Source organism: Streptomyces sp. NPDC051921 (assembly GCF_040680975.1).
Classification (GTDB): Bacteria; Actinomycetota; Actinomycetes; order Streptomycetales; family Streptomycetaceae; genus Streptomyces.
The window spans coordinates 342,925-387,531 of sequence record NZ_JBFAXU010000002.1 but is presented as its reverse complement, the minus strand read 5'-3'; the positions used below and the strand labels follow the sequence as shown (position 1 = coordinate 387,531).

Here is a 44,607-nt window from a genome sequence, read left to right as displayed (position 1 = left end):
CGGCGCCTCGGCCGCGACGGCCTTCTTGGCGACCCGCTTGCGCGGGGTCTTCGGCGCGGCCTCGACCACCTCGGCGACGGCCTCGGTGACGACCTCGGCGACCTTCTTGGCGACCCGCTTGCGCGGCGCGGCCTTCTTCGGCGCCTCCGCGGTCTCCGTACCGTCGACCGGCGCCTCGGCCGCGACGGCCTTCTTGGCGACCCGCTTGCGCGGGGTCTTCGGCGCGGCCTCGACCACCTCGGCGACGGCCTCGGTGACGACCTCGACGGCCTTCTTGGCGACCCGCTTGCGCGGGGCCGCCTTCTTCGGCGCCTCGACCGGCGCCTCGACGGGCTTCGCGGCCGGCGCCTCGACCGGTGCCTGGACCTGCGCGGCGGCCGGGGCCGCCTCGACGATCACCACGGCCTCGGCGGCCGGGGTCGACGTCACCGGGCTCGACACGCGACGGGTCGCGCGGCGGCGGGCCGGCTTCGGCTCCTCGACCGGGGCCGCCGGAGCCTCCGGCTCCTTCGGCGCCTCGACCGTCACCAGCGTGCTCGTCACCGGACGGGTGGCACGACGGCGCGCGCGCGGCGCGGACACCACCGGCTCGGCGGCCTGCGCCGGAACGACGGCGGTCGCGACCGGGGCGGCCTTCGGCTGCGCGGCGGGTGCCGGGGTCGGCTCGGCCGTGGCCTGCGCCGGCACCGTGGCGGCGAGCGCGGCGGCGGCCGTCTCGACCGTCTGGAAGGTCACCGTGTCCTCGACCGGACGCGGCCTCACCCGACGCCGACGCGGGGCCGGCGCCTCGACGGGGGCGGCGGCGCGGCCGGCCGGAGCGGCGGCACGAGCGGCCGGAGCGGCCGCCGTCTCACCGGTCTCGGGGCGCGCGCCACCACGGGCACGACGACGACGGGGCTTGGCCTCGGTCGAGGTGGCCTCGGCCTCGGCGACGGGCGCCGGAACCTCGGCGACGGGCTTCGCGGCCGGCGCCTCGGCGGCCGGAGCCTCCGCGACGGCGGTCTCGGCCGAGCGGCCGTTGCCCGACCGGCCACGGGTGCGGCGCGGACGGGTCTCGGCGGCCGGAACCTCCGGGGCCTGGGCCTCGGCGACGTCAGCCTGGGCAGCCGGGGCCTCGGCCACGACGGTCTCGGCAATCGGGGCCTCGGCGACGACGGCCTCGGCGACGACGGTCTCCGTGCCGGCGGTCTCGGCCGTGCGGCTGCCGGAGCGGCTCCGCGTGCGGCGGGTGCGCGGCTCGGCGGCGGGCGTCTCCGTGGCGGGGGCCTCGGCAGCCGGGGCCTCGGCCGGGGCCGCCTCCGCGACGCCCGTGGACGCGCCGGCGACCGGGATGCCGGCCGACGGGCCGCTGCCGCGGGTGCGGCGGCGGCGCGGGCGGCGCGGGGTCGCCGGGGCCTCGGCGGTGTCCGCGTCGGCCGCGGTCGGGGCCTCGGCCGCGGCGGGCTGCGCCTCGGGGGCGTCCGCGAGGGTCGAGCCACCGCGGGTGCGGCGACGCTGGCGCGGGGTCCGGGTGCGGGCCGGGGGCTCCTCGGTCTTCTCCTGGCGCCCGCCACGGGCACGGCGGCCGCCCGGCTCGCCCAGGTCCTCCAGCTCCTCCGCGTCGAGGCCGGCGCGGGTGCGCTCGGCCCGCGGCAGGATGCCCTTGGTGCCCTCGGGGATGTCGAGCTGGGTGAACAGGTGCGGCGAGCTGGAGTACGTCTCGACCGGGTCGTTGAAGTCCAGCTCGAGCGCCTTGTTGATCAGCTGCCAGCGCGGGATGTCGTCCCAGTCGACCAGCGTGATCGCCGTACCGCTCGCCCCCGCGCGGCCGGTGCGGCCGATGCGGTGCAGGTAGGTCTTCTCGTCCTCGGGGGACTGGTAGTTGATGACGTGCGTGACGCCCTCGACGTCGATGCCGCGCGCGGCCACGTCGGTGCAGACGAGCACGTCGACCTTGCCGTTGCGGAAGGCGCGCAGCGCCTGCTCGCGGGCGCCCTGGCCGAGGTCGCCGTGGACCGCGCCGGAGGCGAAGCCGCGGCGCTCCAGCTGCTCGGCGATGTCGGCGGCGGTGCGCTTCGTACGGCAGAAGATCATCGCGAGGCCGCGGCCACGGGCCTGCAGGATGCGGGCGACCATCTCCGGCTTGTCCATCGAGTGGGCGCGGAAGACGTGCTGCGCGATGTTCGCGTGGGTCGCGCCCTCGTCGTCGGGCGAGGTGGCGCGGATGTGCGTGGGCCTCGACATGTAGCGGCGGGCCAGGCCGATGACGGCGCCCGGCATGGTCGCCGAGAACAGCATGGTCTGGCGCTTCGCCGGAAGCATGTTGATGATCTTCTCGACGTCGGGCAGGAAGCCCAGGTCGAGCATCTCGTCCGCCTCGTCCAGGACCAGTGCCTTGACGTGGGAGAGGTCGAGCTTGCGCTGGCCGGCCAGGTCGAGCAGACGGCCCGGGGTGCCGACGATCACGTCGACGCCCTTCTTGAGGGCCTCGACCTGCGGCTCGTACGCGCGGCCGCCGTAGATGGCGAGGACGCGCACGTTGCGCACCTTGCCGGCGGTCAGCAGGTCGTTGGTGACCTGCTGGCACAGCTCGCGGGTGGGGACGACGACGAGCGCCTGGGGGGCGTCGGTCAGCTGCTCGGGCTCCGCCCGGCCGGCCTCGACGTCCGCGGGGACGGTGACGCGCTCCAGGATGGGGAGGCCGAAGCCGAGGGTCTTGCCCGTACCGGTCTTGGCCTGGCCGATGACGTCGGTGCCGGAAAGGGCGACCGGCAGGGTCATCTCCTGGATGGGGAAGGGGGAAACGATGCCGACGGCTTCCAGGGCCTCGGCCGTCTCGGGAAGAATCCCGAGGTCTCGGAACGTAGTCAGGGTGCTGCCTCTTCTGTGAGACGCGGCGCGAGGCGAACGAAGGGGGTCTCACCGTGCCGGGAACTTCCGGGGGGATCGGGAAGATCACCGCCGGGTGGCGCGGGACCACTGCCGTCGCTCGAGCGTCGTGCCGCTGAGGGACCCCTCGGCGGGCCGCCGGAAGGGCTGTCGGGCCGGAGCCGATCGGGCCACCGACCGGGCATCCTCATTCATGAGTCGGCCCACCGGGTACGTCCGAACGTGCGAAAGCGTGTCCGCATACTCAGCAGGCGCATTACCACTGTACCCCGGAATCGCGCATGTGTGTCGGGAGAATTCCCGACGAGGCCACGGTCACAGTCACTGACCAGGGCCTTGGCCCACCGGCCGAGCGGGCTATTGTGCGCTTCATGGAGACGCCTGACAACGCCACACCCACCGGTATCGCCGCCCAGGACTGGGCGACGGCCTCCGCCGTGCCGCAGTACCGCGCCGCCGTGATCGACCTGCTCGGCGCGCTCGCGTACGGCGAGCTCGCGGCCTTCGAGCGGCTCGCCGAGGACGCCAAGCTGGCGCCGAGCCTCGCGGACAAGGCGGAGCTGGCGAAGATGGCCTCCGCCGAGTTCCACCACTTCGAGCGGCTGCGCGACCGGCTCGCCACCGTCGAGGCCGAGCCGACCGCCGCCATGGAGCCGTTCGCCAGGGCGCTGGACGACTTCCACCGCCAGACCGCCCCGTCGGACTGGCTGGAGGGCCTGGTCAAGGCGTACGTCGGCGACTCGATCGCGAGCGACTTCTACCGTGAGGTCGCCACCCGCCTCGACTCCGACACCCGCGCGCTCGTGCTCTCCGTGCTCGACGACACGGGCCACGGCAACTTCGCCGTCGAGAAGGTCCGCGCCGCGATCGACGCCGACCCCCGTGTCGGCGGCCGCCTCGCCCTGTGGGCGCGCCGGCTGATGGGCGAGGCCCTGTCGCAGGCGCAGCGCGTGGTCGCCGAGCGCGACGCGCTGTCGACGATGCTGGTCGGCGGCGTGGACGGGATGGCCGCGGGCTTCGACCTCGCCGAGGTCGGCCGGATGTTCTCCCGGATCACCGAGGCGCACACCAAGCGCATGGCGGCACTCGGTCTCGCGGCCTGACGGACCGGCACCACCCGGTTATACCGCGGCTGATCGACGCAGCCGTCGCGAGGCCGGCCGCAGCAGCAGCGAGAGCAGCACGGCCGCGACCGCGACGGCGCCGATCAGGGTGGCCAGGAAGTGCCCCGGGCCGAGGGCCCCGTGGGTCACCAGGGCACCGAAGGCCCCGCCGAGAGCTCCCGTGACGAGGACGACGCCCCGTCCGGGGAGGCGGTCGGTGAGACGGTGCACGGCGGCCCAGGCCAGGGCGAAGCCGAGCAGAGCGGAACCGAGGGCTTCCAGGAACACGGCGAATCACCTCGCGTCGGTGCGGGGCGGGCAGGTCGGTCACACCCGTCCTACCCGGTCACTCGTGATGACAATCCTCCCCGTACGCCCTGACGTGCGCAGACGGCGGCCGGAGCGGACCCGCGGCCGCACATGCGAAAGGCCCGGTGGACTTCCGTCCACCGGGCCTCGCTCGTTCCGTCCGCCGATCAGAGCGCGCCGAAGCCCACCCGACGCACGGCCGGCTCACCGAGCTCGACGTACGCGATCTTGTCGGCCGGCACCAGGACCTTGCGGCCCTTCTCGTCCGTCAGGCTGAGCAGCTGCGCCTTGCCGGCCAGCGCGTCGGCCACCGCGCGCTCGACCTCCTCGGCGGACTGTCCGCTCTCCAGCACGATCTCCCGGGGTGCGTGCTGCACGCCGATCTTGACCTCCACGGCTATGTCCCTCCGAACGGTCAGCCTTGCGCGTGGGTCCCACGCCCTACCTGGCACACATTAGCCCGGTAAGGGGACGGACACGGCGCGGGCGCGGAACGCCAAGAGCGAACAACATCACCGCGCCGCGGTGTCGCTCAGTGCCCCTCGGCGCTCAGCTGCCCGTCCGCGCCGTGCAGCGGGAAGCCGGCGATGCCGCGCCACGCCAGCGAGGTCAGCAGGGTGACCGCCTTGTCGCGGGGGACCGGGGACTCGCTGGAGAGCCAGTAGCGGGCGACGACCTGCGACACTCCGCCGAGGCCCACGGCGAGGAGCATCGATTCGTCCTTGGCGAGCCCGGTGTCCTCGGCGATGACGTCGGAGATGGCCTCCGCGCACTGCAGGGAGACCCGGTCGACGCGCTCGCGCACGGCCGGCTCGTTGGTGAGGTCGGACTCGAAGACCAGCCGGAAGGCACCGCCCTCGTCCTCCACGTACGCGAAGTAGGCGTCCATGGTCGCCGCGACCCGGAGCTTGTTGTCCGTGGTGGAGGCGAGTGCCGTGCGCACCGACTGGAGCAGCGCCTCGCAGTGCTGGTCGAGCAGGGCGAGGTAGAGCTCGAGCTTGCCCGGGAAGTGCTGGTAGAGCACCGGCTTGCTGACCCCGGCCCGCTCGGCGATGTCGTCCATCGCGGCCGAGTGGTACCCCTGGGCGACGAACACCTCCTGGGCCGCGCCGAGCAGCTGGTTGCGTCGGGCACGGCGCGGCAGCCGCGTGCCCCGCGGGCGTGCTGCCTCTGTCTGCTCGATGGCGCTCACGCCGCCTCCCAAAAATCGATCCTTGCGCGCATATGCGTCGCGCCGCCATCGTACTTTTGGGTAACCCGGCTGTGCGCGGTGCGAACGCAGAATTTCACGGACCGGACGCCCGGGGCGAGAGGTGCCGGGCAAGAAGATGGTCATGCAATCGAACAGAACAGCAGGGGGCGACGGGGCTACTCGGCGGTAGCCGAGGCCGTGGCGCAAGCGGCGACCGAGACGGTGGCACGCGACCCGAGAGGGCATGAGCCGGCCGGGCGACACCGCTGTAGGACGGGGGTCAGCGGTAGTCGTCCTCGTCGACGGCGACCACGCGCGCCTGCTCGACGGCGTCCGCGTCGTTCGCCGACTCGTGCGTGATCTGACTGAGCGGCTCGTCCTCGCGCTGCTGCAGCTCGGTGTGCTGCTCGGCGGCGTCGGCCTCCGGGATCTCCTCGTCGAGCACGACGTCCTCTTTCTCGGCGAATGTGTCCGGCTCGGTCGGGTCAGCAGTCATGCGGTTCCTTCCGGTCGCGATGACTCTCACCTCCGAGCCTAGGAGCTCCGTCGGCGCGGCGCACCCGATCCTGTGACGCCACACACACGCGCCCGAGCGTGATCGTCTCGTAATATCGCTGCCATGTCCTCGACCGAGCTGCCGGAAACCCGGACCGCCGCACCGCCCGCGACCCGGTCGCGCACCGTCCGGGTCGCCGACGGCGAGGAGCTGCGCTCCGTCGCGCTGCCCGGGCTCACGCTCACCGTGCGCGCCCGGCCCGGCGAGCGGCCCGGACTCCCGCCCGCGCTGTACGTGCACGGGCTCGGCGGCTCCTCGCAGAACTGGTCGGCCATGATGCCGATGCTGGCCGACCTCGTCGACGGCGAGGCGGTCGACCTGCCCGGCTTCGGGGACTCGCCGCCGCCGGACGACGGCAACTACTCGGTCACGGGACACGCCCGGGCGGTCATCCGGCTGCTCGACGCGGCCGACCGCGGCCCCGTGCACCTGTTCGGCAACTCGATGGGCGGCGCCGTCGCCACCCGGGTCGCCGCCGTGCGCCCGGACCTGGTCCGCACCCTCACCCTGATCTCGCCGGCCCTGCCCGAGCTGCGCGCCCAGCGCTCCGCCTGGCCGACCGCGCTGCTCGCGCTGCCCGGAGTCGCGCCGCTGTTCGCCCGGCTCAGCAGGGACTGGACGGCCGAGCAGCGGGTGCGCGGAGTCCTCTCCCTCTGTTACGGGGACCCCGGCCGCGTCACGGACGAAGGCTTCCGGCACGCCGTCGAGGAGATGGAGCGGCGTCTGGAGCTCCCCTACTTCTGGGACGCGATGGCCCGCTCCTCGCGCGGCATCGTCGACGCGTACACGCTGGGCGGCCAGCACGGGCTGTGGCGCCAGGCCGAGCGGGTGCTCGCCCCGACGCTCCTCGTCTACGGTGGCCGGGACCAGCTGGTCGGCTACCGTATGGCGCGCAGGGCGGCTGCCACGTTCCGCGGCTCGCGCCTCCTGACGCTCCCGGAGGCGGGGCACGTCGCGATGATGGAGTACCCGGAGACCGTCGCCGCGGCGGTACGCGAGCTGATCACCGATGCCGCGCAGGCGGCGGCCGAGGGCGGGAGCTGAGCCGGACCGTGGGACGACATAGTCGCAAGGGCCCCGCGGCCCCGGTGGCCGACACCGGGCAACGCGAGGCCACGAGGCCGGCCCCGGGCACGGGGCGACGCAGGCGCGACCAGGGCCAACAACAGCCCCCGACGCCCCCGCAGCCGCCGGGACCCCACGACACGCAGGGCTACGGCACAGCGACACACGGCATCCCGGGCCACGGCCCGCAGGGCCAGGCCGCGCCGATGTACGAGACTCCCGCGCACGGCGTCCCCGGGTACGGCCCGCGGGGCCAGGCCGCGCCGGGGCAGGGCCCGCAGGGCCGGACCGCCCCGATGTACGACACGCCGGCGCACGGCGCCCCGGGCCACGGCCCGCGAGGGCAGGCCGCGCCGATGTACGAGACTCCCGCGCACGGCGTCCCCGGGTACGGCCCGCGGGGCCAGGCCGCGCCGGGCCAGGGCCCTCAGGGCCGGCCCGCCCCGATGTACGACACGCCGGCGCACGGCGCCCCGGGCTACGGCCCGCGGGGCCAGGCCGCGCCGATGTACGACACTCCCGCGCACGGCGTCCCGGGTCACCGGACCCCCGCGCACGGCGTCCCGGTCGCGGGCGCGCCCGTTCACGACACGCCGATGCACGGCACGCCCCGCTACCAGGGGCCGTACGACACCGCCGCCCGTGGCGGGCATCCGGTGCACGACGAGGGCGCGCCGGCCGCGCCCTTCATCCCCGGGCCGCGCCGCGCGGCCCGGCCCGTACCGGCGCCGGCCGAGCCCGTCGAGCCGGTCGAGGAGCCGACGCGGGAGGACGCCGAGGGCGCTCCGGCGTCCCCGGAGCGGCGGCCCGCCCGGATCGGGCGCACCCTCACCGGGATCGCGGCCGCGGCGATCACCACCGTGCTCGCCATCGTCGTCGCCGGTCAGGTCGCCGAGCGCGAGAGGGACGGCGGGCACAGCACCAGCGCGGCGGACGAGTCCGCGGACCGGGTCGACGCACCGAGCCCGGCCTCCCGGTCGGACGACCGGCCGGTCCCGGCGAACCAGGCGCCGGCCGCGCCGCCGACGTACGAGCAGCTGATGGCCCGCCAGTTCCCCATCGACCCCAAGCTGAAGGGCTCGGGGGAGTTCCAGGCCGTGCCGGGGTTCGACAAGGCGCCGGGGAAGGGCCGCAAGGTCCGCTACCGGGTCGACGTGGAGAAGGGGCTCGGGCTCGACGGCGTGCTGTTCGCCCAGGCGGTGCAGAAGACGCTCAACGACCCGCGCAGCTGGGCCGGGCGCGGCGAGATGACCTTCGAGCGGATCTCCAGCGGCGAGCCGGAGTTCGTGGTCACCCTGGCCAGCCCGGGGACCACCGGCGACTGGTGCAGGAAGTCCGGCCTGGACACGACGGTCGACAACGTGTCCTGCGACTCCGCCTCCACCGAGCGCGTGATGATCAACGCCTTCCGCTGGGCGCAGGGCTCGGTGACCTTCGGCCCGAAGGCGATGCACGCCTATCGGCAGATGCTCATCAACCACGAGGTCGGACACCGGCTCGGGCATGGCCACGTGAGCTGCCGTACCCCCGGCGCGCTCGCGCCGGTGATGCAGCAGCAGACGAAGTCCCTGGACATCGACGGCATTCGCTGTCGCCCCAATCCCTGGGTGCATCCGGGGAGTTGATGTCCCGTCGCATTCCGGGGCGTCCGCATGGCGGGAAGGGTGTCTCGGAATGGCGCCAAGGCGACCGCTTCCGCCCGCCCGGACGGGATCGTGGACTGTCGTGGGCACCCGTCGTCGGCGAGTCCGGCAGCGGCAAGGCGACCCTCGGCCGGATGCTCGTCCGGCTCCTCGACCCCGCCGGCGGCCGACTGCGCTACCGGGGGACGGGCGTCGGCCGGCTCACGGAGCGGGGGCTCCGCCCGCACCGGCGCGAGCTGCCGGCTCCTCGCGGCTGTCCCGTCGCTGGACCCCGTACTCGCCGCCGAGCGCCGCGCGCGGCGGCGGAGCCAGGGCCGGGAGGACGGCCGCTGCCTGACCGAGAGTGACGTGACCACCTCGTAGCGCGACGGAACGCGACCGCGGTGGGAAAGTTACGTGCATTCACCCCTTCCGGTGGTGCGACGGACAACCGTCCGTCGCACCACCGGCATATCCGCTTACGTTCTTCCCGCTGCGGGTCACCGGACCGAAACGGTGACCCCCGTGACCGGAGAACGGGGGTGTGCTCATGCGGATCGGACTGCTCACCGAGGGCGGCTATCCCTTCGCGGCCGGCGAGTCCGGGCTCTGGTGCGACCGGCTCGTCCGCGGGCTCGCCCCGCACGAGTTCGACCTGTACGCGCTCAGCCGCGACGCCCGCCAGGAGGCCGGCGGGCGGATGCCCCTCCCGCCCAACGTGCGCGGGGTCCGCACCGCGCCGCTCTGGACCGTCGAGGACGAAGGGCGCGGCTACGGGCGACGCGAACGGCGCCGCTTCGAGGCCGCGTTCAAGGACCTGGCCGACGGCCTGTGCGCCGCGCCGGACCCCACGGGCGACCCGGTCGGCCGGGCCGCGGGCCCTGGCGACGCGGCGGCCGCCGAGAAGTTCGCCGCCGGGCTCTACGAGCTCGCCGAACTCGCCCGCGCGTGCGGCGGACCCAGCGGCGCGCTCCGCTCCGAGAGCGCCGTCCGCATCCTGGAGTCCGCCTGCCGCGCGCCCGGCGCGCGCCGGAGCGTGGCCGCCGCCACCGTCCCCGACCAACTCGCCTTCACCGACCTGCTGGAGCGCGCCCTGCGCCCGCTCTCGCTCGGCTGGTACGACGAGGAGGAAAGGGCCGACGGAGCCGGTGGCCTCGGCCTCGTCGACCTCTGCCACGCCGCCTCCGCCGGTGCCGCGGCGCTCCCGGGCCTGCTGGCCAAACGCTTCTTCGGCACCCCGCTGCTCGTCACCGAGTACGGCGTCCAGCTCCGCGCCCACTACCTCGCGGCCACCGGCGCCGCGCTCGCGACACCCGTACGCGCCCTGCTCGCCGCCTTCCACGGCCGGCTCGCCGGCGAGGTCTACCGGCAGGCCGCGCTCCTCACCCCGGGCAACGCCCACGCCCGGCGCTGGCAGGAGAGGTGCGGCGCCGACCGGGCCCGGCTGCGCACGGTGTATCCCGGCATGGACGCCGAGCGGTTCGGCGAGGTCGGCGAGGACGAGGAGAGCGGCGACCCGACGACCCTCGCCTGGATCGGCCGGGTCGAACCCGCCAAGGACCTCGTCGCCCTGCTCCACGCCTTCGCCGAAGTGCGGCGCCGGCAGCCCGACGCGCGGCTGCGGATCATCGCCGCGCCCGTGCGCGAGCCCGGCGCGGCCGCCTACCTGGCGCACTGCCGCGGCCTCGCCGAGCAGCTCTTCCCCGACGAGGCGGTCGGCGCCCACGCGGTGGGCGAGAACCCCGTCTCCTTCGAGGAGCTGGGCGATCCCGAGGCCCCCACCCTGGAGGACGCCTACGCCGCCAGCGCCGTCGTCGTCCTCTCCAGCGTCGTCGAGGGATTCCCCGTCAGCCTCGTCGAAGCCATGTTCTGCGCCCGGGCCACCGTCTCCACGGACGTCGGCGCCGTCGTCGAGGTCATCGGCGGCACCGGACTCGTCGTGCCCCCGCGCAATCCGAAGGCGCTCGCCGACGCCTGCCTCTCGCTCCTGCGCGACCCCGAGCGGCGGTACCGCCTCGGCGCCGCCGCCCGCGCCCGCGCCCTGGAGCTGTTCACCGTGGAACAGAACCTCGCGGCGTTCCGCGGCATCTACCTCGAACTTCTCTCCCACTCGCCGGTCCGCCGGCGCACCACCAGCGGCGTGCCCTTCGCGCACCCGGCAGAGGCCCATGTGCCGGGCAGCTGGGCGGACCAGCCGGTCACCGCCGCGGCCGGAACGGGAGACCCCGATGACTGAAGGAGGCACAGCCATGCGCGGTCCCGCCGCCCCCACCAGCCCCGGCCCCTGGGACTCCCGCTCCGAAGCCCTGCTCAGGGCCCCGGCCCTCACGACCGAAGCGGCCGAGGCCGCGCTGCCCGGCACGGCCGACGACTCCGCCGCCCCGGACGCTCCGACCGTCCCGGACTCCCCGGCGGGCCTGACGACCGGCTCCGGCTTACCGGCGGGCCTGGACCTCACCGCCGGCCCCGCGGTCCTGCCCCCCGCGGCCTCCGCCCCCGACGCCTCTGACGAAGCGATTCAGCAGACCGTCGCCGCGCCCACGCCCACGCCCGGCGCGCGGGCGCGGCGAGGGCCCGCCGATCCCGTCAAGGCGCTGATGCACCGGCACCGCGAGCTGTGCGAACGGGCCGTGGATCCCCTGGAGATCGCCGCCGGCCTGGAAGCGCACGGCGTGACCGACCGGACGGCCGCGCGGTTCCGGCACCGGGACGTGTTCTCGCTCGCCGAGGAGCTGTACGCGCGCGTACCGCGCGGCGAGGGCGCGGAGGAACGGGTCGCGCCCGAGCGGGCCGGGGACACGGGAGTCCGTGGCTGGGCCCTCACGGTCTGCGCGCCCGGCGCCGTCGCCGCGTTCGGCACCGCCGGGCTCGCGCTCAGCACCGGGCTGCCGCACCTCGTCGTCGGCGTGGCCGCGGCGCTCGGACTCGCCGGCGCGCTGTACGCCGCCGTGCGGCACGGACCGCTGCGGGCCGCCGGTCGTACCGTGCCCGCCGCCCTGTGCACCCTGTGGCTCCTCGCCTACGCGGCGGGCGGCGACGGCCTGCTGGAGCAGCTGCTCACCGGTGGGCCCGACGACGGACCCACCGTCGTCACCGTGCTCGGCGGGCCGGTCGACCACGGCTGGGGACTCGACACCGGGCCCCTGCTCGCCCTCGCCCTCTCCGTCGTCCCCGCCGCCTGGTGCGCCCACCTCTTCGCCGTCCGCGCCCGTCGGCGGCTCGCCGCCAGCCGCGGTCTGGACGACTTCGCGGCCGGCGCCCGTCCGCTGCTCCTCGGCGGCCTCACGCTCCACCTCGCCGCCCTCGCCGGGCTGCTCGTCCTCACCGGCTTCCACCCCGGCGCGCTCGCCCTCGGCACGCTGCTCCTGCTCGCCCGGCTGCTCGCCGTGCACGGCTACGCCGAGGACGCGGCCCGCGTCCTCGGCGCCGCCTGCGCCGGCGAGGCCCTCGCCCTGGCGAGCGTCCTCGCCGCCCGGCTCCCGGGCTGCGACGTCCTCGGCGCGCCGGTCCGCGCGGTCGTCGACCCCTGGGGCCCCGCGGCCGTCCCCGCCCTCGTCTGCGGCGGCGCGGCCCTCGCCCTGCTCGTCCACGCCACCTCGGCGCTCTCCCGGGCCTCGGCCCACGTCTGACCCCGGCGCACCCGCGGAGCCGACGCCGCGGGCGTACCCCTCCCACGTAAACCCTCCCAAGGAGACGAAAGAGACATGACCCCCGAACCCCACGCCACGGCCGGTCGGCACGAAGGGGCCGCACGATGAGGGTGCTGCTGCTCGGAGCCAACGGATTCATCGGCCGGTTCGTCGCCGACCGCCTGCTCGCCGACCCGGCGGTGCACCTCACCGCCCTCGGCCGCGGCGACGACGCCGACGTACGGTTCGACCTCGCGAGCGGCAGCCCCGGTGCGCTCACGCGGTTCCTCGACGCCGTCCACCCCGGAGTCGTCGTCAACTGCGCCGGCGCCACCCGGGGCGGCGCCCGCGAACTGACCCGGCACAACACCGTCGCCGTCGCCACCGTCTGCGAGGCGCTGCGACGCAGCGGCTGCGGCGCCCGACTGGTCCAGGTCGGCTGCGCCTCGGAGTACGGGCCGAGCCAGCCCGGCTCGTCCACCGCCGAGGACGCCGTGCCCCGGCCCGGCGGCCCGTACGGCGTGTCCAAACTCGCCGCGACCGAGCTCGTCCTCGGCTCCGGCCTGGACGCGGTCGTGCTGCGGGTCTTCTCGCCGGTCGGCCCCGGCACCCCGGCCGGCTCCCCGCTCGGCCGGCTCGCCGAGGCGATGCGCCGCGCCATGCAGGCCGGCGACGGCGAGCTCAAGCTCAGCGGACTGGGCGTGCAGCGGGACTTCGTGGACGTCCGGGACGTGGCGCGGGCCGTGCACGCCGCCTCGCTCTCCGCCGCCCAGGGCGTGGTCAACATCGGCACCGGCCGGGCCGTGAGGCTCCGCGACGCCGCGGCCGTCCTCGCCAGGGTCGCCGGATACGCGGGCCAGCTGCACGAACTCGACGGACCGCCGCCCCGCCCGGTGATCGGCGCCCCGCGCACCGAGGCCACCATCGCCGAGCAGCTTGCCGCCGCCCCCTTCCCGTACCCCGACGGCTGCGGCCCCTGGCAGCAGGCCGACGTGCGCACCGCGCGCGACCGGCTCGGCTGGCGGCCCCGGATCAACCTGGAGGAGTCCCTCGCGGACATCTGGATGGAGGCGGCATGCCGCATCTGACCGCCACCGGGACGGTCACCGAGATGGGGATGGGCGTCCCCGGCTACGCCCACCCCCTGCTCGCGCCCGTCGAATGGGCCGAACTCACCCGCCCCGGCACCCCTCTGCACTGGGCCGTGCTCAACGTCGCCGAGGGACCGGGCGACCGGCCGGACCCGCACTGCCTGGCGGCGGCGGGCAAACTGCGCAACGCGGGCGTGAAGGTGCTGGGCCACCTCGACCTGCGGCACGGCTCGCGCCCCTTCGGCGAGCTCGTCTCCGACGCCCAGCGCTTCCTCGACTGGTACCGGACCGACGGCTTCTACCTGGACCGCGCCCCCGTCGACCGGGCCGATCTGCCGGGGGTCCGGCGGATCGCCGCGACCCTGGAGGCGCTCCGCGAGGACGAGGTCACGCTCGTCCTGGGCCACGGCGCCCACCCGTACCCGGGCTACGCGGAGGTCGCCGACCAGCTGGTCACCTTCTCCGGGGCGTGGGCGGACTACCGATGGTCGCAGGTGGCGGAGTGGACGGCCGACCACCCGGCGGGGAAGTTCGTGCACCTGGTCCACGGGGTGCCCCGGACACACCTGGACGAAGCCCTGCGGATCGCCCGCTGGCAGGGCGCCGGCACGGTCTTCATGACCGACCGCAGGGGCCGCCCCGGACAAAGCGACCAATTCCACACGCTGCCCGGCTACTGGGACGAAATTGTCTCGCGTATCGGACGGGGTGTCTCGGAATGAGAAGGGCCGTGGCAGTGTTGTGCGGAGAACAACCGCACTGACATACCGACCATCGGAGACTCCGTGTCGCTGCCACCCCTGGTCGAGCCGGCTTCCGAGCTCACCGTAGACGAGGTCCGCAGGTACTCCCGCCACCTGATCATCCCGGACGTCGGGATGGACGGACAGAAGCGGCTCAAGAACGCCAAGGTGCTCTGTGTGGGCGCCGGCGGTCTCGGCTCGCCGGCCCTCATGTACCTGGCCGCGGCCGGCGTCGGCACGCTCGGCATCGTGGAGTTCGACGAGGTCGACGAGTCGAACCTGCAGCGTCAGATCATCCACAGCCAGTCCGACATCGGCCGCTCCAAGGCCGCGTCGGCGCGCGACAGCGTGCTGGGCATCAACCCGTACGTGAACGTGATCCTTCACGAAGAGCGGCTCGAGGCCGAGAACGTGATGGACATCTTCAGCCAGTACGACCTGATCGTCGACGGCACGGACAACTTCGCGACCCGCTACCTGGTCAACGACGCCTGCGTGCTGCTCAACAAGCCGTACGTGTGGGGCTCGATCTACCGCTTCGACGGCCAGGCTTCGGTCTTCTGGTCCGAGTACGGCCCCTGCTACCGCTGCCTCTACCCGGAGCCCCCGCCGCCGGGCATGGTCCCGTCCTGCGCCGAGGGCGGCGTCCTGGGCGTGCTGTGCGCGTCCATCGGCTCCATCCAGGTCACCGAGGCGATCAAGGTCCTGGCCGGCGTGGGCGACCCGCTGGTCGGCCGCCTGATGATCTACGACGCCCTGGAGATGCAGTACCGCCAGGTCAAGGTCCGCAAGGACCCCAACTGCGCGGTCTGCGGCGAGAACCCGACCGTCACCGAGCTCATCGACTACGAGGCCTTCTGCGGCGTCGTGTCCGAGGAGGCCCAGGAGGCGGCGCTCGGCTCCACGATCACTCCGAAGCAGCTCAAGGAGTGGATCGACGACGGCGAGAGCATCGACATCATCGACGTCCGCGAGCCGAACGAGTACGAGATCGTCTCGATCCCCGGTGCCCGTCTGATCCCGAAGAACGAGTTCCTGATGGGCAACGCCCTCCAGGACCTCCCGCAGGACAAGCGCATCGTCCTGCACTGCAAGACGGGTGTCCGCAGTGCGGAAGTCCTCGCCGTCCTCAAGTCCGCGGGCTTCGCCGACGCGGTCCACGTCGGCGGCGGCGTGATCGGCTGGGTCCACCAGATCGAGCCCGAGAAGCCGGTCTACTGATCGCCCGCGCCGTCCCCGGCGCACCAGGGGCCCGCGTCCATCCGTCCGACGGAGGGACCCGGGCCCCTTTTTCCGTCACTGGCAGACGGTCCCCGAAGCCGGCACCTTGCCCTCCAGGAGATAGGCGTCGGTCGCCGTCTTCACGCACCGGTTGCCGCTGCTGTACGAGCCGTGGCCCTGGCCCTGGTACGTGAGTTCCACGCCGACGCCCGGGCCGAGGGCCTCGACCATCGACCGGGCACCCTCGTACGGGGTGGCAGGGTCGCCGGTGTTGCCGATCACCAGGATCGGGGCGGATCCGGGGGCCGAGACGTCCGGGTGGTCCCAGGTGCCCGGGACGGGCCACGGTGCGCAGCTCGCGAGGGCCCAGCCCATGAAGTCGCCGAAGACGGGAGAGGTCGCGCGGAACTCGGGCAGCCGTTCCTTGGCCTGGCCGAGGGTGAAGCGCTCCTTGAAGTCCACGCAGTTGATGGCCGCGTTGGCGGCCTGGATGTTGCTGTAACTGCCGTTCTGGCTGCGCCCGTTCATGGAGTCCGACAAGGCGAGCAGCAGGGCCCCGTTGCCGCCGTCGGCCTCGTCGAGGCCCTGCTCCAGATACGGCCAGAACTCCTTCGAGTACAGGGCCTGCGCGATGCCGTTCGTGGCCTGGGTCTGCGTCAGCATGCGGTCGCCGATGCCGGGGATGGGCTTCTTGTCGAGCTCCGCGAGCAGGCCGGTGATGAATGCCTCGATCTCGGCGACCGACGAGCCCGGCAGCGCGCACTGGTCGCCGCGGGCCACGCAGTCCTTCGCGAAGTTGTCCAGCGCCAGTTGGAACCCCCTCGCCTGGCCGAGGGCGCCGGCCTCCACGCCCGCCGTGGGGTCGACGACCGCGTCGAAGACCGCGCGGCCGACGTTCTTCGGGAAGAGGTGCGCGTAGACGCCGCCGAGTTCGGTGCCGTACGAGATGCCGAAGTAGTGGAGCTTGTCGTCGCCGAGGACCCGGCGCATCAGGTCCATGTCGCGGGCCGCGTTCTCCGTCCCGACGTACGGGAGCCGGGGCCCCGCGTTCTTGTCGCACCCCGCCGTGTACGTCCGCTGGGCGTCGGAGAGCGTCCGCTCCTCGGCGGCGTCGTCGGGCGTGAAGTCCAGGGCGTAGTAGGCGTCGAGCTCCTTGTCGGTGGCGCACTCGACGGGCTCGCTGCGGCCGACTCCGCGCGGGTCGAAGGAGACCAGGTCGTAGCGGGAGCGCAGGTCCTCGAAGTCGTTCGCGAAGCTGGGCAGACCGGTGATGCCGGACCCGCCGGGGCCGCCGAAGTTGAAGAACAGCGAACCGATCCGCCGGCCCGTGTCGCGGGCCTTGGCGCGGATGAGGGCCAGTTCGACGGTCGCGCCGTCAGGCTTGGTGTAGTCGAGCGGCGCCTTCATGAAACTGCACTCCCAGGGCGCCCCGCCGGGCAGCGGCGACGGCGCGGGCCCGCCGCCCTCCGCCGGGGACGGCGGCAGGCACGGGGACCATTCGAGCTTCTGCGCCGCGAGCGCGTCGAGCCCGCCGGGTCCGCTCGGCTCGGCGGCCGTCCCCTCGCCCCCGTCGTCGGAGCACCCCGCGGTGAGGAGCAGGGCGGTCGCGGTGAGCAGTGCGGCACGCTGAGCGGCGGAGATCGGCATGCTCCCATCGTCTGCCGCCCTCATGCCCCCCGCGCGGGCGGAGGGCCATGCGGGTGGCGTACGGGGCGCGAGACCTGCCGGTCGCCGAGGGCCCCGACGCGAGGCACCCGGACCCGCCCACGCCCTGGTGGGCGGCCCCGCACCGCGCGACGACGACCCGCGAACGGGGGGTCGGCGGCGCACCGGAGCGGCTCGGTGGTCCGCCACGCGCTCGCGCCGGTGGCGGCGACGCTCCTGAACGCTCCTGAACCCCTGGCTCTGCGTCCCCTTCGCGGTCCACCCCGTACGCGCGGCCGTCCTGCCCGGCCCGCGGGCCGAGCATCCCGGTCGTGGGTGGCCGGCGGTCGCTCGCTCGGCCCCGCCGCCGGTCCTCCCCGTGGTGGCCCAGGAGCCTAGAGGGCCTCGCGCTTCGTCAGCCAGTTGAAGCAGATCCAGCCCGGCAGGACCGGCAGCCACAGCGTCAGGAGCCGGTAGAGCAGCACGGCCGGGGTGGCGACCTCGATCGGGAGGCCCACGGCCACCAGACCGAAGGTGAGCGCGGTCTCCACCGCGCCGACACCGCCCGGGGTCGGCGCCGCCGAGCCCAGCGCGTTGCCCGCGAGGAAGACGACGGCCACGCTCGCGTAGCTGAGCGTGGTGGAGCCGGTCCCGAAGGCCCGGATCGAGGCGTCCAGGCAGAGCACGAACGCGCCGGTGAGCAGCAGCATGCCGCCGATGCCGGTCACCAGCTTCATGGGCCGCTGGAGCACGTCCAGCATGCGGGGCACCACGCCCGCGAAGAGCGAACGCAGCCGGGTCGACACGAACTTCCGCATGAACGGGATCGCCGTCACGACGAGCACGAGCACCGCGACCGTCAGCAGGCCGGCGATCACGGTCCTCGACGGGGTGAAGGACTGCGACTTCTCCGTACCGGTCAGATAGCCGAAGGCCAGCAGGAGCAGGATGTGCGCCCCGAGCCCGAAGAGCTGGGAGGCGCCGACGCTCGCGACGGCGAGGCCCGGGCGCACGCCCGCCCGCTGCAGGAAGCGCGTGTTCAGGGCGACTCCGCCGACCGCGGCCGGGGCGACGATCTTCACGAACGAGCCGGCCACCTGGGCCACCACCGTCCGCCAGAAGCCGACCCGCTCCGGCACGAAGCCGAGCAGGCTCATCGCCGCCGCCACATAGCTGAGCGCCGAGAAGACCACGGCCGCCGCCACCCAGCGCCAGTCGGCCTCGCTGATCGTCGACAGCGGGGTGCGGGAGATCTGCGAGAGCAGGAAGTACGCGGCGACGGCACCCGCGATGAGGCTGACGAGCGTCCGCGGCTTGATCCGCTCCAGACGGACCGGCTCCACCGGCGCCTGCGGCCGGATCAGCAGTACCTGCTGGCGGATCTGTGCCAGCAGGTCCTCCTCGCGGGCCTCGTCCAGGGCCTCGTCGAGCGCCCGCTTCTCGGCCTTCTTGTCGGCCTTGCGGTCGGCCTGTTTCTCCGCCCGCGCGGCCTTGCGGTCGGCCGTGAGGTTGCTCTGCGCCCGCGCCTCCGCCCTGGCCTGCCTGGCCGCCTCGGAGGCCGCGAGGACCGCTTCGCGCTCCCGCTTCGAGCGCTCGCGGGCGAGCCGGCGCAGCTCGGCGCGGGTGGACCGGCTCAGCGCGATCGGCTGGAGCAGCGGCAGACAGGCGGCGATCGCGTCCGGGCCGAGCACCTCCACGGCCGCCGCCACCGCCCGCTCGGCACCGACCCGCAGACCGAGCGTCGTGAGGAGCTGGGCGATGTCCATCCGCAGGATCAGGTCACCGGCGGCGATCTCGCCGCCGCGCAGATCGGTGAGGATCACCTTGCCGGAACGATCCACCAGAATCGCGTCCCCCGCGAGCCTCCGGTGCGCGATCCGGCGCGACTGCAGCGCCTTCACCTGACGCCAGGCGCTGCGCACCAGATCGTCGGTGATCTCCGCGTCGTCCAGCGAGTCCAGTGTCCGGCCGCCCAGGTGCTCGTAGACGAGCATCACCGCGTCCGGGCCCAGCTCGGAGGTGGCGATCAGCTTGGGCGCGTTGGCGCCCGCCGCGATCGCCGCGTACGCGAGCAGCGCCTCCTGCTCCAGGGCCTGGCGCAGCGAGACGATCGAGCGGCGGGTGGTGATGGCGCGCAGGGTGATGCGCCGCCACACCCGGTAGAAGAAGCCGTGCGCCTGCTGCTCGCGGTCGACCACCGTCACGTCGAGCGGCGGCCCGTCCTCCAGGGTCACGATGTAGCGCCGTCCCCGGTCCCCGCTGTCCGCCGAGTCCGGTACGCCTTCGGCGCGCAGCGCCGTCACCGGCCGGAAGCCGACCCGGCGCAGGCCCGCCAGCAGGGTCTGCCCGGTGGGCCGGACGTTGGGCGAGCCCACCGCGTACAGCGTGCCGTACGCCACGGTCCAGCCGATCAGTACGGTGAGGATGATCGAGAAGGCGGTGGTGTACCCGGCGACCAGCATCGTGAACGCGTCCAGCAGCAGCACCACCCAGAGCACCACGCGCCAGCGCGGTCTCCGGGCCATGCCGACGGCTGTCATGTACGCGATCACAGGCGCCAGGTAGTTGTGCACAGGGTCGGTGAGTCCGCCGCCGGACTGCGGCTGGGTCAGCGCGTCCTGGATGGTGCCGGGCGCCGCCTTCGCCACCCACAGGTCCGTGGCGAGGGTCACGCCGTGCGCCAGGACGGCCGCGAGCACGCCGTCGGCGATCCGCAGCCCGTCACGCTTGACCAGCCGCTCGATGGCGAACGCCACCGGGACCAGCAGGACCGCGATGGACGACACCAGACCGGCGATCTTGACGAAGACGTCCGGGGCGCCGCCGGCGCCCTTGTTGATGTCCTGCTCGAGACCGGAGGTCGTGCCGTGGGCGAAGGCGGCGATGGCGAGGACCAGGGCGATCGCGAGGACGCCGATGAGCAGCCGCATCAGGTCGGACGGCCGGTGCACGCGGGCAGCGAGCAGCGGCTCGTCGCCGGATACGCGCTCGGGCGCGCGCTCGGGCGGGCTGTCCTGCGCCATCACCATGTCCGTCTCTGCGTGCCGTTCCGTCGTCGTCGCCGGCGCTGCCGTCGTGGCCGCCGTTGCCGTCGTTGCCGTCGTCGTCTCGTGTTCTTGATCTCGTATCACCAGTCACCGCCCGCACGATGGTGGCACGAGAAGGGGCCGTACGGAGGCATCAGGGGGTTGTCGGTGCGGTGCGGCAGGATGGGCCGAATGGAGAACCAGGAGCTGCCCGAGCTGCCCGAGTATGCGGAACGGGTCCTTCAGGTCGCCGAGGAGATCCCGCCCGGGCGGGTGATGACCTACGGCGACGTCGCCGAGTGGCTCGGCGAGGGCGGACCCCGCCAGGTCGGCCGGGTCATGGCCCTGTACGGCAGCTCGGTGCCCTGGTGGCGCGTGGTGCGGGCGGACGGGGTGCCGCTGCCCGGCCACGAGCACCGTGCGCTCGGTCACTACCGGGCGGAGGGCACGCCACTGCGGGAGCCGAAGGGCGGCCCGGTCAAGCTGGACATGCGGCGCGCCCGGTGGGACGGCAGCGACGGGTGAGGCCGCGGCGGTTCCCGGTGCCACGCCTGACGGCGCGACACGTGAGGGACGCGGACGGGATCGCGTAACGTCGAAGCTCGCGTCGCTCACCGGAGCACCCCGAGCGGCGCGAGCGGCCCGACCGGCGCGAGCGACCCCAGCGGCGCGAGCGACCCGAGCGGCCTGTGAACCCCGCACACCCACCAGCAGGACCGGCGACCCACGTGACTTCCTCCTCGACCCTTCGGCATACGCGGGGCCCCGGCGCGTACCGGCTGGTGCGGGCCGTCCCGGCGCCGGTACGGCCCCCTGTGCTGGACGCAGCGCAGCGGGCGGTGGTTGAGCACGGGGAAGGACCACTTCTGGTCCTCGCCGGGCCCGGCACCGGCAAGACGACGACGCTGGTCGAGGCCGTCGCGGCCCGCATGGAACAGGGCGCCGACCCCGAGCGGATCCTCGTCCTCACCTTCAGCCGCAAGGCCGCCGTGGAACTCCGCGACCGGATGGCGGCCCGGCTCGGCGGCCGGCGGCCCCCGCAGGCCACCACCTTCCACTCGTACTGCTACGCCCTCGTCCGCGCCCACCAGGACGCCGACCTCTTCGCCGAGCCCCTCCGGCTGCTGTCCGGCCCCGAGCAGGACCTGGCCGTCCGCGAGCTCCTCGCCGGCCACATCGACCTGGAGAAGCTCGGCCTCGGCCGGCTCCGCTGGCCCGACGAACTGCGCGCCTGCCTCACCACCCGGGGCTTCGCGGACGAGGTACGCGCGGTGATCGCGCGCTCCCGGGAGCTGGGCCTCGGGCCGCGCGCCCTGGACGCCTTCGCCCGCCGGGTCGGCCGCCCCGACTGGCGGGCCGCGGCCGGCTTCCTCGCCGAGTACCTCGACGTCATGGACCTCCAGGGCGTCCTCGACTACACCGAGCTCGTCCACCGTGCGGTCCTGCTCGTGGAGTCCGCCGCGCCCGGCACGCTGCCCGCCTACGACGCGATCTTCGTCGACGAATACCAGGACACCGACCCCGCGCAGGTCCGGCTCCTGCGCGGACTGACCGCGCCCTCGGTGGTCGCCTTCGGCGACCCCGACCAGTCGATCTACGCCTTCCGCGGCGCCGACGTGAACGGCATCCTCGACTTCCCGGCCGCCTTCGGGGGCGGCGTCCGCGTCCTCGGCACCTCGCGCCGCTCCGGCGCGGCGCTGCTGGCCGCCACCCGGCTGGTGACCCAGCGCATGCCGCTGCCCCGGCTTCCCGCAGACAAGGCACGGGCCCACCGCGAGCTCGCCGCGGTCCGGGGCGGGGGCCGGGCGGAGGTCTACACGTACCCCACCGCCTCCACCGAGACCGACAACATCGCCGACCTGCTCCGCCGCGCCCACCTGGAGGACGGCGTCCCCTGGCACGAGATGGGCGTCCTCACCCGCGCCGCCGCCCACCTGCCGGCCCTCCGCCGCGCCCTCACCTCCGCGGGCGTCCCGGTGGAGACGGACGCCGCCGACACCCCGCTCCGCCACGAGCCGGCCGTCGCCCCGCTGCTCCTCGCCCTGCGCGCGGCGGCGGGCGGCGAGGCCGCGGCGGGGCCGGCGGCGGGCGGGGACGCGGAGGCCGCCGCTGTGGGGGCGGGGCTCGCCGAGGCGGGACGCACCGCCGAGCCGGCGGGCGGTGCCGAGGGGGACGACTTCGCGCGCTTCGCCGAGGCGGAGGACGCAGCCGAGGCGGCCGGCCTTGCCGGGAGGGACGACGCAGCCGAGGCGGCCGGCGGTGCCGACGGCGCGGACCTCGCCGTCGCGGCGGGGGAGGGACAGGACTCCGGCGGAGGCGCCGAGGCCCCGGCCCTCGCGGCTGCCACGGCCGAGGCTCCGGTCGTCGTCGATGCCCTCGGCGAGGCTCCGGTCGTCGTCGATGCCCTCGGCGAGGCTCCGGTCGTCGTCGATGCCCTCGGCGAGGCCCTGGTCGTCGTCGATGCCCCCGCCGAAGCCCCGGCCGGCGTCGACGCCCCCGGCGAGGACCCGGGCGTGGCCCGAGTCGACGCCGGGGCCGGGTGGCTCGACGTCGAGACCGCCGTCGCGCTGCTCGCCTCGCCGCTCGCCGGGATGGATCCCGCCGACCTGCGCCGGCTCGGGCGGGCACTGCGCGACGAGGAGCGGGCCGGCGGGAACAAGGTGCCGCCCCCGTCCGACGTGCTGCTCGCCCGCGCGCTCGCCGAACCCGAGCGGCTCGTCGCGCACGACCAGACGTACGCGCGCGGCGCGAAGCGCCTCGGCGAGCTGCTGCGGTCCGCGCGGAACAGGCTGGCCGCCGGCGGCACCGCCGAAGAGGCGCTGTGGCTGCTCTGGAACGGCACGCCCTGGCCCGGCCGCCTGGAGCGCGCCTCCCTGCGCGGCGGCCCGGCCGGCCGCAACGCCGACCGGGACCTCGACGCCGTGTGCGCCCTCTTCGAGACGGCCGCCCGCGCCGAGGACCGGGTCGGCGGCCGCGGCGCGCTCAACTTCCTCGAGGAGCTCGACGCCCAGGACATCGCCGCCGACACCCTCACCCGCCGGCACACCCGCCCCGACGCCGTCCGCCTCATGACGGCGCACCGCTCCAAGGGCCTCGAATGGAGCCTCGTCGTCGTCGCCGGCGTACAGGAGGGACTGTGGCCCGACCTGCGCCGCCGCGGCTCCCTCCTGGAGGCCGACCGCATCGGCCGCGACGGCCTCGCCGAGCCGCTCACCCCCGGCGCCCTCCTCGCCGAGGAGCGCCGGCTCTTCTACGTCGCCGCCACCCGTGCCCGCGACCGGCTCGTCGTGACCGCCGTCAAGGCTCCCGCCGAGGACGGAGACCAGCCCTCCCGCTTCCTCACCGAGCTCGGCCAGGAGCCCAAGGAGGTGGCCGGACGGCCCCGGCGCCCGCTCGCCGTCGCCGCCCTCGTCGCCGAGCTGCGCGCCACCACCGTCGACCCCGACGCCTCGCCCGAGCTGAGGGCCGCCGCCGCCGAACGCCTCGCCCGGCTCGCCGCCCTCGCCGACGAGGACGGCAACCCGCTCGTCCCCTCCGCCCACCCGGACCGCTGGTGGGGCCTCGCCGAGCCGACCCGCAGCGCCGTCCCGCTGCGCGACCGCGACCGCCCGGTCACGCTCTCCGGCTCCGCCCTCGACCAGCTCGCCAACACCTGCGCCCTCCAGTGGTTCCTGGGCCGCGAGGTCAAGGCCGACGCCCCGGCCACCGCCGCGCAGGGCTTCGGCAACGTCGTCCACGTCCTCGCCGACGAGGTCGCCTCCGGCCGCACCCCCGCCGACCTCGACGTCCTCATGGCCCGCCTGGACACCGTCTGGGACGCCCTCGCCTTCGACGCGCCCTGGAAGTCCGCGCAGGAGAAGGAGAACGCCCGGGTCGCCCTGGAGCGCTTCCTGCACTGGCACGTCATGGACCGGGCCGGCCGGACCGCCGCCGCCACCGAGCACGACTTCGACGTGACGCTGGGCGCCGGCCCGTACGAGGTGCGCATCCGCGGCTCCATGGACCGCGTCGAGACCGACGACCAGGGCCGCGCCTACGTGGTCGACTTCAAGACCGGCAAGTCCGCCCCCACGAAGGACGAGGTCGCCCACCACCCGCAGCTCGCCGTCTACCAGCTCGCGGTCCGCGAGGGCGCCGTCGACGAGGTCTTCGGCGGCCGCACCCCCGAACCGGGCGGCGCCGAACTCGTCCACCTCCGCCAGGCCGCCGCCAAGAAGGAGGGCGGCGACGCGCTGCCCAAGGTCCAGGCACAGCAGCCGCTCGACGGCGAGTGGGTCGGCGACCTCCTCGCCACCGCCGCCGGCCGCGTCCTCGACGAGCGCTTCACCCCGACCACCGGTCAGCACTGCACGACCTGCACCTTCCGCGCCTCGTGCAGCGCCCGCCCGGAGGGGCGTCACATCGTGGACTGACGGGGTCCCGCCGCCCGCGCGGAGTCGCGACGACCGGCCCGCTCCGGCACTCTGGAGAAACCGGGGGAGCCCGGAGGACTCGGGGAGAGTCCGCGAGGAGGCTCGCATGGTGTACCGCACCACCAAGCTCCGTGTCGCCACCGCCGTCGTCACCGTCCTGATCGCCGGCGCCGCGCCCGCCCCCCTTGCCCAGGCCCAGGCCCCGCCGGCCGCGCATCATCCCACCGCCGTGCGCGCGCCGAGCCCTTCCCCCGACCCCTTCAAGGGCCTGACCGCCGACGAGATCGGCGACAAGGCCGTCACCGCCACCCGGTCCGCGACCTCGGTGCGCATGGCCGGCCGGGTCACCACCGGCGGGCAGCCCCTGGGCATCGACTTCGCCGTGAACGACCGGAACCAGTGCACCGGCGTGCTCCGGCTCCAGGGCGGCGCGGCCGAGCTCCGCCAGACCGGCGGGGTCACGTACATGAAGGGCGACGAGAAGTTCTGGCGGGCCTCCATGACCTCCCAGGGCATGCCCGCCCCGCAGATCGAGGCGACCATCGAGCTCCTCAAGGGCCGCTGGCTCAAGATCGCCCCCGGCCAGGCCGGCAGCGGTGACCTCGGCGGCGTCTGCGACCTGAAGGCGCTCCTCGCCGACCTCGGCGAGGACAAGGCCGCGCGCACCGGCCTGGTCCGCGGCCCCGACGCCGAGGTGAAGGGCACCCCCGTCGCCACCCTCGTAAAGCGGAAGCCGGGTGGCGAGACCACCACCGTGTCCGTCTCCCAGCGCGGCAAGCCCTACATCCTCAAGATGGTCAAGACAGGCGGCACCGAGCCCGGCACCGTCGTCCTCTCCGACTACGACAAGCCCGTCAAGGTCGTCGTCCCGCCCGCGGACGAGACCGTCGACCTGACCAAGCTGGACCAGGGCAGCCCCGCCTGACGGGCGGTGTGACGGACGTCGCGAAGGGACGGGACTGTCGGTCGGTCCCGTTAGCCTCTTTCGGGTGACCGCACGCATCACCGACCCCGAGCAGCTCAAGGAGCTGCTCGGCATCCCGTTCACCCCGGAGCAGACGGCCTGCATCACCGCGCCGCCCGCCCCGCAGGTCATCGTGGCCGGAGCCGGCTCCGGCAAGACGACGGTGATGGCCGCCCGGGTTGTCTGGCTGGTCGGCACGGGCCAGGTCGCGCCCGAGCAGGTCCTCGGTCTCACCTTCACCAACAAGGCCGCCGGCGAGCTCGCCGAGCGCGTCCGCACCGCCCTCGTCCGGGCCGGCGTCACCGACCCCGACGTCATCGACCCGGACAACCCTCCGGGCGAGCCCCGCATCTCGACGTACCACGCCTTCGCCGGCCAGCTCCTCACCGACCACGGCCTGCGCATCGGCCTGGAGCCCACCGCGCGGCTGCTCGCCGACGCCACCCGGTACCAGCTCGCCGCGCGCGTCCTGCGCGAGTCCCCGGGCCCGTACCCCGCGCTCACCCGCTCCTTCCCGACCCTCGTCGGCGACCTGCTCGCCCTCGACGCCGAGCTCGCCGAGCACCTCGTACGCCCCGAGCGCCTGCTCGGGTACGACACCGAGCTGCTCGCCGAGCTCGCCGGCGCCAAGCTCACCAACGCCGACCTGCGCAAACTCCCCGAGACCGGCGCCGCACGGCGCGAGCTCCTCGACCTCGTCGTCCGCTACCGCGCGGCCAAGCGCTCCCGCGACCTGCTCGACTTCGGCGACCAGATCGCCCTCTCCGCCGAGCTCGCCACCACCCGGCCCGAGGTCGGCGCGATCCTCAGGGACGAGTTCCGGGTCGTCCTCCTCGACGAGTACCAGGACACCTCGGTCGCCCAGCGCCTGCTCCTCTCCGGTCTCTTCGGGCAGGGCACCGGGCACGCCGTCACCGCCGTCGGCGACCCCTGCCAGGCCATCTACGGCTGGCGCGGCGCCTCCGTCGCCAACCTCGACGACTTCCCCGAACACTTCCCGTACGAGGACGGGCGCCCCGCCACCCGCTTCGCCCTCTCCGAGAACCGGCGCAGCGGCGGCCGCCTCCTCGACCTCGCCAACGGCCTCGCCGCACCCCTGCGCGCCATGCACGCGGGCGTGGAGGCGCTGCGCCCCGCGCCGGGCGCCGAGCGCGACGGCAGCGTCCGCATCGCCCTCCTCCCCACCCACGCGGAGGAGATCGACTGGCTCGCCGACTCCCTCGCCCACCTCGTACGGACCGGCACCGCGCCCGGCGAGATCGCCGTCCTGTGCCGCACGGCGACCGACTTCCCCTCGATCCAGGCCGCCCTCGTCGCAAGGGACGTACCCGTCGAGGTCGTCGGCCTCTCCGGGCTGCTCCACCTCCCCGAGATCGCCGACCTCGTCGCCGTCTGCGAGGTGCTCCAGGATCCGGGCGCCAACGCCTCCCTCGTACGGCTCCTCACCGGCCCCCGCTGGCGGATCGGCCCCCGCGACCTGGCCCTCCTCGGACGCCGCGCCCGCCTCCTCGTGCACCGCGCCGGCGAGGAGACCGCCGACGCCGACCAGCGCCTCGCCGCCGCCGTGGAGGGCGTCGACCCGGCCGAGGTGATCTCCCTGGCCGACGCGCTCGACACCTTCCTCGACTCCGGCGGCGACGACGACGGCCTGCCCTTCTCCGCCGAGGCCCGGGTCCGCTTCGCCCGCCTCGCCACCGAGCTGCGCGCCCTGCGCTCCTCGCTCGCCGACCCGCTGATGGACGTCCTGCACCGCGTGCTCGCCACCACCGGCCTGGAGGTCGAGCTGTCCGCCTCCCCGCACGCCCTGGCCGCCCGCCGCCGCGAGACGCTCGGCAACTTCCTCGACGTCGCCGCCGGCTTCGCCTCCCTCGACGGAGAGGCCACCCTCCTCGCCTTCCTGGGCTTCCTGCGCACGGCCGCGCAGTACGAGAAGGGCCTCGACAACGCCCTCCCGGGCGGCGAGAACACCGTCAAGGTGATGACCGCCCACAAGTCCAAGGGCCTGGAGTGGGACGTCGTCGCCGTGCCGGGGCTGGTCACCGGCCAGTTCCCGTCCACCCGCGCCCGCGAGTCCTGGACCGCGCAGCCGCAGGTCCTCCCGCACGCCCTGCGCGGCGACGCGGCCACGCTGCCGCAGCTCGACACCTGGGACGCCAAGTCCCTCACGGCCTTCAAGAACGGCATGCGGGACCACCAGCACACCGAGGAACTCCGCCTCGGCTACGTGACCTTCACCCGCCCCCGCTCCCTCCTCCTGGGCTCCGCCCACTGGTGGGGACCCTCCCAGAAGAAGCCCCGGGGCCCCTCGGACTTCCTCCACGCCCTCTACGAGCACTGCGCCTCCGGCCACGGCGAGATCGAGGCGTGGGCGGACGAACCGGAGGAGGGCGACACGAATCCCCTCCTGGCCGCGGACCTGGCGGACCAGGCGTGGCCGCTGCCCCTGGACAAGGAGAGCCTGGAGCGACGGCGGCAGGCGGCGGACGACGTCCTGACCCGGCTGTGGGCGATCGTTCCGCAGGGCGGAAGGACCACCCACGGCCCCACGGCGGCGCCGCAGGCCCCCACGACCCCGGCCGAGGACGACCTCTGGCTCCCGGAGGACCTGGAAGAGGCACCGCACGCGAACGTCCCCGCCCCGCGCGAGGAACCGCGCGCCCCCTCCCCGGAGGACGCCAGGACCATCGCCTCCTGGGACCGCGACCTCACCGCCCTCACCACGGAACTCCACCGCACCCGCGCCACCACCCGGGACGTCCTCCTCCCCGCCTACCTCTCGGCCTCCCAGGTGCTGCGCCTCGCCGCCGACCCCGACGGCTTCGCCAAGGAGCTGGCCCGGCCGATGCCGAAGCCGCCGCAGCCGGCGGCTCGGCGCGGGACGCGGTTCCACGCGTGGGTGGAGTCGCGGTTCGAGGAGCTGCCGCTCCCCCTGCTCGGCCCGGACGAGCTGCCCGGCAGCGAGGAGTTCGCGGGCGAGCCGGAGATCCTCGACGAGCGGGACCTGGAGACGCTCAAGGAGGCCTTCGACCGCACGCCGTACGCCCGTCGCACGCCGTACCGGGTGGAGATCCCCGTGCATCTGTCCCTCGCGGGCCGGGTGGTCAGGGGCCGGATCGACGCCGTCTACCGGGACCCGGACACCGGCGCGTACGAGATCGTCGACTGGAAGACCAGCCACCTGCGCAACGCGGATCCGTTGCAGCTGGCGATCTACCGCCTCGCCTGGGCCGAGCAGCACGGCCTCGACCCGGAGGAGGTGGCCGCGGCGTTCGTGTACGTACGGACGGGGGAGGTGGTCCGGCCGGCCCGGCTGCCGGGCCGGCGGGAACTGGAGGCTCTGCTGCGCGGTGGACCGGCCGAGGAAGCCGAGGACGGACCGGCTTCCGGCGCCGGATAGGCTCGGAGCCATGAGCGAGACCCCGGACAACGCCGTCCACGCCGTACGCACGTACATCGAGCAGCACCGATCCGCCTTCCTCGGCGACCTCGTCGAGTGGCTGCGGATCCCCTCCGTGTCGGCGCAGCCCGACCGGGCCGGGGACGTGCGGCGCAGTGCCGAGTGGCTCGCCGCCAAGCTGACGGACACCGGTTTCGCGACCGTCGAGGTGTGGGAGACCGACGGCGCCCCGGCCGTGTTCGCCGAGTGGCCCTCGGACGAGCCGGGCGCGCCGACCGTGCTCGTCTACGGCCATCACGACGTGCAGCCCGCCGCCCGCGAGGACGGCTGGCACACGGATCCGTTCGAGCCGACGCTCGTCGACGGCCGGATGTACGCGCGGGGCGCCGCCGACGACAAGGGCCAGGTGTTCTTCCACACGCTCGGCGTCCGCGCCCACCTCGCCGCGACCGGCCGGACCGCGCCCGCCGTCCACCTGAAGCTGGTGGTGGAGGGCGAGGAGGAGTCGGGTTCGCCGCACTTCCGCGAGCTCGTGGAGAAGCACGCCGACCGGCTGGCCGCCGACGTGGTGATCGTCTCCGACACCGGCATGTGGTCCGAGACCACCCCGACCGTGTGCACCGGCATGCGTGGGGTCGCCGACTGCGAGATCGACCTGTTCGGCCCCGACCAGGACATCCACTCCGGTTCCTTCGGCGGCGCCGTGCCGAACCCGGCCACCGTCGCCGGCCGGATCGTCGCCGCCCTCCACGACGCCGACGAGCGGGTCGCGATCCCCGGTTTCTACGAGGGCGTCACCGAGCTCTCCGACGCCGAGCGGGCGCTCATCGCCGAGCTGCCCTTCGACGAGAGCGGCTGGCTGTCCACCGCCAAGTCCCACGGCACCCTCGGCGAGGCCGGCTTCTCCACCCTGGAGCGCGTCTGGGCCCGCCCGACGGCCGAGGTCAACGGCATCGGCGGCGGCTACCAGGGCCCCGGCGGCAAGACGATCGTCCCCGCCTCCGCCCACCTGAAGCTGTCCTTCCGGCTCGTCGCGGGGCAGGACCCCGACCGCATCGAGGCCGCCGTCCGCGCGTGGCTCGCCGGACTGGTCCCGGCGGGCGTCCGCTACGAGCTCGTCTTCGGCGCCCCGACCCGGCCGTGCCTCACTCCGCTCGACCACCCGGCCCTCAAGGCGGTGGCCGGCGCGATGAGCCGCGCGTTCGACGGCGCCAAGATCCGCTACACCCGCGAGGGCGGCTCGGGACCGGCCGCCGACCTCCAGGACGTCCTCGGCGCGCCGGTGCTGTTCCTCGGCATCTCGGTCCCCTCCGACGGCTGGCACGCCCCGAACGAGAAGATCGAGCTGGATCTCCTCATGAAGGGCGTCGAGACGACCGCTCATCTGTGGGGCGACCTGCCTGCCGCCCTCACCGACGCCGGACGCTGAGCCGCACGTCACCCCATGCCGCCGCACGCCGAACGTCGAACCCACTGACACCGATCCGGGGGAGTTGGAAGCACCTGTGAGCACCATGAACAACGCGTCCGCGGACCGGCCGATCTCGCTCACCGCCCCGAGCGGCATCGACCGCGCCGCCCATCACCGCCTCGACGAGGCGTGGCTCGCGGCCGCCTGGAGTCACCCGACGACCCGGGTCTTCGTGGTCTCGGGCGGCCAGGTGCTGATCGACGACACGCCGGACGGGCGTACGGAGCTGGTGACGACCCCGGCCTTCGAGGCCCCGGTCACCGAGACGCACCGCTACTTCCTGGGCACGGACGCCGAGGGCGTCTCGTACTTCGCGCTGCAGAAGGACAGCCTGCCGGGGCGCATGGACCAGTCCGCCCGCCCCGCCGGGCTGCGCGAGGCGGGGCTGCTGCTGTCGCCGCGCGACGCCGGCCTGATGGTGCACGCGGTGGCCCTGGAGAACTGGCAGCGGCTGCACCGCTTCTGCTCCCGCTGCGGCGAGCGCACGGTGGTCGCGGCGGCCGGGCACATCCGGCGCTGCCAGGCCTGCGGCGCCGAGCACTACCCGCGCACCGACCCCGCGGTGATCATGCTGGTCACCGACGACCAGGACCGTGCGCTGCTGGGGCGCCAGGTGCACTGGCCCGAGGGCCGCTTCTCGACGCTGGCGGGCTTCGTGGAGCCGGGCGAGTCCATCGAGCAGTCGGTGGTGCGCGAGGTCTTCGAGGAGGCGGGCGTCACGATCGGCGAGGTCGAGTACGTGGCCAGCCAGCCCTGGCCGTTCCCGTCCAGCCTGATGCTGGGCTTCTTCGCCAAGGCCACCTCCTCGGAGATAAACGTGGACGGTGAGGAGATCCACGAGGCGCGCTGGTTCTCCCGCGAGGACCTGGCCGCGGGCTTCGAGTCGGGCGAGGTGCTGCCGCCGTACGGCATCTCGATCGCGTCCCGGCTGATCGAGCTCTGGTACGGCAAGCCGCTGCCGAAGCCCGGGGACGTGGTCTGAGCCGTACCCGTTGTCGGTCGCCCGCCGGCCGCCGGCCGCTGTTCGTTCGCCCGCTGCCGGTCGCCCCGGCGGCGTGGCGGGTGACGGCGGAAGCGGATCCGTCAGCGGAAGCGGATCGGTAAGCGGATCCGTAAGCGGAGGCGGATCGGAAGGCGGAAGCGTCGACCATTGGAAAGCGGAAGCGGAACAGCCCCCTCCCGGCCTGGCGGGAGGGGGCTGTTTTCAGTCAGCGCGCGGGGCGTCGGGTCAGGCGGCGAGGGCCTGCTTGACCTGGGCCAGGCTCGGGTTGGTCATGACGACCTCGTCGCCGCCGGCCGTCGGGACGACGCGGACGGTCGGAACGGTCTGGTTCCCGTCGTTGACCTTCTCGACGAAGTTCGCCGACTCCGGGTCCTGCTCGATGTTGATCTCCGTGTACGCGATGCCCTCGCGGTCCAGCTGGCTCTTCAGCCGGCGGCAGTAGCCGCACCACGTGGTGCTGTACATCGTCACAGTGCCCTGCATGGCCAGGCGCTCCTCTTGTCTCGCGAATGCTCGGGGTCGGTGCCGAGAAGAAGAACGTACGTCCTCTACCGGCCATTCCCGGAATTCGTATGACCATGCTCTCCCCCCTGTGGACAACGCTCCGCACCCCGCCCGCGGACCTGGCAGCATGGCGGGGTGACAGCAGCAACGCACTCCACTCTCTTCCCGCAGGTCCCGGAGACGGCCGACGCGGTGCTCGACGGGCTCGACCCGGAGCAGCGCGAGGTCGCCCTGGCCCTGCACGGCCCGGTGTGCGTCCTCGCCGGAGCCGGTACGGGCAAGACCCGGGCCCTGACCCACCGCATCGCCTACGGGGTGCGGGCGGGTGTCCTGGTGCCCTCCAGTGTGCTCGCCGTCACGTTCACCAACCGCGCCGCCGGCGAGATGCGGGGCCGGCTCAGGCAGCTCGGCGCGGGCGGTGTGCAGGCCCGCACGTTCCACTCCGCCGCCCTTCGCCAGCTGCAGTACTTCTGGCCGAAAGCGATCGGCGGCGAACTGCCGCGACTCCTGGAGCGGAAGGTCCAGCTGGTCGCCGACGCCGCCGCGCGCTGCCGGGTCCGGCTCGACCGGAACGAGCTGCGGGACGTCACGAGCGAGATCGAATGGGCCAAGGTCACCCAGACCGTTCCCGCCGACTATCCGGCCGCCGTCGCCAAGGCCCTGCGCGACGCCCCGCGCGATCCGGCCGAGATCAGCCAGATCTACGCGATGTACGAGCAGCTCAAGCGCGACCGCGACGTGATCGACTTCGAGGACGTGCTGCTCCTCACGGTCGGCATCCTGCAGGACCGGCACGACATCGCGGACCAGATCCGCCGGCAGTACCAGCACTTCGTGGTGGACGAGTACCAGGACGTCTCGCCGCTCCAGCAGCGGCTGCTCGACCTCTGGCTCGGGGAGCGCGACAGCCTGTGCGTGGTCGGCGACGCCAGCCAGACGATCTACTCGTTCACCGGCGCCACCCCCGACCACCTGCTGAACTTCCGCACCCGCCACGCCAACGCGACCGTGATCAAGCTGATCCGGGACTACCGGTCCACCCCCCAGGTCGTCCACCTGGCCAACGGACTGCTCAGCCAGGCGAGCGGCCGGGCCGCCGAGCACCGCCTGGAACTGGTCTCCCAGCGCGACCCCGGCCCCGAGCCCCGCTACACCGAATACGGCGACGAGCCCGCCGAGGCCGAGGGCACCGCCCGCCGCATCCGCGATCTGATCGCCGCCGGCGTCCCGGCCGGCGAGATCGCCGTGCTCTACCGGATCAACGCCCAGTCCGAGGTCTACGAGCAGGCCCTCGCCGACGCCGGCGTGCCCTACCAGCTGCGCGGCGCCGAGCGCTTCTTCGAGCGGCGGGAGGTGCGCGAGGCGGGCGCGGCCCTGCGCGGTGCGGCACGCTTCGGCGCGAACGACTCCCTCCTCGACGGCGCCGAGGACCTGCCGGCCCAGGTGAGGGCCGTGCTCTCCGGGCAGGGCTGGACCGGCGAGCCGCCGGCCGGCTCCGGCGCCGTGCGGGACCGCTGGGAGTCCCTCGCCGCCCTGGTCCGGCTCGCCGAGGACTTCGCCCGGGCCAAGTCGGGCGCGACCCTCTCCGACCTGGTCGCCGAGCTCGACGAGCGGGCCGCCGCCCAGCACGCGCCCACCGTCCAGGGCGTCACGCTCGCCTCCCTGCACGCGGCCAAGGGCCTGGAGTGGGACGCCGTCTTCCTCGTCGGCCTCACCGAGGGCATGATGCCGATCACCTACGCCAAGACGGACGAGCAGATCGAGGAGGAGCGGCGCCTGCTCTACGTGGGCGTCACCCGGGCCCGCGTGCACCTGTCGCTGTCCTGGGCCCTCTCCCGCTCCCCGGGCGGCCGGCCCTCCCGGCGCCCCTCCCGCTTCCTGAAGGGCCTGCGCCCCGGGTCCGGGTCCCTCGGCACGGTCGCCACGGGCGGCGGCGCGGGGTCGGGCATCGAGCGGGGCGCCGTCGCCGGGCGGCGACGGCAGCGCGGACCGGTGCGCTGCCGCGTCTGCGGCACCACGCTCACCGAGGCCGGCGAGATGAAGCTGATGCGCTGCGAGGACTGCCCCTCGGACATGGACGAGGGCCTGTACGAGCGCCTGCGCGAGTGGCGCGCGGAGCAGGCCCGGGAGCTGGGCCAGCCGCCCTATTGCGTGTTCACCGACAAGACGCTCATGGCGATCGCCGAGCGCGTGCCGGACTCCGACGGGGAGCTCGCCGCGATCTCCGGCGTGGGCGTCCGCAAGCTGAACCGCTTCGGCGCCGACGTCCTCGCCATCTGTGCAGGTGAGGTGCGTGGAGGAAGCGACGACGGGGTCTGAGGAAAACTCGTCGGAAAAATAGTTTGCGCCCGCCCCGTCAAGCCCCATAGGTTCTTAACCACGGAAACAGCGGCTTCTTCGAAGCCCTGCCTTCGTGCTGTACTTGTCCAAATGAACATGAGGGTCCGGCTCACACCGAGCCCTCCGAGACGCCGAGAGGAGGCGATTCCAGTGATCAGCAGCATCAAGAACGTCAAGACCAGCACCGCCAAAATGACCGATCGCTCGGTCGTCTCCGCCTGCTCGCTCGGCCTCTCCGTCGTCGCGCCCTCCGCTCTCCGGGGCAGTGGTCTGTCCGGCGCCGGCCTGCCTCTCGGCATGTCCGGTCTCCTGATGGATCGCCTTGAGCGCAATGAGCGACCGACCAAGGCACTGGAAGCAGGAGTGGTGGGCAAGGCCCAGGCCATGGCCTATGGCTTTGCGGCCGCCGCAACCGGTGCCGGTATTGAGCAGCAGACGACGCAGCACCACACGATGTGGGCCTTCCGTGGGCTCGAACCCTGGAGTGATCCAGCCTGATCGACGATCAGGCCGGCGCCTTCAGGGCCGCGGAACCCCATCAGGGATCCGCGGCCCTTCTGTTTGTCCCCGAACGGGGCTGACGGAGCGAGGGGGCCTCGGGACCAGCAGAACCCGGTACCAGCCGAAACCCCGGCCCAACAGGCCGGAACGAACAGACGAGGAAGAACACCCGTGCAACTCGAAGCGCACGCCCCGTCCGTACCGCCTTCCGAAACGATCCCCCCGCCCGGCCTCACGGAGGACTCCGCCTTGACCCCCGTCACCCCCCTCACCGCGCTCACCGCGCTCGACGACGCCATCGAGAACCTCGGCGTCCCCGTCCCCTGCCGCTCGTACGACCCCGAGGTCTTCTTCGCCGAGTCCCCGGCGGACGTCGAGTACGCCAAGTCGCTCTGCCGGACCTGCCCGCTCATGGCGGCCTGCCTCGAAGGCGCCAAGGAGCGCCGCGAGCCCTGGGGCGTCTGGGGTGGCGAGCTCTTCGTCCAGGGCGTGGTCGTCGCCCGCAAGCGGCCTCGCGGCCGCCCGCGCAAGAACCCGGTCGCGGCATGAACGCCACCGGAACCGTCGACCGCCCCCTCACGCACGATCCCCAGAAGCAGGCCCCGATGACCTCGTCCGCCTTCGAGCCCTCCGGCTCCGCGACCCCAAACGTTTCGATCAGTGGCGCGAACCGCTCGCGTCAGAACAGGACCCGAGCCATGCAACTCATTCCAGAAGCCCTGGCCCGTGCTCATATGCACGACCGCCTGCGCGAAGTCGACGCGGAACGCCAGGCCGTGCGCCTGGTCGCCGCCCGGCGGATGCAGCGCCGCGCCGAGCGCGTGTCGATGCGCGCCCGCCGCGCGCTCGCCATGGCCGTCATGCACTGACGCGCCGCCCGGGCGCCAGGCACTGACCCAGGCACACACCTCTGAAGCGGGGGCCGGTCCGAACGGACCGGCCCCCGCGGTGCGTTGCCCGGTTCGCGGGCGCTCGTCGGGTTATCGTCACGAAGGTGAACGACGCCCCCACGAACGAGCGCCCCGTCGTGTGCGCCCGCTGCGGCAAGACCGCCCAGGAGCTGCCCCTCACCTGGACCTGCTCGGTGGAGAACGGCACCCGTCAGTACTTCTGCGAGGACTGCGCCCGGGCCAACATCAGGGCCATCGAGGGCCGCCTGGACTCCTCCTGGTGGTGACCCCCGGTCCGCTAGGGCCTGTCCGCGCTGACGAACCCGGGCAGCCAGGCCTCCAGCTCGTCCCGCAGCCGCACCGTCGCGCCCAGCTGGCACAGCACCCCGATCGTGCTCAAGGTCACACGGTGTATCAGCAGATACGACGGCGGCAGGTTCAGCTGCTTGCCCAACTGATGGGCGGGGGAACGCGGGTCGGCGATCCGGGCCGCCTGGGCGCGCATCCAGCCGCGGGTGAACCCGAAGGCGTCCACCTCCGCCGGCTCGATGATCGGCAGCAGATACTCCAGGACCGCGTCCGGGTCGAGCGCGACGGACTTCTTCACGAAGCCCTCCTCGCACAGCAGCCCGTAGACCGTCTCCGCCTCGCCGGCGAGGGTCATGCGCAGACAGGTGCCGATCGTCTCCGGCAGCCCGCCCGGCAGCCGGTCGACCGTGCCGAAGTCGAGGACGCCGAGCCGCCACGCCGCGGTGTCCTCCTCGTCCGGACCGGGCAGCAACCGGAAGTTGCCCGGATGCGGGTCCGCGTGCAGCAGTCCGGTGCGCGCCGGCCCCGAGAAGAGGAACCGGGCCAGCAGCTGCCCGGCCCGGTCGCGCTGCTCGGGCGTGCCGTCCGCGATCACCTCCGAGAGCGGGATGCCGTCCATCCACTCCGTGACGAGGACCTGGTCCGACTGGTGCACCACCGCCGGGACCACGACGTCGGGGTCGCCCGCGAACTCCTCCGCGTGCTCCCGCTGTGCCGCGGCCTCCAGACCGTAGTCCAGCTCCTCCGACACCCGGTCGCGCAGCTCCGTGATCAGCGGCTTGATGTCCATGCCGGGGATCAGCGGGCCGAGCAGCCGGGCGAACCGGCTCAGCTGCGTCAGGTCCGAGAGCAGCGCCTCACCGGCCCCCGGATACTGCACCTTCACCGCGACCTCGCGGCCGTCGTGCCACACCGCCCGGTGCACCTGCCCGATCGAGGCGGCCGCCGCCGGCTTCTCCTCGAACTCCAGGAACAGCTCCCGCCAGCCCTCGCCCAGCCGCTCCTCCAGCACCCCGTGCACGGTCCGCGTCGGCATCGGCGGCGCGGCCTCCTGGAGTTTGGTGAGCGCCGCCCGGTAGGGCCCGGCCACCTCCTCGGGCAACGCCGACTCGAAGACGGACAGGGCCTGCCCGAACTTCATGGCCCCGCCCTTCAGCTCGCCGAGCACCTTGAACAGCTGCTCGGCCGTGCGCTGCTGGAGCTCACGCGCGACCAACTCCGCGGACTTCCCGCCGATCCGCTTGCCCAGGCCCCAGGTGGCCCGCCCCGCGAAGCCGAGCGGCAACGCGGCCAACTTGGCGGTCCGGGTGACCGCCTTCCGGGGAAGATCAGACATGCGCCCTCCAGATCCCAGACTGCCGTGCCGCACGGGGCCGTTACCCCGCCATTGTGTCCTGCCGACCCCGGGCCGCCGAGGCATGCTCCCCCTCCGCGTCGCGTCGCGCCCCGCACGGACACCCCGGGTGCGCCCGGACCGGCGCCGAGCGCCATTCGAGCAGCGGCAGGGACACCTCCCAGCGCGCCCCGGTGCTCGACGGCAGGTCCCCGTCGAGGAAGGCCAGGGCGTGCGCGGCGGCCAGCCCCGCGACCGCCTGCGCGAGCCCCACGTCGCAGGCGGGTAGGGGATGCGGTGTGCCGGAGCGCCACTGGGCCGGCAGGCGCGGCCAGACGGGCTCCCGGTCGGCCCGCTCCCGCTGCATGCAGCCCGCGCAGGCCGTCCCGCCCGGCAGCACCAAGGGCCCCACCACACCGGTGGCTTCGAGCACTCCCGCGTAGAGGTGGGGTGTGCCGGTGGTGAGCCAGGACTCGGCCGGCAGCGGGTCGGGCACATAGGCGCCCAGGCCGTCCCGCGGTGTCACCACGACGAGTGAGAGCCCCGGCTCGCCGGCCCCGTCACCCGGCCCGCCCGGCACGCTCCGCGGCGGCCGCCCGCCCGGTGCCGAACGCCCCACGAGCCGCCGCGCCGCCACCGCTCTGCGCTCGCCGACCGCCTCCGCCGGCAGTCCGCCGGGCGTGACCTCCCACGGGGTGACCGTCCCGGAGTCCAGGACCTCGACGCGCCCGACGCCCGCCGCCGAGAGAAGCGCCGCGACGGCTGCGCCCACCCGGCCCGCGCCCCGCACCTGGACCCGCAGCGCCCGGCGGGCGCCCAGCGCCCGGGCCGCCCCGTCCGGCGCGCGGTGCACGACGGACAGCGAGGCCAGGTCCGCGCGCACCGGGTCGAGCTCCGGGTCCGCCCGGCCCGGCGGCCTGGTCGGTGGTCCGCCCGGCGGCCGCACCGAGGCGTCCGCGATCAGCCCGGCGTCGGCGAGCCGCCCGAGCAGTGCGTCCAGCATCCCCTCGCGCAGACCGAGGGCCGCCGCCTCGGCCCTCAGCAGCTCCATCCCGCGCGTCCCGTCGAGGAGACCCAGCAGACTCCCCGTGGCCGGGTCGACCGGCCCCAGGACCACCGCGTGCGCGGGCGTCACCCCGAACTGCACGTGCGAGAGATTCCGCCAGGCGCGCCGCAGCGCCGGTTTCACCATCGGGCGCATGGCCCCACCCCCGTAAACGATCTTTCTTCGTCCTTCGTCGTCCGAGGTCAGATTGCCCGGGCCGGGCGGGCGTCGCGGAAAGTTGTCCACAGGCGCGAGGCATTAATCATTTGAATGGTGCGGGACTTCCCCCGCACACAGCGGGTAACGTCGGGGCCGTGCCGGCCGACCCACAGCGCAGCGTGACCAGCAGACCGCCCCGCGGCTCGGGGCCGGCTGCGGTCGAGGTCCGCAGAAGCTCCCGCCGCAGCAGAACGGTCTCCGCCTACCGCGAGGGCGACCGGACCATCGTGCTCATCCCCGCCCGGATGTCCGAGGCCGAGGAGCAGCGCTGGGTCACGGTCATGCTCGACAAGCTGGCGGCACAGGAGAGCAAGAAGGTCCTCGGCGACCGGGAGCTCACCGAGCGCGCCGAGCGCCTGTCGGCCCAGTACTTCGAAGGCCGCGCCCGTCCCGCCTCCGTCCGCTGGGTGACCAACCAGAACACCCGCTGGGGCTCCTGCACCCCCTCCGAGGGCAGCATCCGGCTGTCCCACCGGCTGCAGGGCATGCCCGAGTACGTCGTCGACTACGTCCTGTGCCACGAGCTGGCCCATCTCCTCGTGCCCGGCCACGGACCGCGCTTCTGGCGGCTGCTCGAGGCCTATCCGCGCACCGAGCGGGCCCGCGGCTATCTGGAGGGCGTGGTGGCCGCCGGCCGGCTCCCGCACCTGCCGCACGCTCGCGGAGAGTGATCCCGTTCGTGCTCCGGTTCTGTACCGAACGGGTACGTGCTTGCCCCGATCTCACGAACAGCCGTTAGCCTGGCGCGACGCATTCGTATTTCGGGATGGGGGACGGTCGTCACATATGGCCAGGGAATTCCAACGCGGCCACAAGGCCAAGATCAGTGATCTCACGGCGGGGACCGATCTGTACGTGGGTGTGCAGATCTCGGGGCCCGGCCTGACCTTCGACATCAGCTGCTTCGGCCTCGACGCCGACGAACGGCTCTCCGACGACCGTTACTTCGTCTTCTTCAACCAGCCGAAGTCGCCCGAGGAGTCCATCCAGCTGCTCGGGGCGCAGTCCGGTGACACCGAGTCCTTCCGCGTCACCCTGGACCGCATCCCCGCGCACATCCACAAGCTGTCCTTCACGGCGACCATCGACGGCGCCGGGCAGATGTCGCAGGTCGGCCCCGGCTGGATCAGGATCGTCGCGGGCGGCGAGGAGGTCGCCCGCTACGCGTTCAACGGTGCGGAGTTCTCCACCGAACGCGCGGTCATGCTCGGCGACTTCTACCTGAAGGACGTCTGGCGGTTCGCCGCCGTCGGCCAGGGCTTCGACGGCGGCCTGGAAGCGCTGCTGAAGAACTTCGGCGGCGAGGTCGCCGAGGAGGAGCCCGCCGCGCAGCAGCCGCAGGGCGCCGCCCCCGGCTTCGCCCCGCCGGCGCAGGCCGCCGCGCCGCCTGCCTTCGGCGCTCCCGCCGCGCCCCAGGCACCCGCGCCCGCCCCGTCGTTCGGCGCCCCCGCGGCCCCCGCGGCCCCCGCGCCGGCCCCGGCGCCGATGCACGCCGCGCCCACGATGGCCGCGCCGCTCGCGCCCCCGGCCCCGGCGCCCGCTCCGCCCGCGCCCGCCCCGGCGCCGTACGGACAGCCGCCGCAGCCCCCGCAGTACGGGCAGGTCCCCGGCCAGACCCCGCCGCCCGGCACCCCCGCGCCCTACGGTCAGCCGGCCCCGGCCCCGTACGGCCAGCAGCAGTACGGGCAGCCGCAGCCGCAGTTCGGTCAGGTCCCGCAGCCGGGTCTGCCGCAGGGCGTGCCCCAGGGAGTGCCCGCCACCGGCGCCGGCCTCGCCAACGCGCTCGCGCCGTACAAGGAGAGCGCGACCGGTGCCCGCTGGACCCCGCAGAACCAGCAGCTCATGCGGGTCGACCTCGCCATGGGCGGCGTGCCCGTGCTCGCCCGGCAGGGCTCCATGGTCATGTACCAGGGCAAGGTCGACTTCTCCTACAAGGGAGCCGGGTTCGCCGGCCGCATCGTCGGCAACGCCACCGGCCAGGAGATGCAGCTGATGCGCTGCACCGGACGCGGCCAGGTCTTCCTCGCCGAGAACGGCGCCCATCTGCACCCGATCGAGCTCCAGGGCGACGCCATCTGCGTCTCCGCGGAGAACGTGCTGGCCTTCGACGAGTCGCTGCAGCACGAGGTCCGGCGCATCGAGGGCCACGGCATTCCCGGCGGCGCCCTGTTCACCATGCAGTTCCAGGGCAGCGGCACCGTCGTCGTGAAGACCCACGGCATCCCCGTCGTGCTGCCCGTCACGCCGACCACGTTCGCCGACTGCAACGCCGTCGTCGCCTGGTCCGCGGCGTCCCAGGTCATCCTCTCCAGCCAGGTCCGGCTGCGCCGCAACGCCTACCCCGGCCACAGCGGGGAGACCGTGAACCTGCAGTTCCGGGGCGCCCCCGGCAACTTCATCGTCGTCCAGCCCTACGAGGTCTGAGGGAGCCCGGAACCATGAACCAGCAACTCGCGGGCTACGCCGCGACCCCCGTCACGGCCCGCATGGAGAACCACGGTCGCTCCATGCTCAAGGTCGCCATGGCCAGCGGCCAGGACCTCTTCGCGCGCACCGGCTCGATGGTCGCCTACGAGGGCTTCGTGTCCTACGAGCCCAACCCGCCCGCCGTCCGGCAGTTCGCCCAGCAGTGGCTCACCGGCGAGGGCGCGCCCGTCATGAAGTGCTCCGGCGACGGGCTGCTCTACCTCGCCGACTACGGCGCCGACGTCGTCGTGATCAACCTTCAGAACGACTCGATCTCCGTGAACGGCTCCAACGTGCTCGCCTTCGACGCGCACCTCCAGTGGGGCGTCGAGCGGGTCAAGGGCCTCGCCAAGTTCGCCGGCCAGGGCCTGTTCAACGTCGAGATCGCGGGCACCGGCTGGGTCGCCATCACCTCCCGCGGCACGCCGATCGTGGTCGACTGCGGTCGCGGCGAGGACGAGACGTACGTCGACCCCGACGCGCTCGTCGCCTGGTCGCCCGCGCTCAAGGTGAAGGGCAAGCGCAGCTTCAAGGCCTCCTCCCTCATCGGGCGGGGCAGCGGCGAGGCCTACCAGATGGCCTTCTCCGGCCAGGGCATCGTCGTCGTACAGCCGAGCGAGGACAGCACCGACCGCCTGCGGATCCGGGGCTGAGGGGGAGCGAGAACACATCATGCAGAGCCCGCTTTTCAACCACGCCGAACAGCAGAGCCAGGAGCGCTACGTCATCCAGAATCCGCAGCTGCTGCGGGTCACCCTGGGCGGCTCGGACGACATCCTGGCCCGCAAGGGCGCGATGGTCGCCTACCAGGGCCTCGTCGACTTCGACGGCGAGTACCAGACCCCGGGCCAACGCCGGGCGCGCGCCCGCACCGGTGAGGGCCTCGACCTGATGCGCTGCTCCGGGCAGGGCACGGTCTACTTCGCCAACCTGGCGCAGTACGTGCACGTCGTCGACGTCGACCAGGACGGCCTGACCGTCGACAGCTCCTACGTGCTGGCGCTCGACTCCACGCTGCACACCGAGGTCATCGCGGTGGACAGCCAGTACGGCGTCTCCGGCACCGGCAAGTACCAGCTGAACATCACCGGCCGCGGCAAGGTCGCGCTGATGACCTCCGGTCAGCCGCTGATGATGCAGGTCACGCCGGACAAGTACGTCAGCGTCGACGCCGACGCGATCGTCGCCTGGTCCACCGGCCTCCGGGTCCAGATGCAGGCGCAGACCGTCAACAGCAGCGTCATGCGCCGCCGGGGCAACACCGGCGAGGGCTGGGAGCTCAGCTTCCTGGGGCAGGGCTTCGCCCTGGTCCAGCCGAGCGAGGTCATGCCGCCGCAGAACGCCGCCGTCGGACAGGGCGTCGGCGCCCAGTTCGGCGTCGGCCAGCACGGCTCGCGCGCCCAGAACCAGAACAACGTCTGGAACTGACGCCGCGCCGCAGGGCACGGGTCCACCAGGGCACGGGGCCGTCAGGGCACAGGTGAGGGGCGGTCGCACGGCGACCGCCCCTCACTTCCGTTCGGCTCCGCCGAGCGGCCTACAGGCGCTTCAGCGTGCTCTCCAGGAGCTGGACCACCGACGTGTCCGCCACGCCCGCCACCTCGTCGTACGCGAACCAGCGCAGGTCCAGCGACTCGTCGCTGATCTCCGCCGTCGCGTCCGCCGGGGCCAGCGCCGCGTACTGCACGTCCAGGTGCCAGTGGCACGGCGCCGGGATCGGATGTCGGTCGAGCCGGACCGGTCCGCCGGGCAGCAGCGTCAGACCGGTCTCGATGCCCGACTCCTCCCGGGCCTCGCGCAGCGCCGCCGCCTCCAGCGTCGTGTCGCCCGGCTCGCAGTGGCCACCCATCTGCAGCCACATGCCCAGCTTCTTGTGCAGGGTCAGCAGCACCCGCCCGCGTGAGGGGTCGATCACCAGCGCGCTGCTGGTGAGGTGCCCGGCCTGGCAGGGCTTGTACATGCCGTCCGGGTGGGCCGCGAGGTGCTCCAGATAGACGTCACGCAGCTCCGGCTGGTCCTCGTACCCCTTGAGCACGAGGACCGCGTCGTCGTAGAGGCTCACTTCTTGTCGCCCTCGCCGTCGCCCGTGTCCTCGGAGCTCCCGGAGTCGCCCTTGGCCGCCTCGCCGAGCATCTTGTCGAGCTCGGAGAAGTCCATGTGCTCGCGGTGGACGAAGCCGTCCGGGTCGTCCAGGTCCGTCGCCGTCGGCAGCATGTCCGGGTGCTCCCAGAGGCCGTCCCGGCCGTCCACACCGCGGGCGTCCGTGAGCGAGGCCCACAGACGCGCGGCGTCCCGCAGCCGGCGCGGACGCAGTTCGAGGCCGATCAGGGTGGCGAAGGTCTGCTCCGCGGGGCCGCCCGTCGCCCGGCGCCGGCGCAGCGTCTCGCGCAGCGCGTCCGCCGAGGTCAGCCGGGACTTCGCGGCCTCGTGCACCACCGCGTCCACCCAGCCCTCGACCAGAGCGAGCGCCGTCTCCAGACGGGCCAGGGCCGCCTTCTGCTCCGGCGTGTCCTCGGGCTGGAACATGCCCTGCTGGAGCGCCTCCTGCAGCTGCTCGGGATGCGTCGGGTCCAGCTGGCCCACCGCCTCCTCCAGCTTCGAGGTGTCGACCTTGATGCCCCGGGCATAGCCCTCGACCGCTCCGAACAGATGCGAGCGCAGCCACGGCACGTGCGCGAAGAGGCGCTGGTGGGCGGCCTCGCGCAGGGCCAGGTACAGCCGCACCTCGTCGGAGGGGACGCCCAGGTCCTTGCCGAAGGCCTGGACGTTCAGCGGCAGCAGCGCCGCCTTGCCGGCCGGGCCCAGCGGCAGACCGACATCCGTCGAGCCGACGACCTCGCCGGCGAGCATGCCCACGGCCTGCCCGATCTGCTGGCCGAACATGGCGCCGCCCATGGAGCGCATCATTCCGATCAGCGGGCCCGCCATGGCCTGCATCTCCTGCGGCAGCACGTCGCCCATCGCCGCGCCGACCCGCTCCGCGACCGGGTCGACCAGCTGCTGCCAGGCCGGCAGCGTCGCCTCGACCCACTCGGCGCGGCTCCACGCCACGGCCGTGCTCGCGCCCGAGGGCAGCGAGGTCACCTGGTCGAGCCACAGGTCGGCCAGCCGCACGGCCTCCTCGACCGCGGACCGCTCGGCCGGGCCGACGCTCGCGTCCTTGGTGCCGTCGGAGGTCCCCTGCGCCACGACCTGGCGCGCGATCTGCTTGGCCATGTCCCAGTTGACCGGCCCGCCCTCGTAGCTGAGCATCTGGCCGAGCTGCTGGAAGGCCGCCCCGAGGTCCTGGGGGTTCAGCGAGCCGAACATCGCCGCGAACGGATTGTCCGCGCCGCCCGGTCCGCCCATGCCCGGCAGCCCGCCGAAGCCGAACGGATTGGCACCGCCCTGGCCACCGGACCCCTGGCCACCTCCGGCGGGGTCCTTCTTCTTGCCCTCGTCGCCGTTCTCCGGCTCCTCCGGCGGAAGGCCGAATCCGAATGGGGTGTCACTCACAGGTTTCCTCGGCTCGTAGGGCCGCCGGCGTGATACCGACGGCGGGTTCTCGGCTCGGCTCGCCTCCCCGACTCCACACCACCAGCGTAGACATCCGCGCCGGATCCGGGCTCGGTGCTCCGCCGGGCCGTGGCCTGCGGCAGGATGGACGCCACCTGGTACGTACGCGTCATTCGGGTACGTACTGAA

35 protein-coding genes are annotated in these 44,607 nt (G+C 73.9%); 23 read left to right on the top strand and 12 right to left on the bottom strand.

All coding sequences use genetic code 11. The annotated features are described in order from the left end of the window. Positions 1–2,760, bottom strand: a 2,760-nt coding sequence (locus tag AB0M16_RS04365; protein WP_365338570.1) for a DEAD/DEAH box helicase, incomplete at its 3' end; no start/stop codon positions are given. A 479-nt stretch (positions 2,761–3,239) separates the two neighbouring features. On the opposite strand from AB0M16_RS04365, the gene AB0M16_RS04360 reads away from it, so the two are divergent. Continuing rightward, positions 3,240–3,971 carry a ferritin-like fold-containing protein gene (locus AB0M16_RS04360; protein ID WP_365338568.1) on the top strand — a complete coding sequence of 244 codons (732 nt, stop codon included), beginning with the start codon at positions 3,240–3,242 and terminating at the stop codon, positions 3,969–3,971. Positions 3,972–3,989: 18 nt separating this feature from the next. On the opposite strand, the gene AB0M16_RS04355 is transcribed toward AB0M16_RS04360, so the two are convergent. The 4 genes from AB0M16_RS04355 to AB0M16_RS04340 all read right to left on the bottom strand — a co-directional run bounded on the left by AB0M16_RS04355 (position 3,990) and on the right by AB0M16_RS04340 (position 5,968). Next, positions 3,990–4,259: a hypothetical protein gene (locus AB0M16_RS04355; protein ID WP_365338565.1), complete on the bottom strand. Its 270-nt coding sequence runs from the start codon at positions 4,257–4,259 to the stop codon at positions 3,990–3,992. 188 nt (positions 4,260–4,447) lie between these two features. Next, positions 4,448–4,675 (bottom strand): DUF3107 domain-containing protein, encoded by a 228-nt coding sequence (locus AB0M16_RS04350; protein ID WP_365338563.1) that lies wholly within the window; start codon positions 4,673–4,675, stop codon positions 4,448–4,450. A 137-nt stretch (positions 4,676–4,812) separates the two neighbouring features. After that, complete coding sequence (locus tag AB0M16_RS04345; RefSeq protein ID WP_365338561.1) at positions 4,813–5,472, bottom strand: TetR/AcrR family transcriptional regulator; 660 nt, start codon at positions 5,470–5,472, stop codon at positions 4,813–4,815. A gap of 280 nt (positions 5,473–5,752) precedes the next feature. Then, positions 5,753–5,968 carry a hypothetical protein gene (locus AB0M16_RS04340; RefSeq protein ID WP_365338559.1) on the bottom strand — a complete coding sequence of 72 codons (216 nt, stop codon included), beginning with the start codon at positions 5,966–5,968 and terminating at the stop codon, positions 5,753–5,755. A 123-nt stretch (positions 5,969–6,091) separates the two neighbouring features. On the opposite strand from AB0M16_RS04340, the gene AB0M16_RS04335 reads away from it, so the two are divergent. The 7 genes from AB0M16_RS04335 to moeZ all read left to right on the top strand — a co-directional run bounded on the left by AB0M16_RS04335 (position 6,092) and on the right by moeZ (position 15,399). Continuing rightward, positions 6,092–7,072, top strand: a complete 981-nt coding sequence (locus AB0M16_RS04335; RefSeq protein WP_365338557.1) for an alpha/beta hydrolase — start codon at positions 6,092–6,094, stop codon at positions 7,070–7,072. Between the two features lie 227 nt (positions 7,073–7,299). Further along, the gene (locus AB0M16_RS04330; RefSeq protein WP_365338555.1) at positions 7,300–8,718 is read left to right on the top strand and encodes a DUF3152 domain-containing protein; all 1,419 of its coding nucleotides are present in this window, start codon (positions 7,300–7,302) and stop codon (positions 8,716–8,718) included. Between the two features lie 547 nt (positions 8,719–9,265). Continuing rightward, entirely contained in the window at positions 9,266–10,951 is a 1,686-nt protein-coding gene (locus tag AB0M16_RS04325; RefSeq protein WP_365338553.1) for a DUF3492 domain-containing protein, read from the top strand. A 13-nt stretch (positions 10,952–10,964) separates the two neighbouring features. Continuing rightward, positions 10,965–12,344, top strand: coding sequence for a hypothetical protein (locus AB0M16_RS04320; protein WP_365338551.1), 1,380 nt, complete (start codon positions 10,965–10,967; stop codon positions 12,342–12,344). 125 nt (positions 12,345–12,469) lie between these two features. After that, complete coding sequence (locus AB0M16_RS04315; RefSeq protein WP_365338549.1) at positions 12,470–13,432, top strand: NAD-dependent epimerase/dehydratase family protein; 963 nt, start codon at positions 12,470–12,472, stop codon at positions 13,430–13,432. Continuing rightward, entirely contained in the window at positions 13,420–14,157 is a 738-nt protein-coding gene (locus AB0M16_RS04310; RefSeq protein WP_365338547.1) for a spherulation-specific family 4 protein, read from the top strand. The genes AB0M16_RS04315 and AB0M16_RS04310 overlap by 13 nt, the downstream gene beginning before the upstream one ends. Positions 14,158–14,220: 63 nt before the next feature. Then, positions 14,221–15,399 carry an adenylyltransferase/sulfurtransferase MoeZ gene (gene moeZ, locus AB0M16_RS04305; protein ID WP_365338545.1) on the top strand — a complete coding sequence of 393 codons (1,179 nt, stop codon included), beginning with the start codon at positions 14,221–14,223 and terminating at the stop codon, positions 15,397–15,399. A 75-nt stretch (positions 15,400–15,474) separates the two neighbouring features. On the opposite strand, the gene AB0M16_RS04300 is transcribed toward moeZ, so the two are convergent. Beyond that, positions 15,475–17,046 carry an alpha/beta hydrolase gene (locus AB0M16_RS04300; protein ID WP_365338543.1) on the bottom strand — a complete coding sequence of 524 codons (1,572 nt, stop codon included), beginning with the start codon at positions 17,044–17,046 and terminating at the stop codon, positions 15,475–15,477. 392 nt (positions 17,047–17,438) lie between these two features. Further along, positions 17,439–20,072 carry a lysylphosphatidylglycerol synthase transmembrane domain-containing protein gene (locus tag AB0M16_RS04295; protein WP_365338541.1) on the bottom strand — a complete coding sequence of 878 codons (2,634 nt, stop codon included), beginning with the start codon at positions 20,070–20,072 and terminating at the stop codon, positions 17,439–17,441. A gap of 180 nt (positions 20,073–20,252) precedes the next feature. On the opposite strand from AB0M16_RS04295, the gene AB0M16_RS04290 reads away from it, so the two are divergent. The 6 genes from AB0M16_RS04290 (at position 20,253) to nudC (ending at position 31,295) form a co-directional block, all read left to right on the top strand. Then, positions 20,253–20,594 carry an MGMT family protein gene (locus tag AB0M16_RS04290; protein WP_365338539.1) on the top strand — a complete coding sequence of 114 codons (342 nt, stop codon included), beginning with the start codon at positions 20,253–20,255 and terminating at the stop codon, positions 20,592–20,594. Between the two features lie 257 nt (positions 20,595–20,851). After that, a complete protein-coding gene (locus AB0M16_RS04285) occupies positions 20,852–24,481 on the top strand; it encodes an ATP-dependent DNA helicase (protein ID WP_365338750.1) in 3,630 nt (1,209 codons plus the stop codon). Between the two features lie 106 nt (positions 24,482–24,587). Further along, positions 24,588–25,406, top strand: a complete 819-nt coding sequence (locus tag AB0M16_RS04280) for a hypothetical protein (RefSeq protein WP_365338537.1) — start codon at positions 24,588–24,590, stop codon at positions 25,404–25,406. 64 nt (positions 25,407–25,470) lie between these two features. Further along, on the top strand, positions 25,471–28,842 hold the full coding sequence (locus tag AB0M16_RS04275; RefSeq protein WP_365338535.1) for an ATP-dependent DNA helicase: 3,372 nt from the start codon (positions 25,471–25,473) through the stop codon (positions 28,840–28,842). A 10-nt stretch (positions 28,843–28,852) separates the two neighbouring features. After that, positions 28,853–30,271, top strand: a complete 1,419-nt coding sequence (locus tag AB0M16_RS04270; protein WP_365338533.1) for a dipeptidase — start codon at positions 28,853–28,855, stop codon at positions 30,269–30,271. A 76-nt stretch (positions 30,272–30,347) separates the two neighbouring features. Further along, positions 30,348–31,295 (top strand): NAD(+) diphosphatase, encoded by a 948-nt coding sequence (gene nudC, locus AB0M16_RS04265; RefSeq protein WP_365338531.1) that lies wholly within the window; start codon positions 30,348–30,350, stop codon positions 31,293–31,295. Between the two features lie 246 nt (positions 31,296–31,541). Here the strand turns inward: nudC and AB0M16_RS04260 are convergent, their stop codons facing one another. Beyond that, entirely contained in the window at positions 31,542–31,799 is a 258-nt protein-coding gene (locus tag AB0M16_RS04260; RefSeq protein ID WP_365338529.1) for a mycoredoxin, read from the bottom strand. A gap of 156 nt (positions 31,800–31,955) precedes the next feature. On the opposite strand from AB0M16_RS04260, the gene AB0M16_RS04255 reads away from it, so the two are divergent. The 5 genes from AB0M16_RS04255 (at position 31,956) to AB0M16_RS04235 (ending at position 35,838) form a co-directional block, all read left to right on the top strand. Further along, positions 31,956–34,139 carry an ATP-dependent DNA helicase UvrD2 gene (locus AB0M16_RS04255; protein ID WP_365338527.1) on the top strand — a complete coding sequence of 728 codons (2,184 nt, stop codon included), beginning with the start codon at positions 31,956–31,958 and terminating at the stop codon, positions 34,137–34,139. 213 nt (positions 34,140–34,352) lie between these two features. Beyond that, positions 34,353–34,658 (top strand): hypothetical protein, encoded by a 306-nt coding sequence (locus AB0M16_RS04250; RefSeq protein ID WP_365338748.1) that lies wholly within the window; start codon positions 34,353–34,355, stop codon positions 34,656–34,658. A gap of 174 nt (positions 34,659–34,832) precedes the next feature. Next, positions 34,833–35,210 (top strand): WhiB family transcriptional regulator, encoded by a 378-nt coding sequence (locus tag AB0M16_RS04245; protein WP_365338525.1) that lies wholly within the window; start codon positions 34,833–34,835, stop codon positions 35,208–35,210. Continuing rightward, positions 35,207–35,530 (top strand): hypothetical protein, encoded by a 324-nt coding sequence (locus tag AB0M16_RS04240; protein WP_365338523.1) that lies wholly within the window; start codon positions 35,207–35,209, stop codon positions 35,528–35,530. Before AB0M16_RS04245 ends, AB0M16_RS04240 begins: the two co-directional genes overlap by 4 nt. A 125-nt stretch (positions 35,531–35,655) precedes the next feature. Continuing rightward, positions 35,656–35,838 (top strand): hypothetical protein, encoded by a 183-nt coding sequence (locus AB0M16_RS04235; RefSeq protein ID WP_365338521.1) that lies wholly within the window; start codon positions 35,656–35,658, stop codon positions 35,836–35,838. An 11-nt stretch (positions 35,839–35,849) separates the two neighbouring features. Here the strand turns inward: AB0M16_RS04235 and AB0M16_RS04230 are convergent, their stop codons facing one another. Further along, the gene (locus tag AB0M16_RS04230) at positions 35,850–37,196 is read right to left on the bottom strand and encodes an AarF/ABC1/UbiB kinase family protein (protein ID WP_365338520.1); all 1,347 of its coding nucleotides are present in this window, start codon (positions 37,194–37,196) and stop codon (positions 35,850–35,852) included. Positions 37,197–37,236: 40 nt separating this feature from the next. Beyond that, on the bottom strand, positions 37,237–38,394 hold the full coding sequence (locus AB0M16_RS04225) for a TOMM precursor leader peptide-binding protein (protein WP_365338518.1): 1,158 nt from the start codon (positions 38,392–38,394) through the stop codon (positions 37,237–37,239). A gap of 158 nt (positions 38,395–38,552) precedes the next feature. Here AB0M16_RS04225 and AB0M16_RS04220 point away from each other — a divergent pair, with 158 nt between their 5' ends. The 4 genes from AB0M16_RS04220 (at position 38,553) to AB0M16_RS04205 (ending at position 42,351) form a co-directional block, all read left to right on the top strand. After that, on the top strand, positions 38,553–39,128 hold the full coding sequence (locus AB0M16_RS04220; RefSeq protein ID WP_365338516.1) for a M48 family metallopeptidase: 576 nt from the start codon (positions 38,553–38,555) through the stop codon (positions 39,126–39,128). 115 nt (positions 39,129–39,243) lie between these two features. Beyond that, the gene (locus tag AB0M16_RS04215; RefSeq protein ID WP_365338514.1) at positions 39,244–40,881 is read left to right on the top strand and encodes a TerD family protein; all 1,638 of its coding nucleotides are present in this window, start codon (positions 39,244–39,246) and stop codon (positions 40,879–40,881) included. Between the two features lie 14 nt (positions 40,882–40,895). Further along, positions 40,896–41,576, top strand: a complete 681-nt coding sequence (locus AB0M16_RS04210) for an AIM24 family protein (RefSeq protein ID WP_365338512.1) — start codon at positions 40,896–40,898, stop codon at positions 41,574–41,576. A gap of 19 nt (positions 41,577–41,595) precedes the next feature. Continuing rightward, positions 41,596–42,351 carry an AIM24 family protein gene (locus AB0M16_RS04205; RefSeq protein WP_365338510.1) on the top strand — a complete coding sequence of 252 codons (756 nt, stop codon included), beginning with the start codon at positions 41,596–41,598 and terminating at the stop codon, positions 42,349–42,351. Positions 42,352–42,460: 109 nt separating this feature from the next. Here the strand turns inward: AB0M16_RS04205 and AB0M16_RS04200 are convergent, their stop codons facing one another. Further along, positions 42,461–42,985 carry an NUDIX hydrolase gene (locus AB0M16_RS04200; RefSeq protein WP_365338508.1) on the bottom strand — a complete coding sequence of 175 codons (525 nt, stop codon included), beginning with the start codon at positions 42,983–42,985 and terminating at the stop codon, positions 42,461–42,463. Continuing rightward, positions 42,982–44,418 carry a zinc-dependent metalloprotease gene (locus AB0M16_RS04195; RefSeq protein ID WP_365338506.1) on the bottom strand — a complete coding sequence of 479 codons (1,437 nt, stop codon included), beginning with the start codon at positions 44,416–44,418 and terminating at the stop codon, positions 42,982–42,984. Before AB0M16_RS04195 ends, AB0M16_RS04200 begins: the two co-directional genes overlap by 4 nt. Positions 44,419–44,607: the final 189 nt, after the last annotated feature.

Coding starts and splice junctions, on each gene's coding strand:
- AB0M16_RS04250 (WP_365338748.1), top strand. CDS start 34,353: ATGACCGATCGCTCGGTCGTCTCCGCCTGCTCGCTCGGCCTCTCCGTC.
- AB0M16_RS04340 (WP_365338559.1), bottom strand. CDS start 5,968: ATGACTGCTGACCCGACCGAGCCGGACACATTCGCCGAGAAAGAGGAC.
- AB0M16_RS04205 (WP_365338510.1), top strand. CDS start 41,596: ATGCAGAGCCCGCTTTTCAACCACGCCGAACAGCAGAGCCAGGAGCGC.
- AB0M16_RS04330 (WP_365338555.1), top strand. CDS start 7,300: ATGTACGAGACTCCCGCGCACGGCGTCCCCGGGTACGGCCCGCGGGGC.
- AB0M16_RS04325 (WP_365338553.1), top strand. CDS start 9,266: ATGCGGATCGGACTGCTCACCGAGGGCGGCTATCCCTTCGCGGCCGGC.
- AB0M16_RS04270 (WP_365338533.1), top strand. CDS start 28,853: ATGAGCGAGACCCCGGACAACGCCGTCCACGCCGTACGCACGTACATC.
- AB0M16_RS04360 (WP_365338568.1), top strand. CDS start 3,240: ATGGAGACGCCTGACAACGCCACACCCACCGGTATCGCCGCCCAGGAC.
- AB0M16_RS04290 (WP_365338539.1), top strand. CDS start 20,253: ATGGGCCGAATGGAGAACCAGGAGCTGCCCGAGCTGCCCGAGTATGCG.
- AB0M16_RS04280 (WP_365338537.1), top strand. CDS start 24,588: ATGGTGTACCGCACCACCAAGCTCCGTGTCGCCACCGCCGTCGTCACC.
- AB0M16_RS04320 (WP_365338551.1), top strand. CDS start 10,965: ATGCGCGGTCCCGCCGCCCCCACCAGCCCCGGCCCCTGGGACTCCCGC.
- AB0M16_RS04300 (WP_365338543.1), bottom strand. CDS start 17,046: ATGCCGATCTCCGCCGCTCAGCGTGCCGCACTGCTCACCGCGACCGCC.
- AB0M16_RS04215 (WP_365338514.1), top strand. CDS start 39,244: ATGGCCAGGGAATTCCAACGCGGCCACAAGGCCAAGATCAGTGATCTC.
- AB0M16_RS04210 (WP_365338512.1), top strand. CDS start 40,896: ATGAACCAGCAACTCGCGGGCTACGCCGCGACCCCCGTCACGGCCCGC.
- AB0M16_RS04335 (WP_365338557.1), top strand. CDS start 6,092: ATGTCCTCGACCGAGCTGCCGGAAACCCGGACCGCCGCACCGCCCGCG.
- AB0M16_RS04240 (WP_365338523.1), top strand. CDS start 35,207: ATGAACGCCACCGGAACCGTCGACCGCCCCCTCACGCACGATCCCCAG.
- AB0M16_RS04315 (WP_365338549.1), top strand. CDS start 12,470: ATGAGGGTGCTGCTGCTCGGAGCCAACGGATTCATCGGCCGGTTCGTC.
- AB0M16_RS04225 (WP_365338518.1), bottom strand. CDS start 38,394: ATGCGCCCGATGGTGAAACCGGCGCTGCGGCGCGCCTGGCGGAATCTC.
- AB0M16_RS04310 (WP_365338547.1), top strand. CDS start 13,420: ATGCCGCATCTGACCGCCACCGGGACGGTCACCGAGATGGGGATGGGC.
- AB0M16_RS04295 (WP_365338541.1), bottom strand. CDS start 20,072: ATGGTGATGGCGCAGGACAGCCCGCCCGAGCGCGCGCCCGAGCGCGTA.
- AB0M16_RS04260 (WP_365338529.1), bottom strand. CDS start 31,799: ATGCAGGGCACTGTGACGATGTACAGCACCACGTGGTGCGGCTACTGC.
- AB0M16_RS04230 (WP_365338520.1), bottom strand. CDS start 37,196: ATGTCTGATCTTCCCCGGAAGGCGGTCACCCGGACCGCCAAGTTGGCC.